Genomic DNA, 57,671 nt, shown 5'->3' with positions numbered 1-57,671 from the left:
CGTCCACACCCTCGCCTCCTACGCGCTCGCCGCCTACGGCACCAAGGAGCAGCAGGCCGAGCACCTGCCCGCGATGCTCGGCGGCGGCCTGCTCGGCGCCTACTGCCTCTCCGAGCCCGCCTCGGGCTCGGACGCCGCCTCCCTGCGCACCAAGGCGGTGCGGGAGGGCGACGACTGGGTGATCGACGGCACCAAGGCGTGGATCACGCACGGCGGCATCGCCGACTTCTACACGGTCATGGCCCGTACGGGGGAGGACGGCCCGCGCGGCATCACCGCCTTCCTGGTCCCCGGTGACGCCGAGGGGCTGAGCGCGGCGGTGCCGGAGAAGAAGATGGGGCTCAAGGGCTCGCCCACCGCGCAGGTCCACCTCGACGGCGTGCGGGTGCCCGACGCCCGGCGCATCGGCGACGAGGGCCAGGGCTTCGCGATCGCCCTGTCCGCGCTCGACTCCGGGCGACTCGGTATCGCGGCCTGCGCCGTCGGCGTGGCCCAGGCGGCCCTCGACGAAGCCCTGTCGTACGCGGGGCAGCGGCGGCAGTTCGGCAGGCCGATCGCCGACTTCCAGGGGCTGCGCTTCATGCTCGCCGACATGGCGACCCAGATCGAGGCCGGCCGCGCCCTGTACCTGACGGCGGCACGGCTGCGCGACGCCGGGCTGCCGTTCGCCAAACAGGCGGCCATGGCCAAGCTGCACTGCACCGACACGGCGATGCGGGTCACCACCGACGCCGTGCAGATCCTCGGCGGTTACGGCTACACGGCGGACTTCCCGGCCGAGCGCTACATGCGCGAGGCCAAAGTGCTGCAGATCGTCGAGGGCACCAACCAGATCCAGCGGATGGTCATCGCCCGTCATCTCGCGGGTCCCGAGGGACGCTGAGGTCACCGGTGACACGGAAGTCACCGGTGGTGAAGAACCCCCCGAGACCGCGCGGGGGTGCCGCGAGCCTCACCCACTCGGGGTCGTCGCGACCCGGCAGGGTGCGGCCGCGGTCGGCCCAGGTGCGCATCAGCTCACGGTAGATCGGCGGGTCCGGGAGCTGCGGAGCCGGCGGAACCGGACCGGCGGGCACCGGGACGAACACGCGGCGCCGAGGCCCGGTCGCCGAGTACGTGGGGGTCATACCAGGGCAACGCGGCAATGCGGGTACAGGTCACCGGCCCGCGAAATCGAGAGTGAGTTCGCGGGCGTCCGGCACCGATCCGCCCTTGCCGCGCCCTGTCCGACGTGTGGCCGGCCGCCGCCCGCCCGACTGCTGCGGGCGACGCGCCGAAACCCCTGTCCTGGATCCGCCCGTGTCCCGGGCCGAACCGTGTTCCGGCCGGAACCGAGTCCTAGGCCGCCTCGCGGCGCATCGTCGGCACCCGCATCGGGCGCGAGCCCGGGCCGCCGACGTGGGAAAAGGGCTGCGTCCGCCAGTCGAGGCCCTGGGGGAGCGTCAACAGCAGGGCGGTGTCCTGCTCGTGGGGCCGGAAGGACTCGTCCGCCGGACGGGCCTCGGTGGCCCGGCGGCCGGTGCCGGCGCAGACCGTGAGCCCGAACGGGTTCCACGGCGAGGCGCACAGCGCGTGCTCCGGCAGCTCCTCCTCGTCCGCCAGCAGCGCGATCGGCTGCGCGCAGTCCGGGCAGATCACCCGGTACATCTCGAAGGTGTCGTAGGTGTCGAGCTCCTCGTCGTCGAAGGCGTCGGGTTCGACGCCCTCCGATACGGGCTCGACGACCGGCTGCTGCCGCTTGGGCGCGGTGCGACCAGGGCGCTTAAGACTCTGCATGGGATTCTCCCCCTCGGGCTGGGCCGTGACGGCACTGCGGCCTCGACCACAGCAAGCACTTCCCGTCCCCCCTTCGGGGTAATCACGAGAACATCACGGAGACCGCCCGAGAGGTGTGGTCTTCGTCACATGCCGCTCGCAGGTGCCCCGGACGGTGTGTTACCGCCCCGCCGCCGGCCGGCTCCCCGTCACATCACGAACCGGGCATGACCTGGAGTGCTCGGGTATCCGAGGAGATCAACCGCACTGTAGGTTCTTGCGCCATGGAGGAGCTGGATCGACAGATCGTGCAGCTGCTCGTCAAGGACGGGCGGATGAGCTACACGGACCTGGGCAAGGCCACGGGCCTGTCCACGTCGGCCGTGCACCAGCGGGTGCGGCGGCTGGAGCAGCGCGGTGTCATCCGCGGTTACGCCGCGGTGGTCGACCCGGAGGCGGTCGGGCTGCCGATGACCGCCTTCATCTCCGTGAAACCGTTCGACCCCAGCGCTCCCGACGACATCGCGGACCGCCTGGCAGGCGTCCCGGAGATCGAGGCCTGCCACAGCGTGGCGGGCGACGAGAACTACATCCTCAAGGTGCGCGTGTCGACCCCGCACGAGCTGGAGAACCTCCTCGCCCGGGTGCGCTCCCTGGCCGGTGTCTCGACCCGGACCACCGTGGTGCTGTCCACGCCGTACGAGGCCCGGCCGCCTCGGGTCTGACGGCCCCCGGTCCCACGGGGCCCGGGTCCGACGGGCGTCGTGCCGGTCGGGTCCCGCGTCGGCGCCGGCCGGGCCGGGTGCCCCTGCCCCGTACCGGGGTGACCTGCGTGCCGGGCGCGCCCCGCGAGGGGCGAGACTGGTGACCATGAGTGAGACCACCACCCCGTCCACGACCGTCCTGCTGCGCCGCGGCGAGGTCCACAGTCCCGCCGATCCCTTCGCGACGGCGATGGTCGTCGAACGCGGCCAGGTCGCCTGGGTCGGCTCCGAGGGCGCCGCCGACGCCTTCGCGGACGGCGTGGACGAGGTGATCGACCTGGACGGTGCCCTGGTCACCCCGGCGTTCACCGACGCACACGTGCACACCACCTCCACCGGCCTCGCCCTCACCGGCCTGGACCTGTCCGGTGCCCCCACCCGGGAGGCCGCCCTCGCCCTCGTACGGGACTTCGCGGCGGCCCGCCCCGACGACCGGGTGCTCCTCGGCCACGGCTGGGACGCCTCCCGCTGGCCCGACGGGCAGCCCCCGACCCGCGCCGAGCTGGACGCGGCCACCGGTGGCCGTCCCCTCTACCTCAGCCGTATCGACGTCCACTCGGCCGTCGTCACCACCGCCCTGCTCGACCTGGTCCCCGGTGACGTCACCCGCGCGGACGGCCCCCTCACCGCCGAAGCCCACCACGCCGTGCGCGCCGCAGCCCTCGGTGCGGTCGCCCCCGCGCAGCGCACCGAGGCCCAGCGCGCCGCCCTCGCGCACGCCGCCTCCCTCGGCATCGGCACCGTTCACGAGTGCGCGGGCCCGGAGATCTCCTCCGAGGACGACCTCACCGGACTGCTGCGACTGGCGGCCGAGGGGACCGGCCCGCGCGTGATCGGCTACTGGGCCGAACAGGACGTCGACAAGGCGCGGGAGCTGGGCGCGGTCGGCGCCGCCGGCGACCTCTTCCTCGACGGCGCCCTCGGCTCGCACACCGCCTGCCTCCACCAGCCGTACGCCGACGCCGGCCACACAGGCACCGCCTACCTGGACGCCGCCGCCGTCGCGGCACACGTCGTCGCCTGCACGGAGGCCGGTCTCCAGGCGGGCTTCCACGCCATCGGCGACGCCGCCGTCACCGCCGTGGTCCAGGGCGTGCGCGCCGCCGCCGACAAGGTCGGCCTCGCCCGGGTCCGCGCCGCCCGCCACCGCGTCGAGCACGCGGAGATGATGACCCCCGAGTCCGTCGCGGCCTTCGCCGAGCTGGGCCTGACCGCCTCCGTCCAGCCCGCCTTCGACGCCCTGTGGGGTGGCGAGGACGGCATGTACGCGCAGCGCCTGGGCGCCGAACGGGCCCGTACCCTCAATCCCTTCGCGGCCCTGCTGCGCGCCGGGGTCCCGCTCGCCTTCGGCTCCGACAGCCCGGTCACGCCCCTCGACCCGTGGGGCACCGTCCGGGCCGCCGCCTTCCACCGCACGCCCGAGCACCGGATCTCCGTCCGCGCGGCCTTCACCGCGCACACGCGCGGCGGCTGGCGGGCGGTCGGACGCGACGACGCGGGCGTCCTGGTGCCGGGCGCACCCGCCGACTACGCCGTGTGGCGCACCGGCGAGCTCGTGGTCCAGGCCCCCGACGACCGGGTGGCCCGCTGGTCGACCGACCCCCGCTCCGGCACCCCGGGCCTGCCCGACCTGTCCCCGGGCGGTGACCTGCCCGTCTGTCTGCGCACCGTGGTGGGCGGCCGGACGGTGTTCGTACGGCCGGGCGAGTGATCCACGCGGCCGACGGGGCGATGATCTTCTCCCGTCCGCGACCTGCGCATCCTCCGCCCTGACCTGCGCATTGGCGGGGAAGCCGCAGGTAGAACGACTGTTGACAGGCGACGGCGGGGGGCCGGTAGGTTCGGCGGAGTCCACCACCGGACGCCCGACCGGGGAATCCTCCGCGCGCGCGTCGCGGCGCCGCTGGGTCAGGGACGGTGTGCCGCACCGGGGCACCGTCACTGGGAGCCAGGCTCAGCGCTCGCGCCGCGACGACGGAACGTTCCGGCCGGTCGGGAGGTGTGACCCGGGTGGGGCCCGGGCGCTCAGTAGACAACGGCCTAGGTCGACCCGCAGCCGGCGGGTCCCAGGTCGGCCCGAAGGGCGCCGGGCCCCCATCCGCCGCGCAAACGGTCCCGAATCGCCTATCCCTACCCCGCTTCCGGGAAAACGACACCCCTTGCGGACGTCCTGTCACGTCACCGCAGGCCGCGGCCATTATGGTGGTCCTCTGCGTACGGACACGAAGGGACAGCGGTGAACGACGGCGACGGGACGCCCGCAGCGGCGGGGCAGGGGAGGCGGTTCGGTCCCCTGGGTACGGCTTTGGTGATCATCCCGACCTACAACGAGGCGGAGAACATCAAGGCGATCGTCGCGCGCGTGCGCGAGGCGGTCCCCGAGGCGCACGTGCTCGTGGCCGACGACAACAGCCCCGACGGCACCGGCAAGCTCGCCGACGAGCTGGCCGCCGGGGACGACCACGTCCAGGTCCTGCACCGCAAGGGCAAGGAAGGGCTGGGTGCCGCCTACCTCGCGGGCTTCCGCTGGGGCCTGGAGCACGGCTACGGCGTGCTGATCGAGATGGACGCCGACGGTTCCCACCAGCCCGAGGAACTGCCCCGCCTGCTGACCGCGCTCAAGGGGGCCGACCTGGTGCTCGGCTCCCGCTGGGTGCCCGGCGGCCGGGTGGTGAACTGGCCCAAGTCCCGCGAGTTCATCTCCCGCGGCGGCAGCATGTACTCGCGCCTCGCACTCGACCTGCCGCTGCGGGACATCACCGGCGGCTACCGGGCCTTCCGGCGCGAGACGCTGGAAGGACTCGGCCTGGAGGAGGTCGCCTCCCAGGGCTACTGCTTCCAGGTCGACCTCGCCCGCCGGGCGATCAAGGCCGGCTACCACGTCGTCGAGGTGCCGATCACGTTCGTCGAGCGCGAGCACGGCGACTCCAAGATGAGCCGTGACATCCTCGTGGAGGCGCTCTGGCGGGTCACCACATGGGGCGTGGGGGAGCGGGTCGGCAAGGTCCTGGGCCGCGACCGGCAGCCCGACCGGGCGGCGGACGCGCCTGCGGCCGGACCGCCGGTCGTCGAGCCGGGCGACAAGTCGACACCGGCGACCGACGAGAAGGCCTGACCGGCGAGAGGGTCTGATCGAAGAGAGGGCCTGACCGACGGGGCGGCCTGATCGTCCCCTTATGCCGCTCTGAGCCGCGACCAGGCACACTGGGAGCATGACGACTGGCGCTCAGACCCCCAGGTCCCCCGCCCGGCCCCCGCGCTCCAAGCTGCGTACGTACCTGCCGCTGGGCATCGCCGCGTGGCTCGTGCTGGAGATCTGGCTGCTGACCGTGGTCGCGGGCGCCTCCAGCGGGTTCGTGGTCTTCCTGCTGCTGGTGGCGGGCGTCGTCCTCGGCTCCGTAGTGATCAAGGCGGCGGGCCGCCGGGCCTTCCGCAATCTCCAGGAGACCGTGCAACAGCAGCAGTCCGGCGTCATGCCCGGAGCCCGGCCGGGCGGCAACAGCGAGGGCAACGGCCTGATGATGCTGGGCGGACTGCTCCTCATCATCCCCGGCCTGATCTCGGACGCGCTGGGCCTGCTCATGCTGCTGCCGCCGGTCCAGAAGGCCGTGAGCCGGTACGCGGAGCGGACGTTCGAGCGCAAGCTCCGCGAGGCGGGCCCGGGCACGCTGGGCGACGCCTTCCGCCAGGCGCGCATGCACCAGCCGGACGGCAAGGTCGTCCACGGTGAGGTCGTACGGGACGAGCCGGGCGACGCCCCGCGGGACCCCCGCCCGCCGCTGACGCACTGAGCTGCTCCGCGCGCCGGCCGCCGCGCTGCTGCGGACACGGCGAAAAGGGGCACACCGAAAACGGACACACCGAAACCGCGGGTGCCGCACGTGAGATCCACGTACGGCACCCGCGGTGTTCGATCTGTGTCGCCTACGGTTTCCCGTAACGCACCATTGTCAGGCGCTCTTGCGGCTGTCTCGCGGATGCACCGCGATGTTCATCGCGCCGGAGCGCAGAACGGCCAGCCGCTCCTCGAGGACCTCTTCGAGCTCCTCGCGGGTGCGCCGCTCCATCAGCATGTCCCAGTGCGTACGCGCGGGCTTGGCCTTCTTCTCCTCAGGGCCGTCGCCGTCCACCAGGAGTGCCTGGGCCCCGCAGACCTTGCACTCCCACTCCGGCGGGATCTCCGCCTCGACCGAGAAGGGCATCTCGAATCGATGCCCCTTCTCGCATGCGTACTCCACGGCCTGGCGCGGGGCCAGGTCGATGCCGCGGTCCGTCTCGTAGCTGGTCACCACGAGGCGCGTGCCGCGAAGAGCTCGCTCACTCATGAATCGTGCCTCCCGGGCTTGTCGCCCACAGGACAGGTGTCGCTGTCGTCGTCATCCGGTCAACGTCCGGGCGGCGGTAAAGATTCCCGTCCCGACTCCCGATCCGGGCGTCTGCGTCGCCGTCGCAGTCGCAGCCTTGCAACCAGTGCAGTACCCGCCGACGTCCGGTTTGTCACCTCTGCTAGCAGATGCGACATAGCGTTTCGGCACCTTTGACGCGCAGTAACGGTACGCCTGGCAGGCCAAACGCGTACACTACAGCCCTTTCGCGCCGAGTGCTAAATCCTTTCGGGTACCGGATTGCCCGCGTCGCCGATCGCCCGCCGCACCGGCACCCGCGCGAGGAGCACGAAACCGATGACGAAGAAGGCCACCAGCGAGATGATCGCGTCGCGGTAGCTTCCGGTCAGCTGGTAGGTGAGCCCGAACAGCAGCGGCCCCAGCCAGCTCATCCCGCGGTCGCTCAGCTCGTACGCGGCGAAGTACTCGGCCTCCTTGCCGGGCGGGACCAGATGGGAGAACAGGGAGCGGGACAGCGCCTGACTGCCGCCGAGGACCAGCCCGATGCCGGCGGCCAGCACGAAGAACCACACCGGCGCCCCGGCCGGCAGGAAGTACCCGGCCGCGAGGGTGACGGTCCAGGCGACCAGCGATCCGAGGATCGTGCGCTTGGCCCCGTACGTCCGGGCGAGCCGGCCCAGCGCCAGCGCGCCCGCCACCGCGAGCACCTGGACCAGCAGTACCGCCACGATGAGCGTGGACTGACCGAGCCCCAGTTCCTCGGAGCCGTAGACGGACGCCTGGGAGATCACCGTCTGGATGCCGTCGTTGTAGACGAGGTACGCCAGCAGGAAGGCCAGGGTGAGCGGGTGGCGCCGCATGTCGCGGACGGTCGCGGCGAGCTGCCGGAACCCGGGCAGGGCGGAGCCCTCCTCGGCCGGAGCGCGGCGGTCGCGCAGCCGCCGCAGCGGGATGAGCGCGAAGGCGCCCCACCACAGTCCGGCGGAGGCCAGGCAGATGCGGACCGCCGCGCTCTCGGACAGTCCGAAGGAGTCGTGGGCGGTGTACAGGACCAGGTTCGCGACCAGGACCAGCGCACCGGCCGCGTAGCCGAAGGCCCAGCCGCGCGAGGAGACAGCGTCGCGTTCCTCGGGCGGGGCGATCTGGGGGAGGTAGGAGTTGTAGAGCATCATCGCCACGGACTGGGCGGCGTTGGCGACCACCAGGAGCAGACCGCCCAGGAGGTAGCGGTCGCCGTCGAGGAAGAACATGGCGGTCGTCGCCGCCGCCCCGGTGTACGCGGCGGCGGCCAGCAGCGGCTTCTTGCGGCCCGTGCGGTCGGCGGCGGCGCCCACCAGGGGCATCACCAGCACCGCCACGATCACCGACAGGGACACCGAGTAGGCGAAGAACGACCCGGCGCGCACGGGTATGCCCAGCGGGTGCACGTATCCGTCCGCGTCCGCCGCCGACTCCGCCACCGAGGTCAGATAGGGCCCCAGGAACACGGTGAGCACGCTCGTCGAGTAGACCGAGCACGCCCAGTCGTAGAAGTACCAGCCGCGCTGTTCGCGACGGCGGCCGTCGGCCCCGTCGGCCGCGTCCGTCCGCAGGGTGTCGGTGCCCACCCGTGCCCTCGCTTCCCCGTGCACGCGCACCGCCCCCGGGGCCGCGCCGGGGTCCTCAGACCCAGACGCCGCGGTCCTCCATGACCTTGCGCAGTGTGTCGATGTGATCGGTCATGATGCCATCCACTCCCAGGTCCAGGAGCCGGTGCATGCGTTCGGGCTCGTTCACCGTCCAGACGTGCACCTGCAGCCCGCGCGCGTGGGCGGCGCGCACGAAGCGCCGGTCCACCACCTGGATGCCCGACTGGGTCTCGGGCACCTGCGCGGCCACCGCCGAGCGGCGCAGCGCCGCCGGGACGCCCCAGGAGCGCAGCCTCAGGTTGAGGACGCCCCTGGTGCCGTACGAGGTGGCCAGGCGCGGACCGGCCAGGCGCTGGGCACGCACCACCCGCGCCTCCGAGAAGGAGCCGACGCAGATCCGGTCCCAGGAGTCCGTCCGCCCGATCAGGTCCAGCAGGGGCAGCAGCGCGGGCTCCGCCTTCACGTCGATGTTCCAGCGCACGTCGGGGAACGCCTCCAGGAGTTCCTCGAACAGCGGCACCGGCTCCTCGCCCGCCACGCGCGCGCGGCGCACCCTTTCCCACGTCAGGTCGGCGATCCGTCCGGCCCCGTCCGTCACCCGGTCCAGGGTCGCGTCGTGGAAGGCCACCAGCTTCCCGTCCCGCGTGGCGTGTACGTCGGTCTCGATGTACCGGTAACCCGCCTCGACCGCGCGGCGGAACTGCCGCAGCGTGTTCTCCAGGCCGTCCGCCGCACCGCCCCGGTGGGCGAAGGGAATCGGTCCGGGGTGGTCCAGATAGGGGTGGCGGGGGTGGCGCGTCGGGGTGGTCACCGACGCAGTATCGCGCGCCCGGGTTGACCGGCGGCAACCACCGTGCTGCCGTCGGATGCCGCCGGGACGGCGAACGCGCGCAGGAACACCTGGGCGAGCGGGCCGATCGACACGGCGTAGAGGATCGTGCCGATGCCGACCGTGCCGCCCAGCGCGAAGCCCGTGACCACGACGGTGATCTCGACGGCCGTGCGCACCAGGCGCACCGACAGCCCCGTGCGCCGGTTCAGCCCGGTCATCAGTCCGTCGCGCGGACCGGGACCGAAGCGTGCGGCGATGTACAGCCCGGTGGCCGCTCCGTTCAGGACGATGCCCGCCGCCATCGCGGCGATCCGCAGCGCCCAGCCGTGGGCGTCGGGCACGACGGCCAGTGTCGCGTCCATCGCGGCGCCGATCACCAGCACGTTCGAGACCGTGCCGAGGCCCGGCCGCTGGCGCAGCGGAATCCACAGCAGCAGCACCACCGCGCCCACGATCGTCAGCACCACGCCCATCGACAGGCCCGTGCGCTCGGCGAGGCCCTGGTGCAGCACGTTCCACGGCTCCAGGCCCAGCCCGGACCTGACGAGCAGCGCGGAACTGGCGCCGTAGAGCACGAGCCCGCCGTAGAGCTGGGTCAGTCGCCGGGCGAGATGCCGCCGGCCGGGTTGCCTGGACAAGACGTGCCCCCCATGTGGTGGTAGTGGACTGCTCATGACACCCTGTGGCTTGAGAGGCAGGGCCAACCATGGCCAATCCGGGGAAGGTGGACTGATTTCCGTGGCGCAGTGGACTTCGGCCGTGGGGGCGGGGCAGCTCGCGCGGCTGCTCGGCTCCCAGCAGGACCGCCCCGCCGGGCCCGGCACCCGCCGACCGCCCGCCTACCGGGCGCTCGCCGACGGCATCCGGCTGCTGGTGCTCGAGGGGCGGGTACCGGTCGCCGCCCGGCTCCCCGCCGAGCGGGAGCTGGCCCTGGCCCTGACCGTCAGCCGTACCACCGTCGCCGCCGCGTACGAGGCTCTGCGCGCCGAGGGGTTCCTGGAGTCGCGGCGCGGCGCGGGCAGCTGGACGGCCGTGCCGGCCGGGAACCCGTTGCCCGCGCGGGGGCTCGAGCCGCTGCCGCCCGAGGCCCTCGGCTCGATGATCGACCTGGGGTGCGCGGCGCTCCCCGCACCCGAGCCCTGGCTCACCCGCGCCGTACAGGGGGCCTTGGAGGAACTTCCCCCCTACGCGCACACCCACGGCGACTACCCGGCCGGGCTGCCCGCCCTGCGCGCGATGATCGCGGAGCGTTACACGGCGCGCGGCATCCCGACCATGCCCGAGCAGATCATGGTGACCACGGGGGCGATGGGTGCGATCGACGCCATCTGCCACCTCTTCGGGGGACGCGGCGAGCGCATCGCCGTGGAGTCGCCCTCGTACGCCAACATCCTCCAGCTGATGCGCGAGGCGGGGGCCCGCCTGGTCCCCGTCGCGATGGCCGAGGGGCTCACCGGCTGGGACGTGGACCGCTGGCGCCAGGTGCTGCGCGACGCGGCGCCGCGCATCGCGTACGTCGTCGCGGACTTCCACAACCCCACCGGCGCGCTCGCCGACGAGGACCAGCGCAGGCGACTGGTGGACGCGGCCCGCTCGGCGGGGACGGTGCTCGTCGCCGACGAGACGATGAGCGAGCTGTGGCTGGACGACGAGGTCGAGATGCCGCGCCCCGTGTGCGCCTTCGATCCGGCCGGGTCCACGGTCGTCACCGTCGGCTCGGCCAGCAAGGCCTTCTGGGCCGGCATGCGGATCGGCTGGGTCCGCGCCGCGCCCGACGTCATCCGCAGCCTGGTCGCCGCGCGCGCGTACGCCGACCTGGGCACGCCCGTCCTGGAGCAGCTGGCCGTGAACTGGCTCTTCAGCACCGGCGGCTGGGAGCAGGCCGTCCAGGTGCGGCGCGAGCAGGCCCGGCAGAACCGGGACGAGCTGGTGGCCGCCGTACGCCGCGAGCTGCCCGACTGGGACTTCGAGGTACCGCGCGGCGGACTCACCCTGTGGGTGCGGACCGGGGGCCTCTCGGGCTCCCGGCTCGCCGAGGCGGGGGAGCGGGTCGGGGTGCGTGTCCCGTCGGGGCCGCGGTTCGGGGTCGACGGGGCCTTCGAGGGCTATGTGCGGCTGCCGTTCACCGTCGGCGGTGCGGTGGCCGAGGAGGCGGCGGTACGGCTGGCCGCCGCGGCCCGGGTGGTGGAGAACGGCGGTGCCGGGGGCGGGGAGCCGCCGCGGACGTTCGTGGCGTGAGCTGGGCGGGGCGGGGTGTGCGGGTGCTGGGGCGGAGGGGCGACGGAGGACTCCTTTCCTCCGGTCCGGTCCGCCTCTTTTCCGGTCCGTCCCGTCCCGCCTCGCTCTTCGTCCGGGCCCGTGCGGGGGAGGACGCCGGTGCCCGAGGACGCCGGCGCTGCGGTCGGGTGGTGAGGTAGGCACTGGTGGCTCGGCCGGCCCCCGGCACGGCCCGGTGTCCGGTGCGGTGGCGCGGACCGGACGGGGCGACGTTCGCCGGTCGATCCAGGCCCGGACCGGACGAGGTCCGGCCCGGTGGTCGTTCGTCAGGTGGTCTCCGCCGCGACCGCTTTGGCAGGGACCGTCTCCGGCTCCGGCGGTGCCGTTTCCCTCGTGGTCGCCTCCTGCGCCGCCGGCCCCACCGCGACCGGCGTCGGCTCGGCGTCCGCCCCGTGCGCCTCCGGCTCGGGCTCGGCAGGCCCGGTCTTCTTCTCGGTGGAAATCTTCTCCTCCGCCTCGGCCTCCACAGGCAACGGGGCCCGCTCGCCGTCCGCCGGTGTCGTGCGCGGCGGAAGCAGGTCGAGCACCGCGCGGCGGTGCGCTTCGCTCGTCGCGTCGTCGTAGGGGTCCGGTGTGGCCGGCACCTGGAGGCGGTGCACCGGTCCCGTGCCCAGGCGGGCGTACCCCCGGCCCGGTGGGACCTGATCGACGGGCGTGGTGTGCGGGGGAGCCCCGAGCGAGGCCGTCAGCTCGTCGGTCGTGGCCGGGCCGAGGACGACACGCGCGCGCGTGTGCTGGCGTACGGCGTCGCTGAGGCCCTCCAGGGCGTCCAGCTGGTCGGCGACGACCACCGTCACGTTCGCGGCGCGGCCGTGCCGCAGCGGAACCTGGAGCAGGGACTGCGGGTCCCTGCGGCCGTCGGTGGCGGCCAGGTGGGAGAAGGCGCTGGGCCGGTCCAGGAAGACCCAGAGGGGCCTCCTGGTGTCGTCGGGCGGCGCCTCGCCCTCCTGCCGGGCACGGTTGACGGCGATCAGCCGGCGCTCCGTCTCGGCGGCGGCCCACTCCAGGCTGGTCAGTGCCCCGGTGAGGCCGCACTCGACGGCCAGCACCCCGTCCCGGCCGACCAGGCAGGCGTACTCGCCGGTGCCGCCGCCGTCGACGATCAGCAGGTCGCCGTGGTGCAGGGCCTGGAGGGCGACCGAGCGCAGCAGGGTGGACGTGCCGGTGCCGGGCTGTCCGAGGACCAGCAGGTGGGGCTCGGTGGAGCGGATGCCGGTGCGCCAGACCACCGGCGGTACGTCCCGCTGCTCCTCGCCGTGGGTGAGCGGGAGGGTGCGCTGGACCCGGGTCGGGTCGGTGAAGCCGAGGACGGTCTCGCCGGGCGCCGTAACGAAGCGCTGCGCGGCGATGTCGGTGGGCAGCGCCGCGAGCACGTCGACGGTGAGGTGGTTGGCCTCCTCGTTCCAGGCGAAGTGGTACTCCCGGCCCCGGCCCGCCTTGGCGGTGAGCAGGTGCTCGATGCGGGCCCGGGACTCCGCCTCCCCGTCGGTGAAGTACGCGGGGTAGCGGATCACCAGGTGGGCGAAACGCCCGCCGTCGTCGAAGTCGTACGCCGGGAAGGCCTTCTCCCAGGCGCCGCCGTGGGCGTACAGGGGGTCGGGGTCCTCGGCGAGGGAGAAGTACGGGACCAGGGCCTCGTACAGGGACCGCAGGCGCTGGGTCTGGGAGGCGTCGGGGCCCTCCGGTGCCGGCGGGGTGCGGTCCCTGCCCTGCCAGGCTGCCGCCGCCATCAGGGTGATGACGGCGAGCAGCGGGCCGTACGGCACGAGCGCCACGACCAGGACCACCGAGGCCGCCAGGAAGAGCAGCGCGCCGCGCCGGTCCTTGGGGGTCTCGGTCCACCGGCGCCGCGCGGCCGCGGCCAGTCGGCGCAGACCGCGGCCGATCGTGATCAGCGGCTGGAGGACGTCGGTGGCGCTGTCGGCCGCCGTCCGGGCCAGCTCCCGGCTCCGGGCGAGCTGTGCGCCGCCGTTGCTCAGAATGCGGGGGAGGGGCCGCCGGGCCACTGCTGCCTCCTGGGAGTGCGTACGTGCGGATGTGGGGCGGGTCGCGGGGGGCGTCAGAACTTGATTCCGCCGAGGAGGCCCGCCAGGCTCTCGCCGCCCGCCTTGATGCTCGGGGCGATGGCGGTGGACGCGAGGTAGAAGCCGAACAGGACCGCGACCAGCGCGTGCGAGGCCTTGAGGCCGTCCTTGCGGAAGAAGATGAAGACGACGATGCCGAGCAGGACCACGCCTGAGATCGAGAGGATCATGTGAGTTCTCCTGGTTCGCGGGGACAGTCACCATGAGTACTTCCAGGCTCACAGGATGTATCCGTACGATAAAAGGTGCAAATGGGGGAATTTCGCCGAAGTTGCCCCGGGTGGGGTAGGGGGGAATGGGCCGGTTGAGCAGTGCTGTTGCGCGCGGCCGGGTCCTTGCCGATCTTTACCCCCGGCACTTCGGCTCAGGTGTCGTGCCAGCCAGTACCCTGGCGATTCACTCGCACGGCCGCACCGCTCGCGGTCGTGCGCACCCGCAGTCCCCGACGTCCGCACCGTGCGACGTCCGTAGTGAGAGGTGGTCCGGCCGATGAGTGAAGCCCCCGACCCCGAGGTCGTGGAGCTGGCGACCAAGATCTTCGATCTGGCCCGGCAGGGGCGGACCGAGGAACTGGTCGCGTACGTGGACGCCGGTGTCCCAGCCAACCTCACCAACGACCGCGGCGACTCCCTCGTCATGCTGGCCGCCTACCACGGCCACGCCGACGCGGTGCGCGCCCTGCTGGCGCGTGGCGCCGAGGCCGACCGCGTCAACGACCGGGGTCAGACACCGCTCGCCGGGGCCGCCTTCAAGGGTGAGACGGAAGTGACCAAGGCGCTTCTGGAGGCCGGCGCGGACCCGTCCGCCGGTACTCCGTCGGCCGTGGACACGGCGCGCATGTTCGCCCGGACCGAGCTCCTGGAGCTGTTCGGCGCCCAGTGACCGGACGCGGGACCGGACCTGATCCGGGCTCGCTCCGCCCATTCTGACCAGGCGAAACACGAAAAACGGGGGAGGCGGTACGGGGCCGCCGAAATTTCGGTCGCGGCAGATGTGACCGCCGGGCCATCATGACGACGTGGTTCACGGACGTGATGGCTGGGCAGGTGTTGCCGCACCGCGCGGGCCGTGACACGGCCCGCAAGGGCCACCGACGAGAGGCAGAGGAACATGGTCTTCAGCAAGCAAGAGACGGCGGGCGCTTCGACGTGTTGGCGCACGGCCAGGTAACGCGTGCTCCCCGGTTGCGTCGACGCTTGATGTGAGGCTGTTTCCCATGTTCGATCCGGTCATAGCGCCCAGCGGTACGCTGCTCGGCCTGCTTCAGCGGGGTCGCGGCGACGGCACGCTGCATGCGCTCACCGCTCCGCGCGCCGAAGCGCTCGCGGCACTGAACCACTGTGTGCTCCACGACCCCCGCCACGACTGGCAGGTCGAGAACCGCTCCCTCTACTACGCCCGCCTCTACCTCGACCTGAACGGCGAGCTGGACGCGATCGAGGCCCACCTCTTCGACCCCGAGGACGTGCTGGACTCCGACGAGTCACGCACCGGGCTGGCCCTCGCGGTCCTCGGCCACCTCGCCTCCTACGGCAGGCTGGACGCGCTCCAGCTGCTGCGCAGGTACGCCGCCCACGGCGTCAACTGGGCGTGGGCCCTGGACGAGCTGGCGCTGCGCGACGACGACGCCGGCCTGCGGGCCCTGGCCGCGCCCGTCCTCGCCCGTTTCCCCCGTGATGCCGAGGGCGACGCCGAGCTGGCCGTCGCCGTCCGTGACGCCTTCGAACCCCGGCCCTGGCGCCTGTGGGCCGACGATCCGCGCGAGTCGATCGCCACGCGCGTGCGTGCCGCCCAGGAGACGGGCTGTTTCGACCGATGGCAGCGGCAGATGAGCCCCACCGGACCGCGTCCGGGCTGGAGCGTGCGGGCCGTGTTCGACTGGGCCGAGCAGGGCGTCGAGCGTGGCGCGGCGCTCCATGTGCCCGCCGCCCGCTGCCTCACGGCCGTCGCCGGTCCGGAGGACCGGCCCGAGATCGTCGAGGCCGCCCGGTCCGGTGGCGAGGGCGCCCGCTGCACGGCCCTTCGCTATCTCGCCGACCGCAATGATCCGGACGCCCTCGACCTGATCGAGGGTGCCGTGGCCACCGGCACGACACCGGTCGTGGAGGGCGCGGTCGCCGCCTTCGAGCGTATGCGCAGCCTCGCCGCCGTCGACCGCGCGCGCGGCTGGGTCCACCGGCCCGACGCCCTGGGCGCCGCCGCCGGGCGCGTACTGGCCTGCCGGGGCGGAGCGCAGGACCGCGACCTCGTCCTCGCCGCCCTGCGGGAGGCGATCCGCGGTGAGGGCCCCGACGCGCCCACCCTGTGGACCCTCGTCGACGGCACCGGCCGGCTCGGCATCGCCTGCGCCGCCCCCGTACTGCGCCACATCTACCGCGAGACCGCCTCCTCCCACCTGCGCGGCCGTGCCGCCCGGGCGCTGGCCGCCACCGACCCCTCCTTCGCCGCCGGCTTCGCCATCGAATGCCTGTGGGACTGCGAGGAGACCACCCGGGAACTCGCCGCCCGTCACGCCGAGACCGGTGACAACCGCGTCGTCGAACGCCTGCGCAGGCTGGCCGCCGACCCGGCCGAGGAGGACGAGGTCCAGACGGCCGTGCGCAGCCGCTTCGGCCCGGACGCGCCCGCGGTGTGAGCGGACCGGGAGAGCCACGGGGGCCGGTCCCGGCGGCGCGGTGAGGGGGCGGCCGGACTGTTGCGGGCGGGACGCCGAGGGCCCGGCTGTCGCGTCGTGCAGGCGGGCCGGTATCCGGCCCGTCGGTGTGGGTGCGGGCCCGCGAGGGGCTGGGGAAGTGGCGCGGTCCCGTCGAGTGCGCGGCCGGCGGGACGGTGGCCGCGGCCGTCCGGGCGGGAGTGGGGCGCGTACGCCCGTACCGCCGTCGGCGCGAGAGCCCCGGTGCGAGTCGGTTCCTGCCCGTCGCCCGGGGGCGAGGCGGCCGGGCCGGGTGAGCGGAGGCCACCCCTCCCGTGATGCCGGGCGGCAGCCCTCCCGTATGAACGACGGATGGCCCGCGGGTACGGCGGACGTGGCCGCGGGTCGGCCCGCCCGGGTGGGCAGGGCAACGCTCATGGGACGTTCCCCGCCCCGAAAGATCGACGTTGACGCGAGCACGTCCAGCCCGGCGACAACACCGGTATGCGTGTCGTCATCGTGACCGAATCCTTTCCCCCCGATGTGAACGGCGTGGCCCACTGCACGCTCCAGACCGCCCGGCACCTCGTCGACCGCGGTCACGACTGCGTGGTCGTCGCTCCGGCCACCGCCCCCGGCAACGGCGCGGACACCTCCGCGCCGTGCCCCCTCGTCCGGATCCCCTCCCTCCCGCTCCCCGGCTACCCCCAGGTCCGCGTCGCCCTCCCCAGCCGGCGCGTGGCCGCGGCGATCGCCGAGCACCGTGCCGACCTCGTCCACCTGGCCAGCCCGTTCGTCCTCGGCGTACGGGGCATGGCCGCCGCCGCCCGCCTCGGCGTCCCCGCGGTGGCCGTCTACCAGACCGACCTCGCCGGTTACGCCCGCACGTACATGGGAGCGGGCGAGGCGGCGGCCTGGCGGCGCATCCGCTCGGTGCACTCCGCCGCCGACGTCACCCTCGCCCCGTCCGGCGCTGCCCTGCGCGACCTGCGGGCGCACGGCGTGCCCCGGGTCACCCTGTGGCCGCGGGGCGTGGACACCGTCCGCTTCCGGCCCGACCGGCGCGACGAGGCACTGCGCCGCGAACTCGCCCCGGACGGCGAGCTGATCGTCGGCTACGTCGGGCGGCTGGCTCCCGAGAAGCAGGTGGAGCTGCTGTCCGGCGTCTGCGGCCTGGACGGCGTGCGCGTGGTGATCGTCGGGGACGGCCCCAGCCGCCCCGGCCTGGAGCAGGTGCTGCCGGGCGCGGTCTTCCTCGGCCGTCGTACGGGGGACGAACTCGCCCGCGTCTTCGCCTCCCTGGACGTCTTCGCGCACACCGGTCCCTTCGAGACGTTCTGCCAGACCGTGCAGGAGGCCATGGCGAGCGGCGTCCCCGTCGTCGCGCCCGCCGCCGGCGGCCCCCTGGACCTGGTCGCCCACGGGCGCACCGGCCTGCTGGTGCCGCCGCGCGACGCCGCCGCCGTACGGGACGCGGTGTGGTCCCTGTCCGCAGACCCCGCGCTGCGGGCCGCGTACGGCGCCGCCGGGCGGGCGGCCGTCGAGGGCCGCACCTGGGCGGCCGTGGGCGACCGGCTGATCGGGCACTACACGGACGTCCTCGCCACCCGGAAGGCGGTGCTGGCGGCATGAGCGGCGCGCTGCGGATCGTCCGGCTCGCGAACTTCGTCGCACCCGCCTCCGGCGGCCTGCGCACCGCGCTGCGCGAGCTCGGCAAGGGCTACCGGTCCGCCGGGCACGACCCCGTCCTCATCGTCCCCGGCGAGCACGCCGACGACCGGGAGACCGAACAGGGCCGGATCATCACCCTCCCGGGGCCGGTGCTGCCCGGCACCGGTGGCTACCGCGTGCTGACCGACAGGCGGCGCACGGCCGCTCTGCTGGAGGAACTGGCCCCCGACCGCCTCGAGGTCTCCGACCGCACCACCCTGCGCTGGACCGGGAAGTGGGCCCGGCGGGCCAGGGTCCCCGCCGTGATGGTCTCCCACGAGACCGCCGACGGGGTGCTGCGCACCTGGGGGCTGCCCGAGGGTGCGGCCCGGCGGACCGCCGACGCACTCAACATCCGTACGGCGCACACGTACGCGCGCGTGGTGTGCACCACGGAGTTCGCCGAACGGGAGTTCGTCCGCATCGGGGCCCGCAACGTCGTACGCGCTCCCTTGGGCGTCGATCTGACGGCGCGGCACCCCGCGCTGCGTGACCCCGGGCTGCGCGCCCGGCACGCGCGCGTGGACGAGACCCTGCTGGTGATGTGCTCCCGACTGTCCGTGGAGAAGCGGCCCGGCACGGCGCTCGACGCGCTGGCGGCGCTGCGGCGGCGGGGCGAGCGGGTGGTGCTGGTGGTGGCCGGGGACGGTCCGCTGCGCCCGCGGCTGGAACAGCGGGCGCGGGAGCGCGGGCTGCCGGTGACCTTCCTCGGCCACGTCGCCGACCGCGGGCTGCTCGGTGCCCTCCAGGCGTCCGCCGACGTGTGTCTGGCGCCCGGACCGGCCGAGACCTTCGGGCTGGCCGCGCTGGAGGCGATGGCGTGCGGTACGCCCGTGGTGGCGAGCGCGTCGTCGGCGCTGCCGGAGGTCATCGGCTCCGCCGGTGCCGTCGCCGCCGACCACGGGGACGCCTTCGCCGACGCCGTGTCCCTCCTCCTCGGACGCCGGGAGGCGGAGCGGCGAGAGGCGGCACGCGCGCGTGCGGAGTGCTTCGGCTGGGACGCGGCGGTCGAGGCGTTCCTGGCCGCGCACGACGCGCCGCTGCCCACGCACCCCGTGCTGCCGGAGACCGTGTCATGACATGTGTCCGGTTCGTGGCCCTCGGCGACTCGCTGACCGAGGGTGTGGGCGATCCGGTCGGCACCGGGTGGCGCGGGTGGGCCGCGCTGCTGGCCGCCGGACTCGCCGATGAGCCCGTGGAGTTCACCAACCTCGCCGTCAGCGGGGCGCTGACCCGTGACGTGGTGGAACGGCAGCTGCCCGCCGGCCTCGCCCTGCGGCCCGACGTCGTGTCCGTCGTCGTCGGCGTCAACGACACCCTGCGCTGCACCTTCGACGTCGGCGCGGTCGCCGCGCGGCTGGACACGGTGTACGCCGCGTTCACCGCTCAGGGCGCGCTGCTGCTCACCGCGTGCCTGCCGGACCCCGGGACGATGCTCGGGCTGCCGGGGGCGCTGGCCCGCCCGCTGGCCCGGCGGCAGCGGGCGGTCAACGCCGTGGTGCACGCTCTCTCGGACCGGTACGGGGCCGTGCACCTGCACGCGTGCGAGGGCGACTGGATCACGGACCGTGCGATGTGGAGCGCGGACCGGCTGCACCCCGGTGAGGGCGGCCACCGGCAGCTGGCCCTGCGCTTCCACGCCCTGCTCGCCGAGCGCGGCGCGGCGACCGGTCCGGCGCCGTCACCGGAGAACGAGTTCCCGGCGCCCACCAGGTCGGCGAGCCTGTGGTGGCTGGCCACCGCCGGTACCGGCTGGGTGGCCCGGCGCTGCACCGACCTCCTGCCCCAACTGCTGACCCTGGCCGCCGACGAACTGCGCCACCACGCGCGCGGCACGAGCGCCCGCCTCGACCTGCGCACGTCCGCAGCGGTCTCCGCCGCCCTCGCCGCCCTGTCGACGACGGAGCGGACGGGAGCGGCTTGACCGGCGGCGCCGGTGCGAGCGAGCCCTCCGCGCGGCGCCGCAGCAGCTCCGCGCGGAGGGCCTCGGCCTCGTCGCCCGAGGAGACCTCCACGAGCAGGGCACTCGTCACCGACCCGCAGGACGTTCACGCGAAGGCCTCCACCCGGACACCGGACGCCTCCAGTCGCCGCCGGACGCGCCGCGCCAGTTCCACCGCGCCGGGCGTCTCGCCGTGCACGTACAGGGAACGCGAGCGGACCTCGACACGCGCCCCCGACCGGGCGGTGACCGTGCCGGAGACGGCCAGCCCCCCCCCGAGCGCTGCACCACGGCGTCCGGGTCGGAGATCACCGCACCCTGACGTCCGCGCGGGACGAGCGTGCCCGCGTCGGTGTACGCGCGGTCGGCGAAGGCCTCCGGGACGACGGGCAGCCCGGCCCGGCCGGCCGACTCCAGGAGGCGCGAGCCCGGCAGCCCGAGCACCGGCGGCGCGCCGCCCGCGAGGAGCACGCCGTCGACCACGGCCGCGGCCTGCGCCTCGTCCCGCACGACCCGGTTGTACAGGGCGCCGTGCGGCTTGACGCACGCCACGCGCGTGCCGGCGGCCCGGGCGAAGACAGCCAGGGCACCGATCTGGTAGGCCACCTCGGCCGCCAGCTCGTCGGACGGGACGTCCATGGAACGCCGTCCGAAGCCCGCCAGATCCCGATAGGAGACCTGGGCGCCGATCACCACGCCCCGCTCGGCCGCCGGCTCGCACACCCGCCGCATGGTGACCGGGTCCCCCGCGTGGAAGCCGCACGCCACGTCGGCGCTGATGACGACCGTGAGCAGGCCCTCGTCATCGGTGAGCCGCCAGCGGCCGAAGCCCTCGCCGAGATCGGCGTTGAGGTCGATCGAGGTGATGTCTCCAGTGTCTCCGCCCTCCGCCGGGGCATCCGGGCCGTCAGCCCACGCGGTACTGCTCGTCCCGCGCATCGGTGAGGAACATCTGCCCCGGCGCGTGGGTGAGGGCGAAGGGCGGGCGCGAGGCCATGACCGCGGCCTGCGGGGTCACACCACAGGCCCAGAACACCGGGATGTCGTCCGGCTCGGCCCGCACCGCGTCGCCGAAGTCGGGCCGGTCCAGGTCCACGATGCCCAGCGCCGACGGGTCACCGCAGTGCACCGGGCTGCCGTGGACCGCCGGGAGCAGACCGGTCTCGCGGATCGCCGCGTCCAGGTGCGCGGGCGGCACCGGGCGCATCGACACGACCATCGGCCCCCGCAACCGCCCGGCCGGACGGCACTGACGGGTGGTGACGAACATCGGCACGTTGCGGCCCTGCTCGACGTGGCGGACGGGGACCCCGGCCGCCGTCAGCGCCCACTCGAAGGTGAAGCTGCAGCCGATCAGGAAGGACACCAGGTCGTCCCGCCAGTGCTCCCGTACATCCGTCGGCTCGTCCACCAGCTCGCCGTCCCGCCACACCCGGTAGCGCGGCAGATCGGTGCGCAGGTCGGCGCCCTCGGCGAGCGCGGTGGTCCACGACCCGGCGTCCGTGACGTCGAGCACGGGGCAGGGCTGCGGATTGCGGGTGCAGAAGAGCAGCATGTCGTACGCCCAGTCGGCGGGCACCGCGATCAGGTTGGCCTGGGTGTGGCCGGCCGAGACCCCGGCCGTGGGACCGGTCAGCCCCTTCCGGAAGCGGGAGCGGGCCGTTTTCGGGCTCCACGCGTGCGCGTGCTCGTCGACGAGGACGACCGGCCGGTCCTCGGCCACGGGGTGCGAGTGGTGGTTCACGCCAGTTCCCTTCCGCGTGTCTCCGGCAGCCCCAGCAGAGCCAGCGCCGCGATGCCGTAGCCGATGGCGCCGAAGGCCAGCGCGCCGCCCACACCCCAGCTGTCGGCCAGGAAGCCGACCGTGGTCGGGAAGACGGCGCCCACGGCGCGCCCGGTGTTGTAGGTGAACCCCTGGCCCGCGCCCCGCACCGCCGTCGGGTACAGCTCGCTCAGGTACGAACCGAAGCCGCTGAAGATCGCCGACATGCAGAAGCCGAGCGGGAAACCGAGCACGAGGAGGAGGGTGTCGGCGCCGCTCGGGATGTTCGCGTACGCCAGGATGCAGATCGCCGACAGCAGGGCGAAGAGCCAGATGTTGCGCCTGCGGCCCAGCCGGTCGGTGAGGTAGCCGCCGGTGAGGTAACCGGTGAAGGCGCCCGAGATCAGGAACGTCAGGTAGCCTCCGGTGCCCACCACGGACAGGTCGCGCTCGTCCTTGAGGTACGTCGGCACCCAGGTGGCGAGGGTGTAGTAGCCGCCCTGGACGCCGGTGGACAGCAGGCTCGCGAAGAGCGTCACGCGCAGCAGGCCCGGTACGCCGGCGCTGCCCCGCCGGAAGATCGCCGCGAACGATCCCTTGCCCCCGCCCTTCTCACGGACCTCGGCGGCCCTCGGCGCGTCCTGGACACTGCGCCGCACCCAGACCACGAGCAGCGCGGGCAGCGCGCCCGTCCAGAACATCACGCGCCAGGCCAGGTCGTCGCCGGCCAGCGAGAACACCAGCGTGTAGACGACCACCGCGAGTCCCCAGCCCACGGCCCAGGAACTCTGGATCGCGCCGAGCGTGCGCCCCCGGTGCCTGGCGCTCGCGTACTCGGCGACCAGGATCGCGCCGACCGCCCACTCGCCGCCGAAACCGAGGCCCTGGAGGGCGCGGAAGACCAGCAGCGTCTCGTAGTTGGGCGCGAAGCCGCAGGCCACCGTGAACACCGCGTAGGTGATCACGGTGAGCAGCAGCGCCTTGACCCGGCCGACGCGGTCCGCCAGGACGCCCGCGAGGGCGCCGCCGACGGCGGAGACGACCAGCGTGACGGTCGTGAGCAGCCCCGTTCGGCCGCTGTCCAGACCGAAGTACGCGGACAGCGCGACCATGGTGAGCGGCAGGGTGAAGTAGTCGTAGGAGTCGAGCGCGTAGCCGCCGAAAGCGCCGCCGAAGGCGCGGCGGCCCCGGGGGCCGAGGGCCCGCAGCCAGCCGAACGGGCCTCCGTCCGAGGGGCGTTGACCCTCAGAGGTACCGGCTTCGGCTGACAACGCCTGCGGGGGAGGAGGGGATGTGCTCATGGGCACCTCGCAGTGGGAGGACGGAGGGTGCTTCCTGTTTGAGCGGGTACGTCGCTGCGGCGGCGCGGTGGGCGGAGCGGGCGCCGTGCGCCACTGGACGGCACCGTAGAAGATCGTTCAACGATCCCTCAATACCCCTGTTGTTTCGTTCTCGTATCCGCGATTGAATTCCGGGCATGGCAGAGCAGTTGACGGGGCTGGCGGACGACCGTGCCCTCCTCGGGCGGACCAGCACCGCGGAGCGGGTCTCGGACATCCTCAGGAGCCGGATCGCCGAAGGCTACTTCCCGCCCGGGACCCGGCTGTCGGAGGACAGCATCGGCGGTGCGCTCGGGGTCTCGCGCAACACCCTGCGCGAGTCGTTCCGGCTGCTCACGCACGAACGCCTGCTCGTCCACGAGCTGAACCGGGGCGTCTTCGTCCGGGTCCTGACCGTCGAGGACGTCGAGGACATCTACCGCACCCGCACCCTCGTCGAGTGCGCCGTCGTCCGCGGGCTGGGAGAACCGCCCTACACCCTGGACGGTCTCGCCGAGGCGGTGGAGGAGGGGCGGCGGTCGGCCCGCGAAGGTGACTGGAAAGGTGTGGGTACGGCCAACATCCACTTCCACCGGGAACTGGTCGCCCTCGCCGGCAGCGAGCGCACCGACGAGCTGATGCGCAGCGTCTTCGCCGAACTGCGCCTCGCCTTCCACGTGGTGGACGACCCGCGGCGCCTGCACGAGCCCTACATCGCGCGCAACGCGGAGATCCTCGACACCCTGCGGACCGGCGAGCGCGAGACGGCGGCGCGTCTGCTCGCCGTCTACCTAGAGGACTCTTTGAACCGGGTCGTGGAGGTCTATCTGCGGCGGGTCGGGGACGAGGCCTAGCTTCTCCTGGGGTCCGTCGTCCGTCGGGCGGGGCTCCTGTCCGTCGGGCGGGGCCCGCTGTCCGTCGGGGGCGCGGGGCTCGCCGACCGTCTGCGTGCGGGGCCCGCCGTCCGTCGGGCCCGGGCCGTCCGCGACGCCTGTCGCGTCGGGGGCCATCTGCGTCGTTTGGGTCGTTGTCAGACCGAGGACCTAGTCTGTGCACCGTGACTTCGCCAGCATCGACGGACAGTGTTCCGCCCCAGCTCAGCGCGGGGCCGCGCCCTGCCCCGGGCCCGGCCGCCGACGAGGGACTGGCGCGGCGGCTGCGCGCGCTCGCCTGCACGGCGCCGCTGCACGACCTCGACGCGCGCAAGGCCAACCTCGCGGGTGAGTACTCGGTGTACGGCATGGCGGAGGTCGCCCTCGCCGCCATCGACCTCGTGACGCTCAACATGGACTTCGACACCGGCGCCGACCACGACCAGATCGTCGCCCGGCTCATCCCGCGCGTCGCCGCACAGGCCCCGGCGCGGCCCGCCACCGAGCACGAGCGCGTGGCCCGATGGGTCCTGGAGAACCTGATCAACGTCGGCAGCGTCGACCGCGGCTTCCGCGCGGTGTACGGCACTTTCGACCCGGACGGCACCTATGTGCGCCGCGACTACGACTTCAAGCTGCTGGAGGAGGTCCCCGGCCCCGGCGGCACCGTCTACCTGCGCACCACCGACGAGGCGGTCAACGTCCTCGTCGGCGCCCTGGACACCGACGTCACCAGTGCCCAGATCGCCGCCGAGGTCAAGCTGGAGGTGCTGATCAGCCGCGGCCGGCTCGCCGACGCCCAGCTCGCCGCCGAACAGGCCCGGTACCGGACCGTGCAGTACTCGGAGACCCTCCGCAAGGCCCTGGACGCCACCCGGCGCAACGTCCGCGCGGTGGACTGGCTGAGCGCCGTCCCCGACATGATCGCCGAGGCCCTGGAGCACGTCGCCGACCGGTACCGCCACGAGAACGCGATCCTCACCAACATCCGCAAGGCACGGGACGAGTCCGAGGACCCCGAGCACAAGCGCCGCGCCGCCGAGCTCGTCGACATCGTCAAGGACTGCATCCGCCGCCACACCCAGCTCCAGTCCCGCCTCCTGGAGGCCGGCCCGCTCTTCCGCGCCGAGCAGGACCGGCAGGCCTTCGCCACCCCGCTGACAACCTCGGGCCTGGACCTGTACGGCCACCTCGTCGCCCCCGTCCTGCCGCTCCCCCTGGAACAGGCGCTCCGCGCCACCGACGCCTTCTTCGCCCACGGCACCGGCCTGCGCACGCCCGTCTCCGTCCGGGTCGGCGACCTCGTCGACATCCTGCTGACCCCGCCCGTGGAGCGGGAGCACCTCGGCGCGGAGATGCCGGAACCCGACCTGATCGCCACCCCGGACGACAGCCGCTTCAGCGAGGAGCAGCTCGCGACGGCGATGGAACTCCTCGACCTGCCGCACGACGCCCCGCGCCGGCTTTCCGGGCTGCTGGCCGACGCCCGCGCCCAGGACCCCGACCTGCCCTACCTCGTCGCCCTGCTGGCCGTCCACGCGGCGAGCCCGCCGGTCGGCACCGCATACCGGCAGGGCGAGCCGAAACTGCTGTTCGCCGTGGACGACGGCACCGAGCTGGACGATCCCGAGTTCGGCGGCGCCGACCTCATCGTCGGCACGGCACTGCTGGACGCGGCCGGAATGGCCGCCGACCGCACGGAGGCGGCATGAGAACCCGGCGACGGCACCAGTGCCCCGAGCAACACCAGGCCCCTGAGCAACACCAGCACCAGCACAGCGAGGAGAACCGACCGTGACCGAGCACGTCGACCGGAGCGAACCGGAAGCGGGCGCCGCACCGGCCACCGCGGCCGTCACGCCCGCCGACGCCGCCGACGCGGCGCGACTCGTCGCCTTCGGGCTCCAGCCCAAGCTGCTCCCGGCCCGCGACCAGGAGTACGCCGACCTGCTGCGCCGCTACCGCGAGGACCCGCCCTTCGCCCGCCTCGCCGACGCCGTGGCCGCCGGCCTCGGGCTGGTCGTCCTGGAGGTGTCGCCGCGCGCGGGCATGGCCGTCACCGCCGCCGAGGACTCGGTCTTCGCCGTCCGCATGGGCGACTACGCGCGTCGCGCCGCCACCGACTCCGGCGACCGCTTCCTGCACGGCCTCGCCCACCTCGCCGTCGCCGCCATGGCCTACCCGCGCCCCGAGGACCTCGCCGACGACGGCTACATCGGCCGGGTCACGGTCAACGGAGTGGACGCCTTCGTCCGCCAGGCCTGCCGGCGTCTGGAGGAGCGGGCCGCGGAGCAGGGCGAGAACACCGACCCGGCCACCGACGCGCCCGGTCTGGAGGCCGCCTGGCGGATCTGGGCCCGTCGCAGCTCCACCGGCGCCACCAAGGACGCGCGCAGACTCCCCGGCTCCACCACCGGCATCGTCGGCAAGGCCGCCGCCTTCCTCACCGAGTCCGGCTTCCTCCAGCGCACCGGCGACGACAACGGCGGCACGTACCGCACCACGGCCCGCTACCAGCTCCAGGTCCGCGACATGGCGGGCAGCGCCGCCATGACCGAGCTGCTGGACCTGGGCATCGTCCCCGTCACCGACGGCACGGCGACACTGCTGCCCGCCGACGAGACGGACGACCTGGAGCTGGTGGCCGACGCCGGGCTCCCCTTCCACGGCTCCTGACCACCTGCCCGCCGCCGAACGCCGCCCGCCCCCCGACTACCCGAAGACTTACGAGAGTCCGCCATGTACGAGCTGTCCCGGGTCCGCCTCTACTCCATCGGACCCGCCGGTGCGCGCTACGCCGACACCGTGCTTGACCTGCGCGGTGTCGGCGAGCCCGTGCCCGACCCCGCCCCCACCCAGGCGGAGTTCTTCGAGGAGGAGCCCGTCGGCCCGCCGCGCCGGCCCGCGCCCGCCGGCGTGCTGTTCCTGGAGAACGGCGGCGGCAAGTCCGTACTGCTCAAGCTGATCTTCTCGGTGATGCTGCCGGGCCACCGCAACACCCTGGGCGGCGCCAGCTCCGGCGTGCTGCGCAAGTTCCTGCTCGCCGACGACTGCGGACACGTGGCGCTGGAATGGCAGCACGTGCAGACCGGCGAGTGCGTCGTCGTCGGCAAGGTCAGCGAGTGGCGCGGGCGCCAGGTCTCCAACGACCCGCGGAAGTTCGCCGAGGCCTGGTACTCCTTCCGTCCCGGCCCCGGACTGACCCTGGACAACCTGCCCGTCGCCGAGGCCACCGCCGTCCGCCCGCCCGTCGAGGGCGTCTCCGGGGCCCAGGGCAGGCGGCGCACCATGAAGGGCTTCCGGGACGCCATCACCGAGGCCGGGAAGGCCTACCCGCACCTGGAGGTGCACTGGGAGGAGATCCACGACCGCTGGATCGAGCACCTCGGCGACCTCGGCCTCGACCCCGAACTCTTCCGCTACCAGCGCGAGATGAACGCCGACGAGGGCGAGGCGGCCGGCCTCTTCGCGGTCAAGAAGGACTCCGACTTCACCGACCTCCTCCTGCGCGCCGTCACCGACACCCGCGACACCGACGGACTCGCCGACCTGGTGGGCGGCTTCGGCAACAAGCTCGGCCGCCGCGCCGAACTCATCGCCGAACGCGACTTCACCGCCGGCTCCGTCGACCTCCTCGGCCGCATCGTCGAGGCCACCGACGCCCGCGCCCGCGCCCGCGACATCCACACCGCCGCCGAACGCCGGACCAGGACCCTGGCGCGCCGGCTCTCCGCGCGCGGCGCCCAGGAGCGGGTCCGGGCGGGCGACCTCGCCCAGCGGGTCACCGCCGCCGCCTACGCCGTCACCCACGCCGAGTCCGCCCGGGACCGCAGCGCCCTCATCGCCGCCGAACTCGCCTACCGGCACGCCTCACTGGCCCTGACCGCAGCCGAGAAGTCCGCCGCCGCGCAGAAGCGCGAACTCGCCGACGCCCGCACCCTGCACTCCGCCTGGCAGGCCGCCGAGGCCGTCCTGCGCCACCGCGCCGCCGCCGACCGCGTCGCCCGCGTCTCCGCCGCCATCCAGGAGGCCGAGCGGGACGCGGCCCCCGCGCTCGCCGCCCGCGCCGAGGCGGCCGTCGACCTCGTCCGCGCCCTGCACGCCGCGGCCGGCAAGGCCGAGCACCACGCCAACGAGGAGGAGGAGCGCTCCGCCGCCCTCCAAGAGGTCAGCGACGCCGCCCACCGGGACTCCACCGCCGCCGCCACCGAGGCCCAGCGCGCCCGCAGCGAGGCCGGACACCTGCGCCAGCGCCTCACCGAGGTCGAGCAGGAGACCGCCGAGGCGGTCCGCGCCGGCTGGCTCGACGACAGCGCACCCGACGCCGACCCCGCCCGGGCCGCCCTCGCCGCCAGCGACGCCGAGAAGACGACCGTCGAGGCGTGGGACACCGCCCGGGAGACGGCACGCAGGGCCACGGAGCACGCGCGCGAGGCCGCCGCCGCCGAGAGCCGCGCCGAACTGACGGCCGCCCGCGCCGCGGACGCGGCCACCGCGGCCCGGCGCGCCCACGAGGCCGAACTCCGCACCGCCGAGGCACTGGCGGCCGAGGAACGGCTCGCCGAACTGCTCGGCCTGGCCACCGGATCCCGCCCCGGCATCCCGCAGCCCCGCCAGGACACGGACGCCGGCGACCCGTCCGCCGCGCACCGGGCGGGCGACGGCGCGCTGACCGCCGAAGAGCTCGACCGCTTCGCCGATGAACTGCGCGAACTGCTCGACGACACCGTCTCCTCCGCCGAACGCCAGCTGTTCGACCTCCGCACCGCGGCGGCCGACGACTCCCGCATCCTCGGCGCGCTCGGCGACGGCGGGCTGCTGCCGCCCGGCCCGGACGTGCTGGCCACCGTCGAGTTCCTCGGCGAGCACGGCATTCCGGCCCTGCCCGGCTGGCGCTACCTCGCCCAGGCCGTCGACCCCGCCGACCACGCCCGCGTCCTGGCCGCCCGGCCCGAGCTGGTCGACGGCGTGATCATCACCGACCCCGACTCGCACACCCGCGCCCGCGACGTCCTCGGCGACGCCGCGCTGCTGCCGCGCTCCGCGGTCGCCGTCGGCACGGCCGCCGCCCTGCTCGCGCCCACCCCGGCCCCCGACTCCGGCTCCGGGGACGTCTTCCTCGTACCGCCGAACCCCGCCATGCACGACGAGCACGCCGCCGACGAGGAGCGGCACGCGCTGCGCGCCCGGGCGGCGGAGCGGGACGAGGAGATCCGCACCCTCGCCGCCCGGCTCGGCAAGGACCGGGAACTGGCGGCCCGGCTCGCCTCCTGGCGCACCGGCTGCCCCGCCGGCCGCCTCGCCGAACTGGCCCGGACCGCCGAGGAGGCGCAGGCCTTCGCCGAGGAGACCGAGGCCGAGCTGACCGAGGCGCGCACCGCGCGGGCCGAGGCCGAGGAGAGCGCTGCCGAGGCCGTACGGGTGCGGGACGAGCGGCAGGAGGCCGCGCAGAAGGCCCGCCGCGCCGCCGACGCGCTCGCCGGGCTCGCCTTCCGGCTGCGCGAACGCGCCGGCTGGCAGGCCAGGCTCCGCGAGCTGGCCGACGAGGGCGCCGAGGCCGAGGCCCGCGCCCAGGCCTGCCTGGAGCGCGCCCGCGCCGCCGACGAGGACCGCCGCGCCGCCCAGCGGGCCGCCGACGACGCCCGTCGCACCGCCCGCGCGCTGCGCGCCGAGCGCTCCGAGATCGCCGGCGCCCCCGACGACGTACCGGAAGAGGCACCCGGGGACGGCACGGACGCGCCGAAGGCGAAGGCGTCCCTGCCGGACCTCCGCGAGGCCTACCGGGCCGCGTCCCAGGTGTACGAGAAGGTCGGCGTCGGCGCCGACCTGCGGGCCGAGCAGGCCCGCGCGGAGAGCGACGAGAGCGCCGCCCGCGCCGAACTGGACCGGCTCAGCAACAAGGTCCGCACCCGGGCCGCCCAGCTGCTGGAGTCCCCCGACGGCTCCGACGGACCCTCCCGGCAGGCCGCCGCCGCCCGCGCGGAGGAACTGGTCCAGCTCCTGGAGACCCGCATGTCCACCGCGAGCGAGCAGCTCGGCCGGCTGCGTGGCGAGGCCGAACGCCACGCGCCCGAGGACGGCGACGCCCACACCGAACTCCCCGAAGAGCTCGTCCCGAGCGACGCCGAACACGCCCAGACGCTCCTGCGCACCGCGACCGCCGAACTCTCCGCCCACACCGAGGCGCTGGCCCAGGCGCGCGAGGCCCACGCCGCACTGCTGGACGCCCATCGCGCCGCCGAGGACGCGGCCGGCGGCTTCGACGAGATCGCCGCCATGCTCCGCGACCTGCTGCGCGAGCACGCGTCCGAGGAAGAGCAGGAGGAGCCCGAGCCCTACCCGGACGCCTTGGAGGACGCCCGCCGGTCCGCCGCCGAGGCCCGCCGCTCGCTGCGCGGCTGCGCCGCCGACCTCTCCGCAGCCGAGGCCGCCGTGCGCGAGGCGAGCGACGTCCTCGTCCGGCACGCCAACTCCACCCGCTACGAGCAGGTCCGCACCCCCGCCCGCCAGCAGATCCGCGAACTGCCCGCCTCCGCGCTGCCCGAGCACGCCGCCAAGTGGGCCGAGGCCTTCGCGCCCCGGCTCCGCGTCCTCACCGACGAACTGGCCCAGCTGGAGCGCAACCGCGACTCGATCGTGGACCGGCTGCGCGGCCTGGTCGAGTCGGCCCTCGCCACCCTCCGGTCCGCCCAGCGACTGTCCCGGCTGCCGGAAGGGCTCGGCGAGTGGTCCGGGCAGGAGTTCCTGCGCATCCGCTTCGAGGAACCCGACCAGGCCACCCTCACCGAGCGCCTGGGCGAGGTCGTCGACGAGGCCACCCGCGCGGCCGTCAAGAAGAACTCCGACCTGCGCCGCGACGGTATGTCCCTGCTGCTGCGCGGCGTCGCCGCCGCCCTGCAGCCCAAGGGCGTCGCCGTCGAGATCCTCAAGCCGGACGCCGTACTGCGCGCCGAGCGCGTCCCCGTCGGCCAGATGGGGGACGTCTTCTCCGGCGGCCAGCTGCTCACCGCGGCCATCGCCCTGTACTGCACGATGGCCGCGCTCCGCAGCAACGACCGGGGCCGCGACCGGCACCGGCACGCCGGCACCCTCTTCCTCGACAACCCCATCGGCCGCGCCAACGCCACCTACCTGCTGGAGCTCCAGCGGGCCGTCTCCGACGCGCTCGGCGTGCAGCTGCTCTACACCACGGGTCTGTTCGACACGACCGCGCTGGCCGAGTTCCCGCTGGTCATCCGGTTGCGCAACGACGCCGACCTCAGGGCCGGACTGAAGTACATCAGCGTGGAGGAACACCTGAGGCCGGGACTGCCCCAGCCGACCCCGGCCGGTGACGGCGAGGGCGAGACGGTGCACAGCGAGATCACGGCCACGCGGATGTTCAAGCGCCCCGCGCAGTCACCGGCCTGAGCCGCCTAAGGACAGGTGCCGGGGCGGTCCGGGCCCTCGGTGACGCCGAGCCGTCCCAGCAGCCACTCGTGGAACAACCCGATGTGGTGCTCGGTCGGCACCAGCACGCCGCCCGCGCGGTAGGCCCGGGACGACATGGCCGGCTGGGTCCGCTCGCAGGCCGCGAAGTCCTGCGTGTTGACCCGGTGGAACAGTTCCACCGACCGCGACAGGTCCGCCCCCGACGCCACGACGTCCGGTGCGTACAGCCAGTCGCACTCGACGACCGTGCGGTCCTCGGCGAGCGGGAACATGCGGTGCAGGATCACGTGGTCCGGTACGAGGTTGACGAAGACCGTCGGCCGGACGGTGACGGCGTAGTAGCGGCGGTCCTGGTCCTCGGACACCTCGGGCAGCCGGCCGAAGCCCTCGCCGCCGTCGACGGTGAAGCCCCGCACCTCCTCGCCGAACTCGGCACCGTGGCCCACGTAGTACTGGGCCGCGTAGCCGTCGGCGAACTCGGGCAGCACCTCGGTGAGTTCCGGATGGATGGTCGCGCAGTGGTAGCACTCCATGAAGTTCTCGACGATCAGCTTCCAGTTGGCCCGCACGTCGTAGGTCACGCGCCGGCCCAGCGCCAGCCGTTCCGTGCCGTACCGCTCGATCGCGGCGGGATCGCCGAGCCGTTCGACGACCGCGCCCCGCACCGTCTCCTCGAAGGAGGGCGGTTCGTCGGACAGGCACACCCAGGCGTAGCCGAGCCATTCGCGCAGGGCGACCTCGATGAGGCCGTACGCGGAGCGGTCGACGTCGGGCATCTTCGTCAGGTTCGGCGCGGCGACCAGCCGGCCGTCCAGGTCGTACGTCCACGCGTGGTACGGGCACTGGAGGTTGCGGCGCACCTCGCCGGACTCCTCCTGGCACAGCCGGGCGCCACGGTGGCGGCAGACGTTGAGGAAGGCGCGCAGTCCGCCCGCGCGGTTGCGGACGACGACGACGCTCTCGCGGCCGACCCGCACGGTGCGGAAGGAACCGGGCCGCTCCAGGTCGGCGCCGCGCACGGCGCAGAACCACATCGACTCGAAGACGTGCCGCTGTTCCTGGCGGAAGATCTCCGGATCGGTGTAGTAGTGGCCCGGCAGGGTCGCGATGAGGCTGGGGGAGCCGGTGGAGGCGGGGGGCAGGGGAGTCGTCGTCACGTGCGTGCTCCTGAGGCGATCGCGGTGGCGAGGCGAGCGGGGTCGAAGAGGCCGATGGGGTGCGCGGTGGTGCCGGTCAGCGCCAGGTCGGCCAGGATCTCGCCGACGACGGGCACGAACTTGAAACCGTGCCCGGAGAAGCCGCAGGCCACGGTCACCGAACCGGGGTGTGCCGGATGGCGGGCGATGACGAAGTGCTCGTCGGCGGTGGTGGTGTACATGCAGGTCGCGGCCTTGAGGAAGGTGCCGGGCAGGTCCGGGATGCGAGCGGCCATGTGGTCCGCCATCGCCTCGACCTCGTGGTCGTGCACGGTGCGGTCGATGGTCTCCGGGGTGGTGGCCGACCCCTTGCGGAAGAAGGCGACCTTGGCGCCGTGGCTCGGTCCGTCGATGGCCGGGAAGCCGTAGACCTGGACGCCGGCCACGTCCTCCCAGACGTAGATCGGATGCTGGTCGGGGAGGAAGGGGCGGACGCCGCCCTTCGGCTGGAACCAGTACATGACCTGGCGTTCGACCGTGAACGGCACCTCCAGGTCGGTCAGCAGCCGGGGTGCCCAGGCGCCCGGGCAGATCACCAACTGCGAGGCGGTGTAGGTGTTCTCGGCGGTGTGCACCCGAACGCCGTCCCGGTACGGCTCCCAGCGCGTCATCGGTTCGTCGAAGTGCAGGTCGGCGCCCTGCCGGGTGGCGAGCTGGAGATGGGCGGCGACCGTGTTCTCCGGGCGCAGCAGGCCCGCCTTGGCCTCGTACAGGGCGACCTCGTCGTCCGCCGGGGTGAGGGTGGGGAAGCGGCGGCGGATCTCGCGGGCGTCCAGCATCTCGTGCGGCAGGTCCCACTCGCGGGCCGAGCGCAGCGAGCCGGAGACGGTCCACGAGTCGGGCCGGCCGACCATCACGCCGCCGCACAGCAGGGCGATGTCCCGGCCGGTGTCCCGCTCCAGCTCCTCGTACAGTTCGTAGGCGCGCAGGAGCAGCGGCACGTACGCCGGGTCCTCGAAGTACGACTGCCGGGTGATGCGGGAACCGCCGTGGCTGGAGCCGCGGTTGTGCACCGGGCCGAACTTCTCCAGGCCGAGCACGCGCACGCCCCGCGCGGACAGGTGGTGCGCGGCGGCGCTGCCCATGCCGCCGAGGCCGATGACGATCACGTCGTAGGTGGGGGACAACAGAGGGCCTCCTAGCGTTCCGGGTGTCCGGGTGTCCGGGTGTCGAGGTGTCCTGGCGGGCCGGCGGGCTAGCGGCGGATCCGGGTCATCTTCGGGTCGAACAGCGGCTCGTCGGCGACCGTGGCGGGCACCTTCTCGCCGAAGTACTCGATGTGCACGCCGGTGCCGGTGGCCAGAGAGGCGGGCAGCCAGGCGTAGGCGACGCAGCGGCCGAGGGTGTAGCCGTACGAGGCGCTGGTCACGTAGCCGACGGGGGCACCGTCCACGTGTACGGGCTCCTTGCCGAGGACCAGGGCCGCCGGGTCGTCGAGCAGGAGGGGCGTGAGGCGCCGGGCCGGCTCGCCCGCCCGCTCCAGCGCCGCCTTGCCGACGAAGTCCGCCTTGTCGCGGCGGACCGCGAAGCCGACACCCGCCTCGTACGGATCGTGCTCGTCGGTCATGTCGGTGCCCCAGGCCCGGTACCCCTTCTCCAGGCGCAGGGAGTTGAAGGCGGAACGCCCCGCCGCGATCACCCCGAGCTCCCGGCCGGCCTCCCACAGCGTGTCCCAGAGCCTGAGCCCGAGGTCTGCGGTGGTGTACAGCTCCCAGCCCAGCTCGCCGACGTAGCTCAGGCGCAGGGCCGTGACCGGGACGTGGCCGATGTACGTCTCCTTGGCGCGGAAGTAGCCGAACCCCTGGTGCGAGAAGTCGTCCGGGGTGAGCGGCTGGACGAGGTCGCGGGCGAGCGGGCCCCAGACGCCGATGCAGCAGGTGCCGGAGGTGATGTCCCTGATGCGGACGTCGGCGGGCGCGTGCCGGAGCAGGTGGTCGAGGTCGGCGGGGGAGTTGGCGCCGATCTGGAAGCGGTCGGGGGCGAGTCGGGCGACGGTGAGGTCGGAGCGGATGCCTCCGGTCTCGTCGAGGAGGAGCGTGTAGGTGACCGCTCCCGGCTTCCTGCGGAGGTTGTTGGTGGTCATGCGGTCGAGGAAGTCGAGGGCCGAGGGGCCGGTGACCTCCAGGCGGCGCAGGGGGGTCATGTCGTACAGGGCGACCTTCTGGCGGGTGGTCAGCGCCTCGGCCGCCGCGACGGGGGACCAGTGCCGGGCCGACCAGTCGTCGCGGGCGGGGAGCCGCAGTCCCTCGGCCAGGCAGGCGTTGGCCTCGTACCAGTGCGGGCGTTCCCAACCGCCGCCCTCCAGGAAGTACGCGCCCAGTTGCTGCTGCCGGGCGTGGAAGGGGCTGACCCTCAGCGGCCGTGGCCGGTCCATCGGCTGGAGCGGGTGGACGACGTCGTACACCTCGACGAACTGCTGTGAACCGCGTTCACGGATGTACGCCGGTGAACGCTGCGCCTCCTCGAAACGCGTGAGGTCGCACTCGTGCACGTCGATCGCCGGCCGCCCGTTCACCATCCACTCGGCTACGGCCTTGGCGACTCCGGCCGAGTGGGTCACCCAGACGGCCTCCGCCAGCCAGAAGCCCCGCAGCGTACGGGACTCGCCGAGGACGGGCATGCCGTCCGGGGTGAAGGAGAAGACACCGTTGAAGCCGGACTCGATCCCGGCCCCGCGCAGGGCGGGCATCAGCCTGCGGCAGTCCTCCCAGCTCGGCGCCCAGTCGTCCGGGGTGAAGGGGTACGACGAGGGCATGTCCATGCTCCGGGCCCGGGCCTCGTCGTAGGCGGGGACGGCGAACGGGTCGACGGGCAGCGGTCGGTGGGCGTAGGAGCCGATGCCGAGCCGGTCGAGGTGCTCACGGAAGTACAGGTCGCGGTCCTGGAAGCGGAGGATCGGCTTCGAAGCCTCCGCCGTGGCGCCGCTCAGCTCGGGCAGCGGACCCGTCCTCGCGTACTGGTGGGCGAGCGGTTGCAGGGGGACGTCGACCCCGGCCATGCGGCCGATGACCGGCCCCCAGAAACCGGCCGCGGAGACGACGTGGTCGGCGGGGAAGGTGCCCCGGTCGGTGACGACCGCGGTGACCCTGCCGTCCTGCCGCTCGATGCCGGTGACCGTGTGCCGGTCCAGGAAGCGGGCGCCCCGTGCGGTGGCGCGGTCCAGCTGGGCGCGGCACGCGTGCAGGGCGCGGGCCAGACCGTCCCCGGGGGTGTGGAAGCCGCCGAGGATCGTCGACTCGTCGAGGAGCGGCCAGAGTTCCTTGCAGCGGGCGGGTCCGACGACCTCACCGGTCACACCCCAGGCGGCGGCGTGACCGGCCCGGCGGTGCAGGTCGGCGAGGCGCTGCGGGGTGGTGGCCAGTTCCAGGCCGCCGACCTGCTGGAAGCACGGCACGCCGTCCGCTTCGAGGGTGGTGAACTTCTCGACGGTGTACTGGGCGAACGCGGTGAGGGTCTTGGACGGGCTGGTCCGGAACACCAGGCCGGGGGCGTGGGAGGTGGAGCCGCCGGGGGCGGGGAGCGGCCCCTGTTCGAGCACGGTGACGTCGGTCCAGCCGCGGGCGGTCAGTTCGTCGGCGAGGGAGCAGCCGACGATGCCGGCGCCGATGACCACCACGCGGGGAGCGGGCCGGGCGGCGCGGGTGCTCACAGGACCACCACCGAGCGCAGTACCTCGCCGCGGTGCATCTTGGCGAACGCCTCCTCCACCCGCTCCAGCGAGGTGGTCTCCGAGACGAAGGCGCCGAGGTCCAGCTGCCCGTGCAGGTACTGGTCGACGAGGAACGGGAAGTCGCGGCTCGGCAGACAGTCGCCGTACCAGGACGACTTGACGGCGCCGCCGCGGGAGAACACGTCGATGAGCGGGAGTTCGACCGTCGCGTCCGGGGTGGGCACGCCGACCTGGACCAGTACGCCCGCGTGGTCGCGCATGTAGAAGGCCTGGCGGAACGTCTCCGGGTGACCCACCGCGTCGATCGCGAGGTCCACGCCGTGGCCGTCGGTGAGAGCGCGGACCGCCTCGACGGGGTCGGTGCCGCGGGAGTTGACGGTGTGTGTGGCGCCGAACCGTTCGGCCCGGTCCAGTTTCCCGCCGTCGACGTCGATGGCGATGATCTTCATGGCGCCGTTCAGGGCGGCCCCGGCGATCGCCGCGTCGCCGACGCCGCCGCAGCCGATGACGGCGACCGAGTCGCCGCGGCCGACCTTGCCGGTGTTGACGGCGGCCCCGTAACCCGCCATCACGCCGCAGCCGATCAGGCCCGCCGCCTCGGGCCGGGCGGCCGGGTCGACCTTCACGGCCTGGCCCGCCGCGACCAGCGTCTTCTCGGCGAAGGCCCCGATGCCGAGGGCCGCGGTCAGCGGGGTGCCGTCGAGCAGCGTCATGGGCCGGGCGGCGTTGCGGGAGTCGAAGCAGTACCAGGGGCGGCCACGGCGGCAGGAGCGGCATGCGCCGCAGGGGGCGCGCCAGGCCAGGACCACGTAGTCGCCCGGCCGCAGGCCGGTGACGCCCTCCCCGACCGCCTCGATCGTGCCGGCCGCCTCATGGCCCAGCAGGAACGGGAAGTCGTCCGTGATCGCGCCCTCCCGGTAGTGCAGGTCGGTGTGGCAGACCCCGCAGGCCTGTACGGCGACGAGGACCTCGCCGGGCCCCGGGTCCGGGACGACGATCGTCTGCACCTCGACCGGTGCGCCCTTCTTGGCAGCGACTACGGCACGGACCTCGTGTGTCACGACAAGCTCCTCTGCTGTTGCGCAGTGCACGATGGGTTGCGCTATGAGGAACATAGTGGGAAGGGCGGAGAGCGGCCGTCAAGGGGTTCGGGCCAACCCCTCGCCGGACGTGCCGCGCCACACGGGCGTGTGCCGGGTCAGCTGCCGTACCCCATGCGGCGGGACAGCTCTACCCCCGCCGCCAGGGCGCGCTCGGCCAGCTCCGGCAGCCGCTGTGGCGTCAGCCGGTACACCGGGCCCGAGACGCTGATCGAGGCGATCACCTTGCCGTCGTGGGAGCGCACGGGCGCCGCCACCGCGGCCAGCCCGATCTCCAGTTCCTCCTGCGTGATGGCGTAGCCCTGCTCCGCCACGGTCGCCAGCTCGCCGCGCAGCACCGCCGCGCCGGTGACGGTGTGCTCGGTGAACCGGTGCAGGGGGCGGGCCAGCAGGCCCTCGCGCAGGGTGGTCGGCAGATGGGCCAGGAGCACCTTGCCGCTGGCGGTGGCGTGCAGCGGGGTGCGCCGGCCGAGCCAGTTCTGCGCTGTCACCGAAGCGGTGCCTCGGGCCTGCATGATGTTGACCGCCGCGTCGTCGTCCAGCACCGCGATGTTCGACGTCTCGCCCAGTTCGTCGGCGAGTTCGCGGCAGACGGGCACGCCCTCCTGCGAGATGTCCAGCCGCACCGCCGCCGCCCCCGCGAGGCGCAGCACGCCCGCCCCCAGGTAGTACTTGCCGCGCTCCTTCTCCTGGGCGACCAGGCCGCGGTTCTCCAGGACGCCGAGCAGCCGGAACGCGGTGGACTTGTGCACCTCCAGTTCGTCGGCGATCTCGGTGACGCCCGCCTCGCCGAGGCGGGCGAGGATCTCCAGCACGCTCACGGCACGGTCCACCGACTGCACGCCGCCGGCCGCGCCTCTGCCGGCCTGCTTGTTCTCCACGTGATCCTCATCTTGGTCGGGCTGATTCTTTGTGCGGGGCATGGCTCGACTCCCACCACCCGGCGGACCCTTTCGGGCCGCGTCTGCGGGAAGCCCTTGACGTCACGGGCGCCCGCCCGGATTCTGTTGCGCATAGCGCTCTCCAGTGCGCCATGTGAAACATCATGTTACCGAAGCGTCCGGATCGCGGAAGGGTACGCGCGCCGTCCCCTTCCCACCGCGGTCCGTACTGAGAGGGGAGCCCATGATTCCCGTCTGCCGTCTCGAAGACCTCCCCAAGGGCGAGTCCGTCCGTGTCGCCACCACTCCGCCGATCGCCGTCTTCCACACCGACGACGGCGACCTCTACGCCATGGACGACACGTGCAGCCACCAGGACGCCTCCCTCTCCGAGGGCTGGCTGGAGGGCTGCCTGATCGAGTGCCCGCTGCACGCCGCCTCGTTCGACCTGCGCACGGGCATGCCGACCTGCCTCCCGGCCCGCAGGCCCGTGCGCACCCACCGCGTCACCGTCGAGGGCGGCGTGATCCACATCGGTGTCGCCGCGGAGGAGGGCAGCGCCGCATGAGGACCGTCGCCGTCGTCGGCGCCTCCCTGTCCGGTCTTTACGCCGCCCGGGAACTGCGGGCCCAGGGCTTCGACGGCCGCCTGGTGATCGTCGGCGACGAGCCCCATCGCCCCTACGACCGCCCTCCGCTCTCCAAGGACTTCCTCACCGGCCGGGCCGACGAGGACCAGTTGGCACTCACCGACGCCGAGGAGACGGCCGGCCTGGACGCGGAGTGGCTGCTCGGCGTGCGCGCCCGCGGCCTCGACGCCCGCGGCCGTACGGTGCTGCTCGACGACGGCCGCACCGTGCCCGCCGACGGTGTCGTCGTCGCCACCGGAGCGTCGGCCCGGCGCCTCACCGGCCCCGACCTCGTCGGCGTCCACACCCTGCGGACCCTGGACGACGCCCGCGCGCTGCGCGCGGAGCTCACCCGCGGCCCCCGCCGGGTCGTCGTCGTCGGAGGCGGCTTCATCGGCGCGGAGACCGCTTCCTCGTGCGCCGCCCTCGGCCACGCCGTCACCGTGGTCGAGGCCGCCCCCTTGCCACTCGTCCCCCAACTCGGCCCCGAAATGGCCGCCGTGTGCGCCGGGCTGCACCGGCGCGGCGGCACGGAACTGGTGACCGGCGCGTCCGTGGCCGCGCTGCACGGCACGGTCGCCGTCACCGCCGTGGAACTCTCCGACGGCCGCACCCTGCCGGCGGACGTGGTGGTCGTCGGCATCGGCGCCGCGCCCAACACAGCCTGGCTGGCCGGTTCGCCACTGGTGCTGAACGACGGGGTCGTGTGCGACGACGGTTGCGTGACGTGCCTCCCTCAGGTGGTCGCCGTCGGTGACGTGGCCCGCGTCGGCGGAGCCCGCGCCGAGCACTGGACCTCCGCGACACAGCAGCCCCGCGCCGCCGTGGCCAACCTGCTCGCCGGGCGCACCGCACGGAGCGCCAGGACGGTGCCGTACTTCTGGTCCGACCAGTACGGCGCCCGCATCCAGTTCGCCGGCCGGCGCCTGGCCGGGGACACCGTCCGCGTCGCCGAGGGCGGGCTCACCGACGGCGCACCGGACGGGGACGGTCTCCTCGCCCGTTACGAACGGGACGGCCGCACGACCGCGGTGCTCGCCGTGGACCGTCCGCGCCCCTTCATGCGCGCCCGGCGCGAACTCGCCCGCGAGGCCGAACTCGCCCGCGAAGCCGAACTCGTACGGCCCGCCACGCCATGAACCGGCCCTGCACAGGGGACCGGCCGGCTCACGGGTGTGACAACTGCCCCGTGCCGCCCTGCCGGCGTATCCGCTCCTGGGCGCGCTCCGCGGACCGAGCCCGCCGCCTCGCCCGCCGTCGCTCACGTCGCACGGCCCGCGCGGTGCTGCTCGGTACCGACACCACACCGTGCCGCTGGTTCCAGACCTGGCGGGTCACCCACACGTCCAGCACGCCCCACGTCGCCACCACCGTCCCCGCCACGCTGCCGATCACCATGGGGAACGCCAGCCATGACCCCGCCATCGTGCACAGGAAGGCCACCATCGCCGATATCAGCGTCACGGCCACGACCAGCACCGCCCGCACGGCCGCCGTACGCACTGGATCCGGCAGCCGACGCCGCCGGGCCGGCTCCTCCGTCCACAACGGCCGGTAGGCCGACTGCTCTTCCCGCTCTTCGGACCGGTCCGCCCGGGCCGGCAGCTCCCGCGCCGACGCGTCAGGCCCGGCCGCCGGAATGTCGCCATCCGGCGCCTCGCGGACCGAGCGGGCCGTCGACCCGGCCGCACCACCGTCCTCGGGCGCCCTGCGCCGCTCCGCCGTGCCCATCGACATGTCACTCCCCACCGCCTGCAGACAGCTCGCCCGTGTCCGAGGACACGGCTCCCCTCTGGCTGCCCGGCTTGCGCTGCTTTACGCCGCCCGGGGGCGGGATGCGGCTCCTGTGGCCGATTCCGCCTCCATTTCCCGTAGTGAAGGACGAACGACGGCTGCTCAAGATTCCCGGAAATCACGGCCGGTCGAAAAAATCCGGCCAACCCACCCGCTCCGCCCGAAGAGGGTTCCTCGCCACCCACCGACAGGGCCCGGGAGGCAATCTCCCGCAATGACCGGACAACTGGCCATCGCCGCAAGCAGGTGCGGAGGCTCGAATTCCGGACGTGTCTTCGAGTTACCTGTGCGGCAGTAGTAGGCTCGCGCCGTTTGTTGACGCACACGTGTACCCCCTGCCGGTGGGGGACGAGCTGGGGGAGGCCATGCGCTTTCGCGGGAAGTCGATCCGCCGGAAGATCGTGGCGCTGCTTCTCGTGCCGCTGGTGTCCCTGACCGCGATCTGGGGCTTCGCAACGGTGCTCACGGGACGCGAGGCGAGCCGCCTGTTCGACGTCACCACCGTCGTAGAGGAGATCGGCTACCCGGTCGAGGACACCATCCGCGTCCTCCAGCAGGAACGCCGCCAGACCCTCGTCCACCTCGCCGACCCGCGTGCCTCCGACGGCCTGGCCGCCCTGGAGCGCAGTCGCACCGCCACCGACGAGGCCTTCGCCGAGATCCGCCGGGGCGCCGCGAACGCCGACGTCCGCGACGCGATGGGCCAGGCCGAGGAGGAGCGGCTCACCGCCGTGCTGGACGCCTTCGACGGCATCGGTTCGCTGCGCCGCAGCGTCGAGGACGGCACCGTCGACCGCGCGCAGGCCCTCGGCCTCTACAACCGGCTCGTCGACCCCTGCCACGAACTGCTCGCCAACCTCCACGTCGTCGACGACGTCAACCTGGACAAGCAGTACCGCGCACTCGTCAACGTCTCCCGCGCGCGCGAACTGCTCTCCCGCGAGGACGCCCTCCTCGGCTCCGCCCTGGTCACCGGCCGGCTCACCCGCGCCGAGACGCGGGACGTCTCCGACCTCGTGGCCCAGCGGACGGTGATGTACGACATCAACCTCCCGCTGCTGCCCGCCGCCGAACGCGGTCGCTACCAGCGCTTCTGGCAGAACGCCTCCTCCGCCCCCCTGCGGGCCGCCGAGGAGGCGGCCGTCGCCACCGAGGCCGGCGCGCCCCGCGGCGTCACCGCCAAGAGCTGGGACACCGCCGCGGGCAGCGTCCTCGACGAACTGGGCGACCTCGACGACCAAGCCGCCGAGCGCTACCAGGACCGCGTCGACCCGGTCGCGACGAACACCATCGCCAAGGTGGTCATCGCCGGCGCACTCGGCCTGATCGCCCTGCTGTTCTCCCTCTTCCTCTCCGTGCGCGTCGGCCGTTCCCTCATCCGCGACCTCAGGCAGCTGCGCCTGGAGGCCCTCGAGGCGTCCGGCGTCCGCCTGCCCAGCGTGATGCGCCGCCTCTCGGCGGGCGAGGAGGTGGACGTCGAGACCGAGGTGCCCCGCCTGGAATACGACAAGAACGAGATCGGCGAGGTCGGCCAGGCCCTCAACACCCTCCAGCGCGCCGCCGTGGAGGCCGCCGTCAAGCAGGCCGGCCTGCGGGCCGGCGTCTCCGAGGTCTTCGTCAACCTCGCCCGCCGCAGCCAGGTGCTGCTGCACAAGCAGCTCACCCTGCTGGACACCATGGAGCGCCGCACCGAGGACGCCGAGGAACTCGCCGACCTCTTCCGCCTCGACCACCTGACCACCCGTATGCGCCGGCACGCCGAGGGTCTGGTCATCCTCTCCGGCGCCGCCCCCTCCAGGCAGTGGCGCAAGCCCGTCCAGCTCATGGACGTGGTGCGGGCCGCCGTCGCCGAGGTCGAGGACTACGAGCGCATCGAGGTACGCCGGCTGCCCCGTATCGCCGTCACCGGCCCGGCCGTCGCCGACCTCACCCACCTCGTGGCCGAACTCCTGGAGAACGCCACGGTGTTCTCCCCGCCGCACACCGCGGTGCAGGTCCTGGGTGAGCGCGTCGCCAACGGCTTCACCCTGGAGATTCACGACCGGGGCCTCGGCATGGCGGCCGACGCGCTCCTCGACGCCAACCTCCGGCTCGCCGAGACCCCGGAGTTCGAGCTGTCCGACACCGACCGGCTCGGCCTGTTCGTGGTCAGCCGGCTCGCCCAGCGGCAGAACGTCCGGGTGTCCCTGCAACCCTCCCCCTACGGCGGCACCACGGCGGTCGTCTTCGTCCCCGACGCGCTCCTGACGGACGACGCCCCCGACACCAACGGCGTCGGCTTCCGGCTCGACCGCCCCCAGCACGCGGCCGGGAAGGAGCGGGAGGAGAGCCGCCGTTCCGCCCTCGCCCACGTCCCGGCACGGCTGCCCGGACGGACGTCGCCGTTGCTGGACGGGCCGGTGGAACTGGAGGCGCCCGTCGACCTGGACGCCCTCGACGACCTGCCGGGCGGGCTCGGCGACCAGGACAGCGAACGGGGCGGCCTGTTCCGCCCGCGCCGTTCCCTCGTCACGGCGGACGACGACGCGTCGGCCCGCCGCACGGAACGGGGACGTCAGGACCGGGACCACGACGGCGCGTCGCCCGCGCGCGAGGACGAGGGCGCGGACGGGCCGGTCGCGCTGCCCCGCCGCAGGACTCCGAAGCTGGTCAGTTCGCACGGGCGGCCGGTCCCCGAACGGACGGCCCGCGACGACGCGGACGAGACGCCCGTGGAGGACTCGGGCCGGAGGGCGGCCCGGACCTCGACGAGGGAGGGCCGGGCAACGACGCAGGGACGACCGGGCGAACCCCCCGCGCTGCCGGCCCGCCGCCGGCGCGAGGACCGCACCGAGAACCGCGCCGGCGTCCGGGACGGCCGGGACGCGGACCGGACGGATCCCGAAGCGCTGCCGTCCCTCCCGGCCCGACGCCGCGGCGCGTCACCCGAGCGTGCTGGATCGTCGACCGACGACGGCGAGCACCGTAACCGGGGCGCCCGTCACGCGCCCGGCCTCCCGGGCACGTCGCCCGACGCCGAACCCGGCGCGGGTGCCCTGCCCCGGCGCGTACGGCAGGCCAGTCTGGCCCCGCAGCTCAGGCAGAGCGCCCGAACACCGGCCGACGACCGCCCCGACCCCACCGACCGGGACGCCGAGGAGGTACGCAGCCGCATGGCCTCGCTCCAGCGCGGCTGGCAGCGCGGCCGCAGGGAGAACGCCACGGGTGACGACGTCCCCGGCGGCACAGCACCACAAGCACCACGAGGAACGACAAAGGGGGACGGTCGATGACCGCACCGAAGGCGACCGGCCAGACCACGACCAAGTCCGGCGAGCTCAACTGGCTCCTCGACGACCTGGTGGACCGTGTCGCGAGCGTCCGCAAGGCCGTCGTCCTGTCCGGAGACGGACTGGCGACCGGCGCGTCCAAGGACCTGACCAGGGAGGACAGCGAGCACCTGGCCGCCGTGGCGTCCGGCTTCCACAGCCTCGCCAAGGGCGTGGGCCGCCACTTCGAGGCGGGCAGCGTCCGGCAGACGGTCGTAGAACTCGACGACGCGTTCCTGTTCGTCACCGCCGCCGGCGACGGCAGCTGCCTCGCCGTCCTCTCGGACGCCGACTCCGACGTCGGCCTGGTCGCCTACGAGATGACCCTCCTCGTCAAGCGGGTCGGCGCGCACCTGGGCACCGCCCCGCGCACCGATCTGCCCTCGGGTGGGTAAGTGGGATGACATGAGCGCAGACGGTCAGGGAAGAAACCACTGGTTCGACGACGAGGCCGGCCCCGTCGTCCGCCCGTACGCCATGACGCGCGGCCGCACCACCAGCGTGGGCCAGCACCGCCTCGACCTGATCGCGGTCGTCGTCACGGAACCCCACGTGGACGACCCGGAGGCGGACGTCACGCTCTCCCCGGAGCACGTGGACATCGTCGGACTGTGCCGGCAGGCCCCCCAGTCGGTCGCCGAACTCGCCGCCGAACTGGACCTGCCCGTCGGGGTCGTGCGGGTCCTGGTCGGCGACCTCGTGGACAGTGAACTGGTCCACGTGAACCGGCCCGTGCCGCCGGCCGAACTGCCGGACGAGGGCATCCTGCGCGACGTGATCAATGGGCTGAGGGCACTGTGAACGGGCCCGGGGCCGCGGCAAGTGGCACGTTAAGGAGAAGAAAGCGATGATCTTCGGGCGTTCTCAGCGCGGCAAGCCGCCGGTCGAGCCCGTCACGCTCAAGATCCTGGTGGCAGGCGGCTTCGGCGTCGGCAAGACCACCCTCGTCGGCGCGGTCAGTGAGATCCGGCCGCTGCGCACCGAGGAACTGCTCACCGAGGCGGGCCGGCCCGTCGACGACGTCAGCGGGGTGGAGGGCAAGCACACCACCACCGTCGCCATGGACTTCGGGCGGATCACCCTCCGCGAGGACCTCGTCCTCTACCTCTTCGGCACGCCCGGCCAGGAACGGTTCTGGTTCATGTGGGACGAGCTCTCCGAGGGCGCCCTCGGCGCCGTCGTCCTGGCCGACACCCGCCGCCTGGAGGACTGCTTCGCCGCCATCGACTACTTCGAACGCCGCTCCATCCCGTTCCTGGTCGGCGTCAACTGCTTCGAGGGAGCGGCCCGCTACCCGGCCGAGACCGTCCGCCGGGCCCTGGACCTGGACGCCGACGTGCCCCTGGTGATGTGCGACGCCCGCGACCGGGAGTCGGTCAAGGAGACCCTCATCGGCGTGGTGCAGCACGCCATGGCCCAGGCCGCGGACCGCCGCCGGGCCGTCACGACCTGACGGCCCCGGGGCACGGAAACGTGCCGCACGCGCGCGTGCCCCGAGCCCGCACGCCGGCTAGGCGTCGCCGTCCTCCATCCACCCGAGACTCTTCTCCACCGCCTTGCGCCAGTTCCGGTACTCCCGGTCCCGCGCCGACGCCTCCATGGCGGGCGTCCACTCGACGTCCGGGCGCCAGTGTGCCTTTAGCTCGTCGAGGCCGTTCCACACACCGGTGGCCAGCCCGGCCGCGTACGCGGCGCCCAGGCAGGTCGTCTCGGACACCCGGGGCCGGATCACCGGCACGCCCAGGACGTCCGCCTGGTGCTGCATCAGCAGACCGTTCCCCGTCATGCCGCCGTCGACCTTCAGGGTCGTGATGCGCACCCCGGAGTCCTGGTACATGGCGTCCACGACCTCGCGCGTCTGCCAGCTCGTGGCCTCCAGCACCGCCCGCGCGAGGTGCGCCTTGGTGACGTACCGGGTGAGCCCGGTGACGACCCCGCGCGCGTCCGAGCGCCAGTAGGGGGCGAACAGTCCAGAGAAGGCGGGCACGATGTACGCGCCTCCGTTGTCCGCCACGCTCGCCGCCAGCGGTTCGATCTCGTCGGCGCTGCGGATGATGCCGAGTTGGTCGCGGAACCACTGGACCAGGGCGCCGGTGATGGCGATCGACCCCTCCAGGCAGTAGACGGGAGGCTCGTCGCCGATCTTGTAGCCCATCGTGGTCAGCAGCCCGTTCTTCGACGGCACCGGCCGCTCACCGGTGTTGAGCAGCAGGAAGCTGCCGGTGCCGTACGTGTTCTTCGCCGTGCCCACGTCGTAGCAGGCCTGCCCGAACACGGCCGCCTGCTGGTCGCCCAGGGCGGAGGCCACCGGTACGCCGGCCGGCTGCCCGACGGCCGTGCCGTACACCTCGGCGGAGGACCTGATCTCGGGGAGTACGGCCTCGGGGATGTCCATGGCCGACAGGATGGCCGGGTCCCACTCCAGGGTACGGAGGTTCATCAGCATGGTGCGTCCGGCGTTGGTCACGTCCGTGACGTGCCTACCGCCGTCGGTGCCGCCGGTCAGGTTCCAGATCAGCCAGGAGTCGATGGTGCCGAAGGCGATCTCACCCCGCTCGGCGCGAGCCCTGAGACCGGGCACGTTGTCGAGCAGCCAGGCCGCCTTCGGCCCGGAGAAGTAGCTGGCCAGCGGCAACCCGGTCTGCTCGCGGAAACGGTCCGGCCCGTCCGTCCCGCCCAACTGGCGGCACAGCCCGGACGTACGCGTGTCCTGCCACACGATGGCGTTGTGCACGGGCTTGCCGGTCGCGCGGTCCCACAGCACCGTCGTCTCGCGCTGGTTGGTGATGCCCAGCGCGCTGAGCTGATCGGCACGCAGCCCGGCCTTGGCGAGTGCTCCCGCGACCACCGCCTGCACCTTGGCCCAGATCTCGGTGGCGTCGTGCTCCACCCAGCCGGGCTTGGGAAAGATCTGGCGGTGCTCGCGCTGGTCCACGGCGACGATCGCGCCGTTCCGGTCGAAGACGATGCAGCGGCTCGAGGTGGTGCCCTGGTCGATCGCGGCGACGTACTTGGCGGAGTGGTCCGTCATGGCTACCCCTTGGGCTTGGCCGGTGAGGGAGGAGTGCTGCGGCGGCCGGTCAGAAGGCCGCGTTGTAGATGAGCCCGGCGAGGGCCCCGCCGATCAACGGGCCTGCCACCGGAATCCACGCGTAACTCCAGTCGGAGGTGCCCTTGTTCGGGATCGGCAGGAACGTGTGCACGATGCGCGGGCCTAGGTCGCGCGCCGGGTTGATGGCGTAACCGGTCGGTCCGCCGAGGGAGAGGCCGATGCCGACGACGAGCAGGGCGACGATCAGCACCAGCGTCCCGGACTCGCCGAGCCCCTCCGTCAGCCCGAAGGCGAGGATCGGCAGGACGAGCCCCACGGTCGCGATGATCTCCGTCATCAGGTTGGCGACGGGATTCCGGATCTCCGGGACGGTCGAGAAGACACCGAGCGTCGGAACGGGCTCGTCCGCCGTGCCCTCGGTGGTGCCGGTCTTGCGTACGTTGGCCTGGAACTGGGCGAAGTACGTGAGGTAGCACAGCACGGCCCCGAGCATCGCGCCGACGAACTGCCCCAGCACGTACACCCAGACCTTGCCCCACTCACCCGTGTCGACGGCGATCCCGAGGGTGACGGCGGGGTTGAGGTGCCCGCCCGAGAGAGGGGCCGCGGTGTACGCGCCCGCCAGCACGCCGAACCCCCAGCCGAACGCGATCACCACCCACCCCGACGCCCGGGCCTTGCTGTACCTGAGGGTGACGGCGGCGCAGACTCCGGCGCCGAAGAGTATGAGGATCGCCGTACCGATGATCTCGCCGACGAAGATGTCTCCGTTGCTCATGGCGGCTCCTAGGCCCCGGCCCGGGACGATCGGCCCCGGTCCGCACGGGTGCGTTTCCCATGGCGTCCTGCGCCGAGGGGGCGTGAGTGACGAGCGTGCCGTAGCAGCCGAACCGCCCGTGGGGGAGTGGGCCTCGAAGCACAGAGGAGCCCGCGCGACGCAGTACCGGAATACGCCGAGATGTACGGCGATGTCGACTGACACCGGAAGTGTTCACCGGCGCCCGCGGAGCGTCAAGGTGGCCGACCGAAACGTTTCGTGAGCCGTACCGCGGCCGTCCCGGACGCACGCCACCGGCGGGGCGCCGGCCTCAGCCGGTCTGCGTCGGCCTCGGCCCGTCTGCGCCGGCCTCAGCCCGTGTCTGCGCCGGCCTCAGCCCGTCTGCGCCGCCGCCCGGCTCGAGCCGCGCCGGACCTCGTGCCCCGGCGCACCCGCCCGGCCCAGCACCCAACTCGCCCCGCCCAACGCCTTCGCGGCCTCCTTCAGCGGGGCCAGGCAGGCCGCCGCCTGCCGATGGTCCGGCACACTCCCGGGCAGACACAGGACCGTCGCCAGGGACAGCGTCACGGGCCGCCCGTCGGCCGACCACGGCACGTCCAGCACGGCGGCGGCCAGCGGATCCAGCTCCTCCGGGTCGGTGAGCACCAGGAAGTCGTCGCCCCCGATGTGCCCCACGCGCGTGGCCCCCGACGCCGTCTGCAGCAGCGCCCGGCCGACCGCGCGGATCAGCTCGTCGCCCGCCGCGAACCCGGCCCGGTCGTTCACCTGCTTGAAGTGGTCCACGTCGAGCCAGCTCAGCGCGAACGCCCGCCCCTCGGCGATCCGCCGGTCCGCCTCACCCGTGATCGCGTCCGAGCCGGGCAGCCGGGTCAGCGGATTCAGTCCGGCCGCCTCCTCCACCCGGCTCTCCGCCAGCGCCCGCACGAGATCCGCGAGCCGTACGACGCCCACGCACCGTCCGTGCGCGTCGACCACGGCGACGTCGTCCGACGTACGGCCGGGGCCGCCGACCGCCACGACGTCCAGCACCTCCCAGGCCGTCGCGTCGACGCCCACCGTCCGCGGCACGTCGCCGAGCTTCGCCGCGGGCCGGTCGGCGTACAGGGCGTGCCCGTATCGCCCCGACATCGACAGCAGGAAACGGGACCGGTGCACCGACCGCACCGGAACCCCCTTCCGGTCCACGAGCAGCACCCCGGACACGTCCGGTGCCCCGGTCAGCAGCGCCCGTACCTGCCCCGCCGACGCGGTCGCGGGCAACAGCGCGGCCGGCCGCACGAACTGCCGGACCGACGGACCGGAACGCGGCACCGGCAGGACGCCGGGGGAACCGGGCGGAACATACACGTCCGCCGCCGGCAGCCGCGCGGGCGGCGCGAACAGCTCCCCTTGCGCCCACTGCGCGCCGGCCGACCGCGCGGCAGCGTACTGCGACTCGGTCTCCACGCCCTCGACGGCCAGCAGCGCCCCCAGTTCGTCGCAGAGCACCCGCATCGCCCGCACCGCCGCGGGCCGCGCCAGCAACGAGGCGTCGAGCTTCACCAGTTCCGGCGCCAGGTCCGCCAGCATCCGCAGCGGTGCGTCACCGTCACCGACCCCGTCCGCACAGATGCGGAATCCCTGGCCCCGCACCGCGGCAACCGCCTCCAGCAGTGCCCGCCGGGGCACGTGCGCGTACGGCGGACAGACGTCCAGCGTCACCTCCCAGGGCATCCGCCCCGCCTCGCGCACGGCGTCGTGCAGGGGCTGGAGGCCACCCAGGTCGGCCAGCGTTCCCGCGAACACGTTGACGTGCAGCGGCAGCAACGTCTCCTGGCGCACCGCCGCGCGGAACGCCGACACCGCCAGCCGCCCGTCGAGTCCGGGATCGCGGCGCGCCTCGGCCAGGATGTCGCCGCCCTCCGGCCGGGCCAGTATCTCCAGCGCCGCGACCCCGCCGGTCATCAGGTTGACCACCGGTTGGAAGGCGAAGCGGAGAGTATCCGTCCAGGAGCGCACGGGAGCAGGATGGCGCCACCGGCGACCGGCCGGGCCCAGTTCATGAGACGTTCACGCACGATTCCCCATCGCTCACGGAGCGTACGCGGGGCGTGTCGGGAGACCGCCCACTTCCCCCGCGCCACCTCCGCCTGATAGATGCAGGGAACATGACACGAATCTCCACCGCGTTCCGCGGCCTGGTCACCGCCCTCGCCGCCCTGGTCGCCGTGACCGCCGCCCCCGCCACCGCGCAGGCGAAGCAAGAGCCCAAGGCTCCCGAGGACTTCGTGGCCCTGAGAAGCGTCGACCCCACGATCATCCAGGAGATGCGCTACGTCACCCGGCACAACTTCGTCGGCGAACCCGTCGACGGCTACCGGCAGCCCCTGTGCATCCTCACCCGCCCCGCCGCCGAAGCCCTCCACCGGGCCCAGACCCGCCTGCTGCGCCAGGGCTACTCCCTCAAGGTGTACGACTGCTACCGGCCGCAGCGCGCCGTCGACCACTTCGTCCGCTGGGCCGAGGACCTCGACGACCAGAGGATGAAGGCCGAGTTCTACCCGGAGGTCGACAAGACCCGCCTGTTCGCGGACGGCTACATCGCCGAGAAGTCCGGCCACAGCCGCGGCTCCACCGTCGACCTCACCCTCGTACGGCTCCCGGCGAAGCCCACCCGGCCCTACCACCCCGGACAGCCCCTGGTGCCCTGCTACGCGCCCCAGGACGAGCGCTTCCCCGACAACTCCGTCGACATGGGCACCGGTTACGACTGCTTCGACACCCGCTCCCACACCCTCGACCCGCGCATCCAGGGCACCCAGCGCGCCAACCGGCTGCTGCTGAAGGACACCCTGGAGGACGTCGGCCTGGTGAACCTCCCCGAGGAGTGGTGGCACTTCACGTACAAGCCCGAGCCGTACACGGACACCTACTTCGACTTCCCGGTCTCCGCCAAGTCCCTCGCCGGACGCCACTGAGCCGCCTGCCGGAGCCGCCCGCCGAGCCATCGGATACAGTCCGCCGCGTGTCCGAAACTCATACCTCCGTTCCCAACTCCGCGCTCGGCTCCCACTGTTCGAGCTGCGGATCGCCCTACGGAGAGGGCGTCTCCGGCTGGCCCCGCACCTGCCCGGCGTGCGGCACCGCGGCCTACCGCAACCCACTGCCGGTCGCGGTCGCCCTCCAGCCCGTGTACGACACGCAGGGCACCGCCCTGGTCGTCATCACCCGAACCGTGTCCCCCGCGCGCGGAGGCGTCGCACTGCCCGGCGGCTACATCGACGACCGGGAGGACTGGCGGCAGGCCGTCGTGCGCGAACTGAAGGAGGAGACGGGCATCGACGCGGCGAGCCGCGACGTACGGCTGATCGACGCCATGAGCTCGCCCGACGGCCACCTGCTGCTCTTCGGCCTCCTCCCCGAACGGTCGGCCGAGGGTCTCCCGCCGTCCGCCCCCACGGACGAGACCGAGGGATGGCACCTGCTGCGCAGGGCGGAGGAGCTGGCCTTCCCCCTCCACACCCGGGCCGTGCGGGCCTGGTTCGAGGGCCGCTACATCTGATCCGTACCTTCGGATCCGATCCGGGCCGCAGTTACGTCCGCGCCGAGCGCTCCGCCTCGAGCCCGCGGACACGGACCGGGCGGGACGGCTCGCACACGCCGTCCTCGCCCTGCCGCTCCACGACCACCCGCCGCCCCTCCCAACGCGAGCCGTACCGCTCGATCTCCGGTTCCTCCCAGCCGTCGCCCGCGTCCGGCACGACCAGGCCGCCGCCGGTCCGCCCCCGCGCGGGCGCCCAGACCTCGAGTACCGTCCCCCCGTCCTCCCCGCGCACCGGGATCACGGCACCCGCGCGCGCGAACACCGGAATCCGCGCCACGGGCGCCTCGACGAGAACCTGGGCGGGCCCCTCGTACGCCCGTTCCGTCGCCGTGTCGTACCAGCGCCCCCGGGGCAGCTGCACCGCCCGCCGGTCCGCCCCCGGGTCCAGCACCGGCGCGACCAGCAGACAGTCGCCCAGCAGGAAGGCGTCCTCGCAGTCCCGCAAGGCCCGCTCCTCCGGATTCGACCACCACAGGGGACGCACATAGGGCGCGCCCGTACGCCGGGCCAGGTGCGCCAGCGTCACGAAGTACGGCAGCAGCCGCCGCCGTCCGTCGAGCACCACGCGCGCGTGCTCCAGCACCTCGGCACCGAACCCCCACGGCTCACCGCCACCCGCCTCCCGCCGGCCCCGCGTGCGGAACAACGGCAGGTGAGCGGCGAGTTGCAGCCACCGCAGATACAACTCCGGCGACGGGCGCCCGCCGGCCCCGCCCACGTCCGGCCCCGCGTACGGCACCCCGCACAGCCCGAGCCCCGTCACCAGCGCCAGCGAGGCCCGCAGCCCGGGCCAGCCGCCGCCCACGTCCCCTGCCCACACACCGCCGTAACGCTGCATGCCCGCCCACCCGGATCGGGACAGGACGAACGGCCGCTCCCCGGGCGCCAGAGCCCGCAGCCCCTCGAACCCGGCGCGGGCCATGCACAGCGCGTACACGTTGTGAGCCTCCCGGTGGTCGCCACCCCGGCCCTCCAGCGAGTGCCGGGCCGAACGCGGCAACGTCGGCTCCCCGAACGCGGCGAACGACGTGGGCTCGTCCAGGTCGTGCCAGAACCCGGCGAACCCCCGACCGAGCCTCTCCTCGTACCACCCGCCCCACCACTCGCGCACCCGCGCGCGCGTGAAGTCCGGAAACACGACCTCCCCGGGCCGCGCCACCCCGCGCACGACCGGCCCCGAGGCGTCCCGCACGAAGACGTCCTCACCCGCCCCGCCGTCGTACACGGCGTTGCCGGGCACCGCCGGGACCGCCGGATCGACGACCGACACCAGCCGTACACCGTCCCGCCGCAGCTCCTCCGCGAGGACGGCCGACTTGGGGAACCGCTCCTCGTCCACGGTGAAGACCTGACCTCCATCGAGATGCCCGGCGCCCAGGTGCACGGCGTCCAACGGCAGATCACGCTCCAGGAAACCGGCCACGACCCGCCGGACCCCCTGCTCGTCACCGGAACCCGACCGAACGTGCTGGTGACCGAGCGCCCACGCCGGCGGCAGGGCCGGCGCCCCGGTGAGCGAGGCCCACGCGAGCAGCACACGCGCGGGAGTGCCCACCGCGACCCAGCACCGCAGCGGACCACCCTCCATCCGCAGCACACTGCGCCCCGGCCGGTCGTGCCCCGACCCGGCCCCCTCCTCGCCCTCCCGCAACGCCACCGTCCCGTCCCACGGACTGTCGTGGAACACCAGATGCGTCCCCGCGTCCGCCACCACCAACTGCACCGGCATCGTCACCGACGACCGGTCCTCACCCGCATCGGTTCCCGGAGCGGCGGCGCCGTTCCACAGCCGGTACGTGCCCTCGCGCAGCCGCGGACCCGAGGACCGTCCACCGAGCCCGAAGAACCGGGCGTCCGCCGGCACCTCCGACCGCTGCGTCCAGCGCGCCCGACCGCCACCGACCGGCTCCCACCAGCGCGGCGGCAGCTCCCGCCGCAGCACCACGCCCCCCGGCGTACGGACCTCGATCGCTCCGTGCCGGGAGACGGCCACCGTCGCCCGCTCGGCCACCACCCGCCAGCCGCCGTCCTTGTCCGGCTACAGCACCGCCCGCGGATCGGGCTCCGGACAGCGGCCCGCGAGCGCGTACGACGGCTCCGGCCCGGCCCCGTCCCACCCCCAGAACACCGCCCCGTTCACGGCCACGAGGATGCGCAGCTCCGAACGATCGAACCGGACGACCCCGCCACCGGGCCCGGGCTCCACCTCCCGCATCGGCCCCGGCACCCGGGCACGCTCCGCGCCCCGCGGCGGCAGCCCCGCCGCATCCGCCCGCCGCCTGCGCCACGCCGCCCGTACGGTACGCAACCCGTGCGCAGCCCCCGCAGAACCGACCGCCTTCATCGAACGCACCAGGTCACGACCGTCCATGCTGCTCACCCTGCCACCGACCGGCCCCCGCGCGGGTCTCGTTCAACTGCCGTTCACCCGTGACAGCACCACATCTTCATGAGGCCGACTATGTGGGCCGCGCCCTGGTGCGGAAGACGATCACATGGCATCGTCCGTGGCAGCCGTGTCACGCGCACACCCAGCCCGTGCGCGGAGGACGCACACGACGCGTACAGTCCGGGAGCCGCCCATGTCGACCGAGAACCCCCAGCCGCTCTGGCAGCCGGATCCGCAACGCATCGCGCGAGCCCGGATCACCGCCTTCCAGGACTGGGCAGCCGCACACCACGGCGCGCCCGCCGAAGGCGGCTACGCGGCCCTGCACCGCTGGTCCGTGGACGAGCCCGACACCTTCTGGCAATCCGTCACCGAATGGTTCGACGTCTGCTTCTCGACCCCCTACGCGCGCGTGCTGGGCGACCGCTCCATGCCCGGCGCCCAGTGGTTCCCCGGCGGCACGCTCAACTACGCCGAACATGCCCTGCGCGCGGCGGCCACCCGCGCGGACGAACCGGCCCTCCTGCACGTCGACGAGACCCACGAACCCACCCCCGTCACCTGGACCGAACTGCGCCGACAGGTCGGCTCGCTCGCCGCCGAACTGCGCACCCTCGGGGTACGCCCCGGCGACCGCGTCAGCGGCTACCTCCCGAACATCCCCCAGGCCGTGGTCGCCCTCCTCGCCACCGCCGCCGTGGGCGGCGTCTGGACCTCCTGCGCCCCCGACTTCGGCGCCCGCAGCGTCCTCGACCGCTTCCAGCAGGTCGAACCCGTCGTCCTGTTCACCGTCGACGGCTACCGGTACGGCGGCAAGGAACACGACCGCCGCGACACCGTCGCCGAACTCCGCCGCGAACTGCCCACCCTGCGCGCCGTGGTCCACATCCCGCTCCTCGGCAGCGAGGCACCCGAGGGCGCCCTGGAATGGGAAACACTGACGGCCGCGGACACGGACCCCGTCTTCGAGGAGCTGCCGTTCGACCACCCCCTGTGGGTGCTCTACTCGTCCGGCACCACCGGTCTGCCCAAGGCCATCGTCCAGTCGCAGGGCGGCATCCTCGTCGAGCACCTGAAGCAGCTCGGCCTGCACTGCGACCTCGGCCCCGAGGACCGCTTCTTCTGGTACACCTCGACCGGCTGGATGATGTGGAACTTCCTCGTCTCCGGCCTCCTCACCGGCACCACGATCGTCCTCTACGACGGCAGCCCCGGCTTCCCGCACACGGACGCCCAGTGGCGCATCGCCGAACGCACCGGCGCCACTCTCTTCGGCACCTCCGCCGCCTACGTCATGGCCTGCCGCAAGGCCGGCGTCCACCCCGCCCGCGACCACGACCTCTCCAAGGTCCAGTGCGTCGCCACCACCGGCTCCCCGCTCCCGCCCGACGGCTTCCGCTGGCTGCACGACGAATTCGCCGCGAGCGGCGCCGACCTGTGGATCGCCTCCGTCAGCGGCGGCACCGACGTCTGCTCCTGCTTCGCGGGCGCCGTCCCCACCCTCCCCGTCTACATCGGCGAACTCCAGGCCCCCGGCCTCGGCACCGACCTCCAGTCCTGGGACCCCGTCGGCAAGCCCCTGACCGACGAGGTCGGCGAGCTCGTCGTCACCAACCCCATGCCGTCCATGCCGATCCGCTTCTGGAACGACCCCGACGGCAGCCGCTACCGCGACAGCTACTTCGACACCTACCCCGGCGTCTGGCGGCACGGCGACTGGATCACCGTCACCTCACGAGGATCGGTCGTCATCCACGGCCGCTCCGACTCCACCCTGAACCGGCAGGGCGTCCGCATGGGATCGGCGGACATCTACGAGGCCGTCGAGCGACTGCCCGAGATCAAGGAGTCCCTCGTCATCGGCGTCGAACAGCCCGACGGCGGCTACTGGATGCCACTCTTCGTGCACCTCGCCCCCGGCGCCGCCCTCGACGAGCCCCTGCTGACCCGAATCAAGCGGACCATCCGCGAACAACTCTCCCCCCGCCACGTCCCCGACGAGATCATCGAGGTCCCCGGCATCCCGCACACCCTGACGGGCAAGCGCATCGAGGTACCGGTCAAGCGCCTCCTCCAGGGCACCCCACTGGAGAAGGCGGTCAACCCCGGCTCCATCGACAACCTCGACCTGCTCCACTTCTACGAGGACCTCGCCCGAAAGCGCACCTGACCAGGCCCTTGCCCGACCGGCCGCCGCGACCGGCGGCCGGTCCGCGACGCCCGCCCCGACGCCGTTGTCAGTGCCGCCGGTTACTGTGAGTGAGCATTGATCGACTGCGCACAGGGGGAAACATGGCGCACACCGACCAGACCACGCGACGCGACCTGCGCCGGGAAATCGCCGGCACCATCGGACTGCTCACCGACGAACACGACTTCCGCACCATGCGGCGCTACCGAAGTTTCACCTTCGACGACCACGCCGCCTACCTCCACCAGGTGGAAGCCCTGCTCAAAACACGAGCAGCACAGGGCACCCACACCACGATCGCCCTCTTCGACCCCGAGGAGTACGCCGAATTCTGCACGGCGGCGGGCCTCGACCCCGACGCCCCCGCCAGCCGCAGCCGATTCACCGCCGAACTCGCGGCCAACGGCCCCACCGTCCCGTACGAGGGCCAGCCACTCGCCGACCTCCTCCCCGTCCTGGTCGACGAAGCCGTCCGCCAGGCCACCTGGGAGTACGCGTCCCACCTGCTCGCCCACCTCGGAAGCTGCGCCACCTGCGGCGAGGACCTCGGCCGAGCCGCGTTCACCCGAGCCTCGCGCCTCCTCCTGCGCGTCCTCGAGACCGCCCCACCGGGCAACCGGCACCTGGTCTGCAGCGTCTCGGGCTCTCCGGAAACGCTCGTCTCCGTCCTCCACGCCGACGACGAACTCGACGGCACCCCGTTCATCGACGAGGCCGAGGCCCTCGAATTCACCAGCGTCCTCGCCCTCGGCCTGGCCACCCACAGCCCCGGCGGGCTCGTCATGCGCATCAGCACGCCTGACGGCCCCGACCGCATCCACGGCTGGCGCCTGCGCGGCTACGGCCTCGAACCACTCACCGCCGGCGAGGTCTTCGACGCCTACTGCACCGACGTGGAATCCGGCGACCTCATCGCCCCGGAGTCCAACGTCGACTACTGCGCACCGCCCGACCTGGGAGACGACCACAGGTCACCGGGACACCACCACTGAACGCGGCGCGGGGCGCTCCACCCGAAGGTGGAACGCCCCGCACCGGCGGCCACGACAACGGCCTCACCCGGTCCTACTCGCCGGACAGCACCGCCTGAGCGGCGTTGCGCGCCTCCTCGGCACTGTCCGCGGCCCGGGCCGCCGCCGCGGCCCGCTCACACTGGGCCAGCGTGAACTTCGCCAGCGTCGCCCGGACGTAGGGGAGGGACGCGGCACCCATGGACAGGGAGGTGACACCCAGACCGGTCAGCACACACGCCAGCAGCGGGTCCGACGCCGCCTCACCGCAGACACCGCAGCTCTTGCCCTCGGCCTTCGCCGCCTCGGCGGACAGCGCGACGAGGTCGAGCAGCGCCGGCTGCCACGGGTCCTGCAGCCGGGACACCGCGCCCACCTGACGGTCGGCCGCGAAGGTGTACTGCGCGAGGTCGTTCGTCCCCAGCGACAGGAACTCGACCTCCTGCAGCACCGACCGGGCGCGCAGCGCGGCCGACGGGATCTCCACCATGGCGCCGAACTTCGCCCGCAGCCCGGCATCGCGGCAAGCGTCCGCGAACGCCTTGGCGTCGGCGCGGTCCGCCACCATCGGGGCCATGACCTCGAGGTAGACCGGGAGACCCTCCGCCGCCTTCGCCAGCGCGGTCAGCTGCGTGCGCAGCACCTCCGGGTGGTCGAGCAGCGTCCGCAGCCCGCGCACGCCCAGCGCCGGGTTCGGCTCGTCGCCCGGCGTCAGGAAGTCCAGCGGCTTGTCCGCA

General features: G+C 73.5%; 45 protein-coding genes and 3 pseudogenes (2 of these 48 cut by a window edge). 25 read left to right on the top strand and 23 right to left on the bottom strand.

What is annotated here, in order from left to right; translation table 11 throughout:
* Positions 1-883 carry the 3' portion of an acyl-CoA dehydrogenase family protein gene (locus ACLIN4_RS06035; RefSeq protein ID WP_100046368.1) on the top strand. The gene continues 290 nt to the left of window position 1, outside the view, so 883 of the gene's 1,173 nt are visible here — the last part of the coding sequence; its start codon lies beyond the left edge, outside the window; the stop codon is at positions 881-883.
* Here the strand turns inward: ACLIN4_RS06035 and ACLIN4_RS06030 are convergent.
* Complete coding sequence (locus ACLIN4_RS06030) at positions 846-1,127, bottom strand: hypothetical protein (RefSeq protein WP_100046367.1); 282 nt, start codon at positions 1,125-1,127, stop codon at positions 846-848. The genes ACLIN4_RS06035 and ACLIN4_RS06030 overlap by 38 nt on opposite strands.
* A gap of 211 nt (positions 1,128-1,338) precedes the next feature.
* Entirely contained in the window at positions 1,339-1,776 is a 438-nt protein-coding gene (locus ACLIN4_RS06025; protein ID WP_100046366.1) for a hypothetical protein, read from the bottom strand.
* 263 nt (positions 1,777-2,039) lie between these two features.
* Between ACLIN4_RS06025 and ACLIN4_RS06020 the strand changes: the two genes are divergently transcribed.
* The 4 genes from ACLIN4_RS06020 (at position 2,040) to fxsA (ending at position 6,310) form a co-directional block, all read left to right on the top strand.
* On the top strand, positions 2,040-2,480 hold the full coding sequence (locus ACLIN4_RS06020) for an Lrp/AsnC family transcriptional regulator (protein ID WP_100046365.1): 441 nt from the start codon (positions 2,040-2,042) through the stop codon (positions 2,478-2,480).
* A gap of 145 nt (positions 2,481-2,625) precedes the next feature.
* Positions 2,626-4,230 (top strand): amidohydrolase, encoded by a 1,605-nt coding sequence (locus ACLIN4_RS06015; RefSeq protein WP_381914040.1) that lies wholly within the window; start codon positions 2,626-2,628, stop codon positions 4,228-4,230.
* Positions 4,231-4,755: 525 nt separating this feature from the next.
* Entirely contained in the window at positions 4,756-5,634 is an 879-nt protein-coding gene (locus ACLIN4_RS06010) for a polyprenol monophosphomannose synthase (protein WP_257101432.1), read from the top strand.
* Positions 5,635-5,731: 97 nt separating this feature from the next.
* Entirely contained in the window at positions 5,732-6,310 is a 579-nt protein-coding gene (gene fxsA / locus ACLIN4_RS06005) for an FxsA family membrane protein (protein WP_411575559.1), read from the top strand.
* A 159-nt stretch (positions 6,311-6,469) separates the two neighbouring features.
* On the opposite strand, the gene ACLIN4_RS06000 is transcribed toward fxsA, so the two are convergent.
* The 4 genes from ACLIN4_RS06000 to ACLIN4_RS05985 all read right to left on the bottom strand — a co-directional run bounded on the left by ACLIN4_RS06000 (position 6,470) and on the right by ACLIN4_RS05985 (position 9,999).
* Positions 6,470-6,844 (bottom strand): RNA polymerase-binding protein RbpA, encoded by a 375-nt coding sequence (locus tag ACLIN4_RS06000; RefSeq protein ID WP_003977404.1) that lies wholly within the window; start codon positions 6,842-6,844, stop codon positions 6,470-6,472.
* Between the two features lie 278 nt (positions 6,845-7,122).
* Complete coding sequence (locus ACLIN4_RS05995) at positions 7,123-8,472, bottom strand: MFS transporter (protein WP_107476407.1); 1,350 nt, start codon at positions 8,470-8,472, stop codon at positions 7,123-7,125.
* 55 nt (positions 8,473-8,527) lie between these two features.
* A complete protein-coding gene (locus ACLIN4_RS05990) occupies positions 8,528-9,304 on the bottom strand; it encodes a glycerophosphodiester phosphodiesterase (RefSeq protein ID WP_100048200.1) in 777 nt (258 codons plus the stop codon).
* The gene (locus tag ACLIN4_RS05985) at positions 9,301-9,999 is read right to left on the bottom strand and encodes a YczE/YyaS/YitT family protein (protein WP_179342265.1); all 699 of its coding nucleotides are present in this window, start codon (positions 9,997-9,999) and stop codon (positions 9,301-9,303) included. The genes ACLIN4_RS05990 and ACLIN4_RS05985 overlap by 4 nt, the downstream gene beginning before the upstream one ends.
* Before the next feature lie 64 nt (positions 10,000-10,063).
* Here ACLIN4_RS05985 and ACLIN4_RS05980 point away from each other — a divergent pair, with 64 nt between their 5' ends.
* Positions 10,064-11,563 carry a PLP-dependent aminotransferase family protein gene (locus tag ACLIN4_RS05980; protein WP_100048198.1) on the top strand — a complete coding sequence of 500 codons (1,500 nt, stop codon included), beginning with the start codon at positions 10,064-10,066 and terminating at the stop codon, positions 11,561-11,563.
* Between the two features lie 305 nt (positions 11,564-11,868).
* Here ACLIN4_RS05980 and ACLIN4_RS05975 read toward each other — a convergent pair whose 3' ends face one another.
* The gene (locus ACLIN4_RS05975; RefSeq protein ID WP_107476408.1) at positions 11,869-13,608 is read right to left on the bottom strand and encodes a hypothetical protein; all 1,740 of its coding nucleotides are present in this window, start codon (positions 13,606-13,608) and stop codon (positions 11,869-11,871) included.
* Between the two features lie 53 nt (positions 13,609-13,661).
* Positions 13,662-13,856, bottom strand: coding sequence for a hypothetical protein (locus ACLIN4_RS05970; RefSeq protein WP_003977410.1), 195 nt, complete (start codon positions 13,854-13,856; stop codon positions 13,662-13,664).
* A gap of 319 nt (positions 13,857-14,175) precedes the next feature.
* On the opposite strand from ACLIN4_RS05970, the gene ACLIN4_RS05965 reads away from it, so the two are divergent.
* The 5 genes from ACLIN4_RS05965 to ACLIN4_RS05945 all read left to right on the top strand — a co-directional run bounded on the left by ACLIN4_RS05965 (position 14,176) and on the right by ACLIN4_RS05945 (position 19,952).
* Entirely contained in the window at positions 14,176-14,568 is a 393-nt protein-coding gene (locus tag ACLIN4_RS05965) for an ankyrin repeat domain-containing protein (protein WP_073730749.1), read from the top strand.
* Between the two features lie 334 nt (positions 14,569-14,902).
* Positions 14,903-16,321 carry a hypothetical protein gene (locus ACLIN4_RS05960; protein WP_100048196.1) on the top strand — a complete coding sequence of 473 codons (1,419 nt, stop codon included), beginning with the start codon at positions 14,903-14,905 and terminating at the stop codon, positions 16,319-16,321.
* A 501-nt stretch (positions 16,322-16,822) separates the two neighbouring features.
* Positions 16,823-17,950, top strand: a complete 1,128-nt coding sequence (locus ACLIN4_RS05955; protein ID WP_100048195.1) for a glycosyltransferase family 4 protein — start codon at positions 16,823-16,825, stop codon at positions 17,948-17,950.
* Positions 17,947-19,107, top strand: coding sequence for a glycosyltransferase (locus ACLIN4_RS05950; RefSeq protein WP_289911233.1), 1,161 nt, complete (start codon positions 17,947-17,949; stop codon positions 19,105-19,107). Before ACLIN4_RS05955 ends, ACLIN4_RS05950 begins: the two co-directional genes overlap by 4 nt.
* The gene (locus tag ACLIN4_RS05945) at positions 19,104-19,952 is read left to right on the top strand and encodes an SGNH/GDSL hydrolase family protein (protein WP_289911231.1); all 849 of its coding nucleotides are present in this window, start codon (positions 19,104-19,106) and stop codon (positions 19,950-19,952) included. The genes ACLIN4_RS05950 and ACLIN4_RS05945 overlap by 4 nt, the downstream gene beginning before the upstream one ends.
* A gap of 13 nt (positions 19,953-19,965) precedes the next feature.
* Here the strand turns inward: ACLIN4_RS05945 and ACLIN4_RS05940 are convergent.
* The 4 genes and pseudogenes from ACLIN4_RS05940 to ACLIN4_RS05925 all read right to left on the bottom strand — a co-directional run.
* A pseudogene (locus ACLIN4_RS05940) lies at positions 19,966-20,080 on the bottom strand (allophanate hydrolase subunit 1); the annotation flags it as partial.
* Positions 20,077-20,837 (bottom strand): annotated as a pseudogene (locus ACLIN4_RS05935) (LamB/YcsF family protein). The pseudogenes ACLIN4_RS05940 and ACLIN4_RS05935, both read right to left, overlap by 4 nt.
* Positions 20,838-20,877: 40 nt before the next feature.
* Positions 20,878-21,714 (bottom strand): putative hydro-lyase, encoded by an 837-nt coding sequence (locus ACLIN4_RS05930; RefSeq protein ID WP_411575558.1) that lies wholly within the window; start codon positions 21,712-21,714, stop codon positions 20,878-20,880.
* Positions 21,711-23,033: an MFS transporter gene (locus ACLIN4_RS05925; RefSeq protein WP_289911229.1), complete on the bottom strand. Its 1,323-nt coding sequence runs from the start codon at positions 23,031-23,033 to the stop codon at positions 21,711-21,713. Before ACLIN4_RS05925 ends, ACLIN4_RS05930 begins: the two co-directional genes overlap by 4 nt.
* A gap of 176 nt (positions 23,034-23,209) precedes the next feature.
* Between ACLIN4_RS05925 and ACLIN4_RS05920 the strand changes: the two genes are divergently transcribed.
* The 4 genes from ACLIN4_RS05920 (at position 23,210) to ACLIN4_RS05905 (ending at position 31,333) form a co-directional block, all read left to right on the top strand.
* Complete coding sequence (locus ACLIN4_RS05920) at positions 23,210-23,905, top strand: GntR family transcriptional regulator (RefSeq protein ID WP_107476414.1); 696 nt, start codon at positions 23,210-23,212, stop codon at positions 23,903-23,905.
* A 203-nt stretch (positions 23,906-24,108) separates the two neighbouring features.
* Positions 24,109-25,635 carry a hypothetical protein gene (locus tag ACLIN4_RS05915; RefSeq protein ID WP_269956635.1) on the top strand — a complete coding sequence of 509 codons (1,527 nt, stop codon included), beginning with the start codon at positions 24,109-24,111 and terminating at the stop codon, positions 25,633-25,635.
* Between the two features lie 82 nt (positions 25,636-25,717).
* Positions 25,718-26,599, top strand: coding sequence for a hypothetical protein (locus tag ACLIN4_RS05910; protein ID WP_411575557.1), 882 nt, complete (start codon positions 25,718-25,720; stop codon positions 26,597-26,599).
* Positions 26,600-26,662: 63 nt separating this feature from the next.
* Positions 26,663-31,333, top strand: a complete 4,671-nt coding sequence (locus ACLIN4_RS05905) for a hypothetical protein (RefSeq protein WP_411575556.1) — start codon at positions 26,663-26,665, stop codon at positions 31,331-31,333.
* A gap of 5 nt (positions 31,334-31,338) precedes the next feature.
* Here ACLIN4_RS05905 and ACLIN4_RS05900 read toward each other — a convergent pair whose 3' ends face one another.
* From ACLIN4_RS05900 to ACLIN4_RS05880, 5 genes are all read right to left on the bottom strand, one after another.
* Positions 31,339-32,511, bottom strand: coding sequence for an aromatic ring-hydroxylating oxygenase subunit alpha (locus ACLIN4_RS05900; protein WP_411575555.1), 1,173 nt, complete (start codon positions 32,509-32,511; stop codon positions 31,339-31,341).
* Positions 32,508-33,677 (bottom strand): N-methyl-L-tryptophan oxidase, encoded by a 1,170-nt coding sequence (gene solA, locus ACLIN4_RS05895; protein ID WP_411575554.1) that lies wholly within the window; start codon positions 33,675-33,677, stop codon positions 32,508-32,510. The genes ACLIN4_RS05900 and solA overlap by 4 nt, the downstream gene beginning before the upstream one ends.
* A 68-nt stretch (positions 33,678-33,745) precedes the next feature.
* Positions 33,746-36,199, bottom strand: coding sequence for a GcvT family protein (locus tag ACLIN4_RS05890; RefSeq protein WP_382085978.1), 2,454 nt, complete (start codon positions 36,197-36,199; stop codon positions 33,746-33,748).
* Positions 36,196-37,281 carry an S-(hydroxymethyl)mycothiol dehydrogenase gene (locus ACLIN4_RS05885; protein WP_107479888.1) on the bottom strand — a complete coding sequence of 362 codons (1,086 nt, stop codon included), beginning with the start codon at positions 37,279-37,281 and terminating at the stop codon, positions 36,196-36,198. The genes ACLIN4_RS05890 and ACLIN4_RS05885 overlap by 4 nt, the downstream gene beginning before the upstream one ends.
* A gap of 137 nt (positions 37,282-37,418) precedes the next feature.
* Positions 37,419-38,162: an IclR family transcriptional regulator gene (locus ACLIN4_RS05880; RefSeq protein WP_107479892.1), complete on the bottom strand. Its 744-nt coding sequence runs from the start codon at positions 38,160-38,162 to the stop codon at positions 37,419-37,421.
* Positions 38,163-38,445: 283 nt separating this feature from the next.
* Here ACLIN4_RS05880 and ACLIN4_RS05875 point away from each other — a divergent pair, with 283 nt between their 5' ends.
* Both ACLIN4_RS05875 and ACLIN4_RS05870 read left to right on the top strand, forming a co-directional pair.
* Positions 38,446-38,769 (top strand): bifunctional 3-phenylpropionate/cinnamic acid dioxygenase ferredoxin subunit, encoded by a 324-nt coding sequence (locus tag ACLIN4_RS05875; protein WP_107479889.1) that lies wholly within the window; start codon positions 38,446-38,448, stop codon positions 38,767-38,769.
* The gene (locus ACLIN4_RS05870) at positions 38,766-39,968 is read left to right on the top strand and encodes an NAD(P)/FAD-dependent oxidoreductase (RefSeq protein WP_107479890.1); all 1,203 of its coding nucleotides are present in this window, start codon (positions 38,766-38,768) and stop codon (positions 39,966-39,968) included. Before ACLIN4_RS05875 ends, ACLIN4_RS05870 begins: the two co-directional genes overlap by 4 nt.
* 28 nt (positions 39,969-39,996) lie before the next feature.
* Here the strand turns inward: ACLIN4_RS05870 and ACLIN4_RS05865 are convergent, their stop codons facing one another.
* Positions 39,997-40,566, bottom strand: coding sequence for a hypothetical protein (locus tag ACLIN4_RS05865; RefSeq protein WP_107479891.1), 570 nt, complete (start codon positions 40,564-40,566; stop codon positions 39,997-39,999).
* Between the two features lie 422 nt (positions 40,567-40,988).
* On the opposite strand from ACLIN4_RS05865, the gene ACLIN4_RS05860 reads away from it, so the two are divergent.
* The 4 genes from ACLIN4_RS05860 to ACLIN4_RS05845 are packed head-to-tail and all read left to right on the top strand — an operon-like array spanning position 40,989 to position 45,384.
* On the top strand, positions 40,989-43,895 hold the full coding sequence (locus ACLIN4_RS05860) for a nitrate- and nitrite sensing domain-containing protein (protein ID WP_411576737.1): 2,907 nt from the start codon (positions 40,989-40,991) through the stop codon (positions 43,893-43,895).
* The gene (locus ACLIN4_RS05855; protein WP_107480235.1) at positions 43,892-44,326 is read left to right on the top strand and encodes a roadblock/LC7 domain-containing protein; all 435 of its coding nucleotides are present in this window, start codon (positions 43,892-43,894) and stop codon (positions 44,324-44,326) included. The genes ACLIN4_RS05860 and ACLIN4_RS05855 overlap by 4 nt, the downstream gene beginning before the upstream one ends.
* A gap of 10 nt (positions 44,327-44,336) precedes the next feature.
* Positions 44,337-44,732 (top strand): DUF742 domain-containing protein, encoded by a 396-nt coding sequence (locus ACLIN4_RS05850; RefSeq protein ID WP_100048134.1) that lies wholly within the window; start codon positions 44,337-44,339, stop codon positions 44,730-44,732.
* 46 nt (positions 44,733-44,778) lie between these two features.
* The gene (locus ACLIN4_RS05845) at positions 44,779-45,384 is read left to right on the top strand and encodes a GTP-binding protein (RefSeq protein WP_107480236.1); all 606 of its coding nucleotides are present in this window, start codon (positions 44,779-44,781) and stop codon (positions 45,382-45,384) included.
* Between the two features lie 57 nt (positions 45,385-45,441).
* Here ACLIN4_RS05845 and glpK read toward each other — a convergent pair whose 3' ends face one another.
* The 3 genes from glpK to ACLIN4_RS05830 all read right to left on the bottom strand — a co-directional run bounded on the left by glpK (position 45,442) and on the right by ACLIN4_RS05830 (position 49,759).
* The gene (glpK, locus tag ACLIN4_RS05840; protein WP_289911208.1) at positions 45,442-46,962 is read right to left on the bottom strand and encodes a glycerol kinase GlpK; all 1,521 of its coding nucleotides are present in this window, start codon (positions 46,960-46,962) and stop codon (positions 45,442-45,444) included.
* Between the two features lie 49 nt (positions 46,963-47,011).
* On the bottom strand, positions 47,012-47,761 hold the full coding sequence (locus ACLIN4_RS05835; protein ID WP_107480237.1) for an MIP/aquaporin family protein: 750 nt from the start codon (positions 47,759-47,761) through the stop codon (positions 47,012-47,014).
* A gap of 372 nt (positions 47,762-48,133) precedes the next feature.
* Complete coding sequence (locus tag ACLIN4_RS05830) at positions 48,134-49,759, bottom strand: GGDEF domain-containing protein (protein WP_289911207.1); 1,626 nt, start codon at positions 49,757-49,759, stop codon at positions 48,134-48,136.
* 149 nt (positions 49,760-49,908) lie between these two features.
* On the opposite strand from ACLIN4_RS05830, the gene ACLIN4_RS05825 reads away from it, so the two are divergent.
* A complete protein-coding gene (locus tag ACLIN4_RS05825; protein ID WP_290014831.1) occupies positions 49,909-50,718 on the top strand; it encodes a M15 family metallopeptidase in 810 nt (269 codons plus the stop codon).
* 47 nt (positions 50,719-50,765) lie between these two features.
* A complete protein-coding gene (locus ACLIN4_RS05820; RefSeq protein WP_290014829.1) occupies positions 50,766-51,302 on the top strand; it encodes an NUDIX domain-containing protein in 537 nt (178 codons plus the stop codon).
* Between the two features lie 31 nt (positions 51,303-51,333).
* On the opposite strand, the pseudogene ACLIN4_RS05815 reads toward ACLIN4_RS05820, so the two are convergent.
* Positions 51,334-53,715: pseudogene (locus tag ACLIN4_RS05815) on the bottom strand (glycoside hydrolase family 31 protein).
* Positions 53,716-53,926: 211 nt separating this feature from the next.
* Between ACLIN4_RS05815 and ACLIN4_RS05810 the strand changes: the two are divergent.
* Both ACLIN4_RS05810 and ACLIN4_RS05805 read left to right on the top strand, forming a co-directional pair.
* Complete coding sequence (locus tag ACLIN4_RS05810; RefSeq protein ID WP_411575553.1) at positions 53,927-55,903, top strand: acetoacetate--CoA ligase; 1,977 nt, start codon at positions 53,927-53,929, stop codon at positions 55,901-55,903.
* A 122-nt stretch (positions 55,904-56,025) separates the two neighbouring features.
* Complete coding sequence (locus ACLIN4_RS05805) at positions 56,026-56,916, top strand: hypothetical protein (RefSeq protein WP_107480107.1); 891 nt, start codon at positions 56,026-56,028, stop codon at positions 56,914-56,916.
* Between the two features lie 73 nt (positions 56,917-56,989).
* Here ACLIN4_RS05805 and ptsP read toward each other — a convergent pair whose 3' ends face one another.
* A protein-coding gene (gene ptsP, locus ACLIN4_RS05800) for a phosphoenolpyruvate--protein phosphotransferase (RefSeq protein ID WP_100047017.1) crosses the window boundary here: on the bottom strand, positions 56,990-57,671 show its 3' end. Its footprint extends 989 nt past the window's final position; only the last 682 of its 1,671 coding nucleotides appear in the window; the start codon falls outside the window, past its right edge; the stop codon is at positions 56,990-56,992.

The organism is Streptomyces mutabilis (genome assembly GCF_046628145.1).
GTDB classification, from domain to species: domain Bacteria; phylum Actinomycetota; class Actinomycetes; order Streptomycetales; family Streptomycetaceae; genus Streptomyces; species Streptomyces mutabilis.
The sequence above is the reverse complement of the archived record's forward strand: the minus strand, read 5'-3'. Positions and strand labels throughout refer to the sequence as shown.

Excerpts from the sequence above, each read along its gene's own strand:
- ACLIN4_RS05825 (WP_290014831.1), top strand. The coding sequence starts at position 49,909 with ATGACACGAATCTCCACCGCGTTCCGCGGCCTGGTCACCGCCCTCGCC.
- ACLIN4_RS06015 (WP_381914040.1), top strand. The coding sequence starts at position 2,626 with ATGAGTGAGACCACCACCCCGTCCACGACCGTCCTGCTGCGCCGCGGC.
- ACLIN4_RS05850 (WP_100048134.1), top strand. The coding sequence starts at position 44,337 with ATGAGCGCAGACGGTCAGGGAAGAAACCACTGGTTCGACGACGAGGCC.
- ACLIN4_RS06020 (WP_100046365.1), top strand. The coding sequence starts at position 2,040 with ATGGAGGAGCTGGATCGACAGATCGTGCAGCTGCTCGTCAAGGACGGG.
- ACLIN4_RS05870 (WP_107479890.1), top strand. The coding sequence starts at position 38,766 with ATGAGGACCGTCGCCGTCGTCGGCGCCTCCCTGTCCGGTCTTTACGCC.
- ACLIN4_RS05805 (WP_107480107.1), top strand. The coding sequence starts at position 56,026 with ATGGCGCACACCGACCAGACCACGCGACGCGACCTGCGCCGGGAAATC.
- ACLIN4_RS05810 (WP_411575553.1), top strand. The coding sequence starts at position 53,927 with ATGTCGACCGAGAACCCCCAGCCGCTCTGGCAGCCGGATCCGCAACGC.
- glpK (WP_289911208.1), bottom strand. The coding sequence starts at position 46,962 with ATGACGGACCACTCCGCCAAGTACGTCGCCGCGATCGACCAGGGCACC.
- ACLIN4_RS06030 (WP_100046367.1), bottom strand. The coding sequence starts at position 1,127 with ATGACCCCCACGTACTCGGCGACCGGGCCTCGGCGCCGCGTGTTCGTC.
- ACLIN4_RS05835 (WP_107480237.1), bottom strand. The coding sequence starts at position 47,761 with ATGAGCAACGGAGACATCTTCGTCGGCGAGATCATCGGTACGGCGATC.
- ACLIN4_RS05855 (WP_107480235.1), top strand. The coding sequence starts at position 43,892 with ATGACCGCACCGAAGGCGACCGGCCAGACCACGACCAAGTCCGGCGAG.
- ACLIN4_RS05960 (WP_100048196.1), top strand. The coding sequence starts at position 14,903 with ATGTTCGATCCGGTCATAGCGCCCAGCGGTACGCTGCTCGGCCTGCTT.
- ACLIN4_RS05920 (WP_107476414.1), top strand. The coding sequence starts at position 23,210 with ATGGCAGAGCAGTTGACGGGGCTGGCGGACGACCGTGCCCTCCTCGGG.
- ACLIN4_RS05985 (WP_179342265.1), bottom strand. The coding sequence starts at position 9,999 with ATGAGCAGTCCACTACCACCACATGGGGGGCACGTCTTGTCCAGGCAA.
- ACLIN4_RS05905 (WP_411575556.1), top strand. The coding sequence starts at position 26,663 with ATGTACGAGCTGTCCCGGGTCCGCCTCTACTCCATCGGACCCGCCGGT.
- ACLIN4_RS05845 (WP_107480236.1), top strand. The coding sequence starts at position 44,779 with ATGATCTTCGGGCGTTCTCAGCGCGGCAAGCCGCCGGTCGAGCCCGTC.
- fxsA (WP_411575559.1), top strand. The coding sequence starts at position 5,732 with ATGACGACTGGCGCTCAGACCCCCAGGTCCCCCGCCCGGCCCCCGCGC.
- ACLIN4_RS05860 (WP_411576737.1), top strand. The coding sequence starts at position 40,989 with ATGCGCTTTCGCGGGAAGTCGATCCGCCGGAAGATCGTGGCGCTGCTT.
- ACLIN4_RS05970 (WP_003977410.1), bottom strand. The coding sequence starts at position 13,856 with ATGATCCTCTCGATCTCAGGCGTGGTCCTGCTCGGCATCGTCGTCTTC.
- ACLIN4_RS05955 (WP_100048195.1), top strand. The coding sequence starts at position 16,823 with ATGCGTGTCGTCATCGTGACCGAATCCTTTCCCCCCGATGTGAACGGC.
- ACLIN4_RS05945 (WP_289911231.1), top strand. The coding sequence starts at position 19,104 with ATGACATGTGTCCGGTTCGTGGCCCTCGGCGACTCGCTGACCGAGGGT.
- ACLIN4_RS05875 (WP_107479889.1), top strand. The coding sequence starts at position 38,446 with ATGATTCCCGTCTGCCGTCTCGAAGACCTCCCCAAGGGCGAGTCCGTC.
- ACLIN4_RS05950 (WP_289911233.1), top strand. The coding sequence starts at position 17,947 with ATGAGCGGCGCGCTGCGGATCGTCCGGCTCGCGAACTTCGTCGCACCC.
- ACLIN4_RS05925 (WP_289911229.1), bottom strand. The coding sequence starts at position 23,033 with ATGAGCACATCCCCTCCTCCCCCGCAGGCGTTGTCAGCCGAAGCCGGT.
- ACLIN4_RS05865 (WP_107479891.1), bottom strand. The coding sequence starts at position 40,566 with ATGTCGATGGGCACGGCGGAGCGGCGCAGGGCGCCCGAGGACGGTGGT.
- ACLIN4_RS06025 (WP_100046366.1), bottom strand. The coding sequence starts at position 1,776 with ATGCAGAGTCTTAAGCGCCCTGGTCGCACCGCGCCCAAGCGGCAGCAG.
- ACLIN4_RS06000 (WP_003977404.1), bottom strand. The coding sequence starts at position 6,844 with ATGAGTGAGCGAGCTCTTCGCGGCACGCGCCTCGTGGTGACCAGCTAC.
- ACLIN4_RS05965 (WP_073730749.1), top strand. The coding sequence starts at position 14,176 with ATGAGTGAAGCCCCCGACCCCGAGGTCGTGGAGCTGGCGACCAAGATC.